The sequence below is a fragment of the Burkholderia sp. AU33803 genome, from assembly GCF_002223095.1.
Taxonomy (GTDB): Bacteria; Pseudomonadota; Gammaproteobacteria; order Burkholderiales; family Burkholderiaceae; genus Burkholderia.
The window spans coordinates 452680-508809 of sequence record NZ_NKFJ01000006.1; the positions used below are offsets into that span (position 1 = coordinate 452680).

The following is a 56130-nucleotide window of genomic DNA, read 5'->3' on the forward strand; positions in this document are numbered from 1 at the left end:
GGATTGCCCGACGGCGATGGCCTGGCGTTCTTGCGGACGCTGCGCGCGGCGGGGCGCATGACGCCTTGCCTGATGCTGACCGCACGCGATGCGTTGCACGACCGCATCGACGGACTCGAAAGCGGGGCCGACGACTATGTGACCAAGCCGTTCGAAATGAGCGAACTCGTCGCCCGCGTACGCACGCTGATGCGGCGCCCCGCGCTGCTGACGACGCTCGTCGCATCGTTCGCGGATGTGACGGTCGACCCGCCTCAGCGCGCGATGTGCTGTGGCGACCGGACGATACCGCTTGCGCCGGCCGAGTTGCAGGTCATGCTGTGCCTGATGGAAGCCGCGGGCCGGACGGTACGGCATTCGATACTCGAGCATGCCGCGTGGGGGCTCGGGGAGGCGGTCACGCCGAACGCGCTCGAGGTGACCGTGCATCGCTTGCGCAAGAAGCTGGCGGCGATCGGCGCAACGACGCGGCTGACCAATATTCGCGGTGCCGGTTTCGCGCTGCGGGACGCATGACGCTGCGCCGCGTCTTGCTCGTTGCCGCTTCAGCTTCAGGGTAAGGAAGCGACCATGCTCGATCATTGGATTCGACGCCTGTCGACGCGTCTGTGGATGACCAACGTCGGGGCGTTCGCCATCAGCCTGGCGCTGCTGTCTGCGCTCGCCGTGTATGCCCTCGATCGCTATCCGGCGTTCCTGGGGCGGCGACAGCAGATGGAGATCGTCGGCCACGTCGTGACCGGATTGAGCTTCGACGACGCCGGGCGTCCGGTATCCGTGCAACTGGACGGCCGTCCGGCGCTGATGTTCCGGCTCTTGTCGAGCGAGGTGAAGTATCGCGTGCTCGATTCGACGGGGCGGCTGTTGCTGGCGTCGACGCCGTCGAACGGGGGCCGGCCGTGGCTGACGGAAGACCTCGCGAAGGTGGCCGGCAAGGTGGTGCCCGCCACGATCGACGGCAACGTATATGCCGTCGCCACACGACGCATGTCGAAAGGAGGCGTCGATTATTACGTGCAGGTTGCGCAAAGCAGGCAGCTTATGGACGCGCTTGTCGTGTCGAAGATCGAGCCGATCCCGAAGACCGTCGGCTATGTGCTGCTCATCGCGACCATCATTTTCGGGCTGACGCTTCCACTGACGATCAGCCACGTGTTGAAGCCGTTGCGAGAGGTGTCGCGTGCCGCGAGCAGAATCGAGCCGCACAACCTGAAGACGCGACTGTCGTCGGACGGGATTCCGAGCGAGATCAAGCCGCTGATCGATGCGTTCAACGATGCGTTGACGCGACTCGAGAATGGCTTCGCCGTTCAGCAGCGGTTCCTGGCCGACGCCGCGCATGAGTTGCAGACACCGCTCACGCTGGTCAGAGGCCAGATCGAACTGCAGCCTGACATCCGGCACAAGGCGCTTTTGCTTCGCGAGATCGACCTGATGGCTCGGCAGGTCAAGCAGTTGCTGCATCTGGCGGAAGTCAGCGAAGCGCAGAACTTCAGCTTCGACGACGTGAACAGCGTCGAAGTCGCGCGAGACGCCGTTGGCTTGCTGGCCGGCAAGGCCGATGCGAAGCAGGTGAAGCTCCATATCGAAGCGCGCGACTCCGCGGCGCCCATCCGGGCCGACGGCGGGGCGCTCTTCATCCTGCTCAAGAACATTCTCGAGAACGCGATCAACGCGTCGCCCACGGCGGGCGTGGTCGTGCTGACCGTACTCGATGCGGCGATTCACGTCGACGACGAGGGGCCGGGCATTCAGCGGGAGCATGTCCCGCTGCTCTTCGACCGATATTGGCGGGCGCCGGATTCAAGGTATGACGGCGCCGGTCTCGGGCTGGCGATCTGCAAGGAGATTGCCGTGGCGCATCAATGGAAACTGACGGTCGATGTACTGGCTACGGGGACGCGGTTCAGCGTGTGGTTTTAGTCTGAGCGGTTGTCGAGCGGGGCGGGGTTCACGCAGTACAAGGGCCGGATCGAAGCTTCCGCCCGGTTGAAGGGGCGCTTTCCCGGGGGGCCCTTGTTCGACGTTTGTTTTTCGGTATAATGAATTCACGTTCGGAATGTCGAACGTGAGAAGTCAAGCATCCAGAGTCGGATTCTCCGACGCCAACCTGCCCTCCCGGGCAAGGTGGACGCCTCTGAGGCGATGCGGCCGATTTACGGCAACGAAGCGGGAGCAGCATGGCTGGCACCGGTTCGATAACCCCTCATCCGGAGCAACCATGCGTCAAGATACCTCTGCCTTCCGCCCCGCAGTCTGTGAAGACTGGTCACACTACCTCCCGGGTTTCACGCTGACGCATACGGTTCATCTCGTGTCGAGACGGAATCCGGGCATCGTCTCGACCGCGGCTGCCGTGCTCGAAGGTGAAACCGCCACGGTCGACCGTTGGGCCATCACCCGCTGTGGTGACGTTCTCGAGCAAAAGATCGTTCTCGGGGAGATGACGGAAGGGCAGGCGGTGCGGCTGCGTGAACGACTGGCCGCGCTCGAGGGCGTGCTGCGCACGAGGGTGGAGCATCACTTCGTGCGAGCCGGGTCGGTTGCCTCCTGAAATTCACCCGGGAGTGGCCGTCAGACGATGGATTCTCGTCGTCGCCGTATCGGCCGAAGTGGCCTGGCAATGATCCCCTCCCGGGTCAAAGATAAGACCAGATCAAACCGGCAGCGTCAGATCGGCTGACTCCGTTCGGCCATTTCAAGCTGTGCGCTCGTCCCCGCAATGCCACCCGCTGAATCGAGCGAGTCGTTCCTCGGCGTTCCCCGGCATGCACGCAACCAGAAAAACTTGACAATACGAGCACATGCTCCTATCTTTGCCTTAAGGGAGCATATGCTCTCACTTTCAACCGGAGCGAAGCGATGAACGAAGCCGACATTCTTGTGAGTGGTGCCACCGGACGGACCGGAGGTTTTGCCATTGACGAACTGCTGAAGATGGGCAAACGCGTGCGGGCATATGTGCGCACGGATGACGACCGGGCGGCCGCGCTGAGGCAGCGCGGTGTCGATATCGCGGTGGGGGACTTCACCGACATCGACGCCATCCGGGCAGCGATGGAAGGCATCCGGTCAGCCTATTTCCTTTATCCGATCGCGCCGGGAATCATCGGGGCCGCGGCCTATTTCGCGCAGGCAGCCAAGGAAGCGGGCGTCTCGGCGATCGTCAACATGTCGCAGATTTCCGCGCGCCGTGAGTCGGCGAGCCACGCGGCACAGGATCACTGGGTTTCCGAACGGGTCTTTGATTGGTCAGGTGTCGCGACGACGCATTTGCGCCCCACCTTCTTCGCCGATTGGCTCGTCTATCCGCATTTTGCAAAGGAAATCCAGGCCACGGGGAAGATCGAATTTCCGTTCGGCAACGGCCGTCACGCGCCGATCGCTTCCGACGATCAGGGGCGCGTCATCGCGCATCTCCTCGCCAACCCCGCAGGCCACGAGGGCAAGATCTACACGCTCCACGGCCCCGTCGAGCTGAACCATGTCGAGATCGCAGCCGCGATGAGCGAGGTTCTTGGCACCCGGATCGAATACGCGCCGACTTCCATCGAGGCATTCCGAATCAAGATGGAAACCCTTTACAAGTTTCCGCCGTTCCTCACGCAGCATCTGGTCGAAGTCGCGCAGAACTACCGCGACGGCATTTTCTCGGGCACCAACGATGTCGTCGAGACAATCACCGGGACGCCGCCGCTGTCGGTCCAGGCGTTTGTCGCCAGGAATCGGTCCGCATTCGCGTGAACCCATCCTTAAACCGAATCGAGGGTTGAACATGTCACTCAATCAAGGCGAGCGTCACCCGTTTCTCGACGATCTGACGGCTGACGCGGAACTGATCAGTTCGGTGTTGCGTGGTCCCGTCACCGGACGCGACGACATCCGGCTCGCCGTCGACGCGGTCGGAACCTTCTACGCGTCACAGACGCCCACGTTTCTTCAAACCGTCGGCTCGCGGCTTTTTCTGGAATACGAGGCTGTCCTGACGAGCGGCGAGAAGTTGAGCGCGGTCGTTGTCGTCGATCGCAACGCCGACGGATCGGTGCCGCGCGTCAGCGTGCGGATGAGCCCGCTTGGCGCCGTACTGACGCTCGCCACCCGTCTGCGGGAAGCGCTCTCGAAGCAGTTGCCGGAAAACCTCTTTCTTTGAACCGGGCACGCGCAGGCCGGCGGCGAGAGTCGACTCGCACCCGGCAAGCGGCTTTTGAAACAGGAGCATGTGATGGATATCAAGAACGCCACCGTCTTCATCACCGGTGCCAATCGCGGTCTGGGTCTGGCTTTTGCGCGAGAGGCGCGTCGTCGCGGGGCGGCGAAAGTCTATGCGGGCATGCGCAACACGAGCGGTTTCGACGAGCCGGGCGTCGTGCCGGTCAGGATCGATGTCACGGATCCGGCGTCGATCGCCGAGGCCGCGAAACTGGTGGCCGATACGACGCTGCTGGTCAACAACGCGGGGATTGCCGCGCTGATCGACGGGCCGCTGGCGGCCGACATGGAAGCGCAATCCGCCCGAATGTTCGATACGAACTACTACGGCGTGGTGCGCGTCACGCAGGCCTTCGAGCCGATCCTGGCGGCCCAGCCGCATGCCGCCATCATCAACGTGCTGTCCGACATCGTGTGGCTTCCGCGGCCCTATCTTGCGCCGTATGCTGCGTCGAAGGCCGCCGCGTGGAGTTACACGAACCAGCTTCGCCTGTCTCTGCACGAGCGTGGCATCCAGGTTCTCGGCCTGCACGTCGGGTTCGTGGATACCGACCTGACCCACGGCATCGACGTGCCCAAGGCCAGCCCGGAGGACGTCGTGCGACAGACTTACGACGCGCTCGCCCTCGGCAAGAGCGAGGTGATGGCCGACAAGGGGACCGCGTTGCTGAAGCGTACGCTTGCGGCCGAGATACCCGGCTACATCACGCCGCCGGCAGGGCTTTGAATGCCGCAGATGACACGGGGCGGTCGCGGCGGCGAGACATGCGGTGCGTGGATCGTCGTACGCCATCGCTGCCGGTTGTCATCGAAAGATACCGCTGCACCTTCGCGTGACGTACGCTTGGCGTTTGCGCGATCAACCGAAACCAGGAGTAGAACAGATGTTGCCGGTCAACCAGCCGCTTGGAATCGATCAATGCAACTGCTTCGCCGTGAGGAAGGCGAGCAGGCAGATCTCCCGACTCTACGATAGCCATCTCGAGCCCGCGGGCCTGCGCATCACGCAATTCCTCACGCTGGCCGCCCTGAACGAGGTGGGAAGTACCCCGGTCAATGCCCTTGCCGAACGGCTCGATATCGAACGAACGGCGATGGGGAAAATGGTTGGCTTCCTGGAACGCGACGGCTTCGTCACGATCAAGCCGTCGCCCACGGACGGCCGAAGCCGCCTGATCGAGCTCACCGAGGAAGGGCGGCGCCTGCACGACAGGGCGGCCCCGCTCTGGCAGGAGGCGCAACGGGAGTTTGAGCAACTGAACGGGGCAGACAACGTGACGGCGTTGCGGGAGGGGCTGAGAGGCGTGGTCGTCGGCGACGTGTCGATGCATTCGTCAGAAGGCTGAGCCTGCGACGCATGGCGCTAGCAACATGATTCGTGACACGAGTCATCATTCGGGGAAGGGCGATGAAACCGCCTGTCGCCATCGCGGGCGTGCCGCGCATGACCGGAAGGCGGCGATGAACCCGTTCGCGATCCTCGGCGAGGATCGATTTGTTCGACGCTCCGCGTGAATCTCGACCCGCCTTGAATACGGAAACGCTGACACTTCCGGTTCGCTCGACACCGGACTATCTTGTCGCTGCTCGTTTGTCGTGGATTGTTGTAGTCTGGGCAATACGATAGTGTGGCGCACCGGCCTGCCGCCGAACTGACAATGAACCTATGATGGATCGCGCAGGCGATCGGTGAATACGAACGGTTGGACCGTTACCGATCGTTTGATCCTGCCGATCTCATCGTCGACCGATTCGCCAGAAAATCAGGAGTGTGTCGTGTTTCACCGGAGATCCATGTTGGGCTGTCGGAATATCGCGTGCGCCATCGCCGTGGCGATCATGCTGGCCCCGGTCGCGACGCGCGCAGCGGCCGACACTGTCAACGAAACGGCGAGCGTCGCGCCGGCCGTTTCGGCCAACACGTCGCTTACGCGGCCGATCGTCGGCGACGATCCGGTTGCGATTCGGGAAGCACTGGAGAAGCTGCACGTCAAAAGCGCGTCCCCGTCCCTGAGCGAGCGCGTCCGCGGCCTGATCCCTGGCGTGGCCGACAAGCATGGCCAGGACGCCGACCTGGCCGCGGTCAACCTGGATCGCGAGGTCACTTTCCTGGTGCCAGTGTCGTACGGGCTGCGATATCAGTCGCAGAAGCATCTGTTGAAGGTGAACGTCGACCTGGTCGACCCCGACGGCGAAGGCCGGACAGGCATCCTGCTCAGAAAGGTCATTACCGGGCCGCGAGGGCGAGGGCTCGTGATCGCACCCGAGGCGAAGGCAAAAGGCTATATCCAGCAGATCGACATCATCGAACTCGATCCCGGAAAAGGCGGGAAGTCCACTGTGCGCGGCAGCGTGAAGCTGTCACCCGCTGCGTACGCGCAAGCGCAGGGCGGGTTCGTGTTGGCTCTTTCCGGGCGCCTGGTCCGGCCGTACCTGACCGAACACGTCGAGCACGCCGAGCCGAACAACGACGAGCCGACCGACATCACGACGAGGACGTCGAGGTTGCACCTGGATGTCGAATCCATTTCGCTCGTGAGCCGGGCGAGTGGTGCGGTGTTGTTGAAGAAGCTGAGTTTCTCGAAATAGCGGGTTTCTTGCGGGGGGCTTTGGCCGGTAAGGGGGGAGCGGCCATCGGCTGGCTCGCTGGCGGCGAACTGGTCGATCTCGTGGAATTGGCTCATGCCCGGTCGGGGATCTCGATCGGGCTCACTTGACGCGTGATATTCGTAAGCTGACGCGGAGCATCGTCGCAGGTGATGCCGCGGCACACGGCGGCGCCGCCACGTCAGGCCGGATCGTGCTGCTGCGGAAACAGGGCGATGTCAGCCCGACCGTTGCTCGGCTGCGATGCGGGCAAGTCATTTCGGAACACTTCTTACGCTGCGCGTCGTCATGTCCGACCCTTGGCAATATGGGATTAGAAGTCGTTACACAATCCATCCTGCGCGGTCGGGCAAGAAAATCCTTGGAGAATTGAGCGGCCCCCGGATTAAACATTGCACATAATGTGCGAGTTATAGGCGGACTTTTTCTGTATGAAAGGAGTCGGACGATGAAGCGCAAGCGCTTCAGTGTCGAGCAGATTGTGGCAGTGTTGAAACAGGCTGAAGCAGGCATGCCGGTAGATGTGTTCAAGACGCGATTTCATTTTCAGCTCGACGAATCCACATTCTCATAATTGTCAAAATCACGACAGTGAAAATAACCAACACCGTCGTGGCAAGGAGGAGGGGTATCGAGCTCATTTTTCGAAAAAGTGCGAGATACACTTCCAACCCAAGCAGAGTGCCTAAGAGTGAGGCCGCCATTTTAGCGGTGAGAATTTTTACGAGAATTGAACTGATAATTGTGAGGCGAATGTTGGTCGTCTGATTGTCTATTAATATTGCTGCTTCTAACAGGGAGCGACATAATCCGTCTTCCTTCTTTTGGAGGAGGTAGATGAATCGCTCGTTCGGGGAGCAATTTTTGAGATGAATAGAAGCGAAGGCGGATAGAAGGAGAAGAATTGCCAGGCTGATGATATAGAATTTAATTGATAGTGCCTCGTTATTAAGATTGTCGATGAGCGAGGTTGCCCAGTTGGACGTGTTTTGGCTGTAGAAAGAGAGTCCTATAGTTAATGCTGCGCCCAAGAGTGTTGATATAAGTAGCGAAAGGAATGTTTCTATTCCTGCATTGTGATTTTTTAAAAAATTTGGAAATATGGGTGCGATTTTTTTGGAAATTGTATCGATGAGATGTCCTAGCCAAGAAAAGGTGCGTGCCAATGCGGAGAATGCCACTATCATCCACCGGAGGACGAGAAATGGCCAAATTAAGTACCTATTTTCTCGAAGGCGAGCCATGATTGGTCGCCAAAAGCCACATATTTTCTTGCTATCGTGCATTTAATATTTCCACCTGGTCTGTGATTGTTTTTTTGCTGTGTCAGTGCTCTATTTTTGCGTCGGTTGAATACCTGTTGTGAAAAGTTTGCCGGTAAGTGATTCGGTAATAATTGAGTCGGCGGCGTTATTTTTAGTTTTTAAATAAAATTAGATATTTGTGTGGGCTGATTTATGTTGGGGTCTCGTTTTTTCAGATGAGTAGGCGGTAGTCATATGGTGCAGACGAGAACCCATCAAGGTAAGTTCCGAACTTGGCGATGCTGCTCGCAGAGTCCAGCGTGGCGGGCATCCTCGAATAGTAGTCGAGAGTGTTCCAGTTCATCTTCGACAAGCCGAGAATTTCGGTTGCACATTGAACGATATCAGATTGACCAAGAAACCGGCGAATTCTGAGTGGTGCAGGAATTCGTCGTTTGCCTTGGTAATATCGCCAATACTTGTTTTGAACACTCGGCGTGGCACCATGTGTCCATAGAAGCGCGGTGTCGTCACTTTCTACGATGGTTGTTCCTTGGTACACGGGGAACGTGTCAATGTCTAACTTGCCATCTTTGAATTTAGATGACAGATATCGGAGCGAATCCTCTACGTTAATTTCAATGAGCTCAATGTTCTTAACCCCGTCTAGGCCTTGCACGAGACCTCGCTTCTCTTCGTCTGTGAAGTGCGTGCGCTTATGAATGACGACACGTGTCGGCAGATGCATCTTCGAGTCGTAGAAGAGTTGTCTGATGGTGTCGCCGGTGCGTCGTGCATCATCTTCCGACATGAACGGATTGTGCCCCCGTATCACAGGATTTTCTATGCGCCCAAGACGAAACTGGAGTCCTTCGCCGCGCGCACTGTACAGATGACTGCACCCCAGGATGACATGGTTTCCGCGCTCCGCTTCGCTATCAAGGCTATAACCAATGCCAACGAACGCGGTATTTTCGTCAAGCGCATCGAGGCGCCACGGTGTGCGCATCGCTTTGACATACAAAGCAAGTGAAAGCCACCATCGCACCCTGCAAGCATACGGATTCGAGACTGTTTCTTCTCGGACGAACTGGGTGCTCTGACTGTGCCGTGCAGCATATGCTTTGATGTAGTCATGGAGGTTGAAGCGCTCGTGCTGAGTGTCAACTACTTTGAATGGCTCCCACCTCTTCGGTACGAAAATGACGACGGTATCGGTGGGGCGTGCTCGACGTAAATGGTCAAGGGATTCGCATATCCTATGGGCAAGTTGCTTCGCGCCTGTCAAAGCGTCGGTCGATACGGAGTCGTCTATGGTCATCCATGTCGAGTCGCCTCGCACGGGAACCTTGAGCGGCAGTCCGAAGGCTGCGGGAAAGCCAGGAAAGTCGTGCAGATAGTCGCGTTCGCTTTGTTCGGGGCGAGCGACCTCCTGTAGACCTTTGAGGAAGCGTTCGAACCTTGCTGACACATCTGCTGGGCAGATGACAGCTGTCTCGGTCGACGGACACAGTCCGGTCGCGGTCAGTGAATGGTCCCACGGGCGGTTCATAACTAACCCATGCAGTGGATTCGGATTGCGTACCTCTGACTTGCCAATTTTTGCGCTGAAAACGAGTGGTGCGTCAGGGACGATGATGCCGCTCTGTTTGGCGTGCTTCGCAAGCGTTGATGGGAGCGCCGGCTTACCTTTCTGCGCTAACCCAGCATAGAGGGGGATTTTTGCGATGGTGAACGAGCCACCGCCGTCAGCTTCTAATGTTTTCTCGACCAGTTGCCGAGTCCAGTACGAGAGGTCGCCATCGAACTTGTCGTTGTGCTGGAACCCGTAAATCGCGACGCGAAGTGCCTTCAGTGGCTCGAATGGAGCCACTTTGCCATCCTCCGTGGTGGCAACGATTTCGGGGGTCAATACGACATGAGGTATGCCATCGATACCAACGATGTTCATCGAAAGAGCGCGATGTATCCGATACCTCGCGTTGTCCAGTTCGCGGATCTGGTAATGAATCGGCTCCCAGATTCGCCGACGAAAGTCAGAATGAACGTTGAGCGTTTGCGCGGCGGACTTTACGAGCGCTCGTCGGAAGAGAGACGTTACTCGACCGTCAGCGATTATGTTTTCGTCGGATATCTCGACTCGCCTCGGCGGCGCTCGTAGTGCGTCGTCAAACACCTGAGACGTGACAGCCATGTCCGCCAGACAGAGTGCCCCACTTTCGAACACCACTGATTGCCCGAGGTTAGGAGGCATATGTTCAGCGAGCCAATCCCGCCAACTGCCCAGCTCAGGCAGTTTGATGTCAAGTTTGAGTGCGTTGCCTGGATAGCTGAGGCGATAGGCGTTGCCTTTAACCAAGGCGCTTGGGGGTAATGGCGGCACAGCAAAAGCCATCCGCTGACCAACCATCGGTGCCATTGCCTCGATGAGTCCTTGTGCAAGGGCCAGTTGTTTTCCGGACAATCGACGCACTGCGAGTCTCGAGATGACGTCGTCGAAGCCCTTCGTGTTGATGTAGAACGCGGACTCACGCGATGGATCGATGGAACTGACGAGATTCTGAACTTCGGCGCCAGGTTCGGATCCGTAACCGCACCAGTAAAGGCGGCAACTCGACCGGTTAGCGTATGCTGCCGATAGAACTTGCATCAGCGATTCGTCTCGCCCGCTATAGCCGATGACGACAAGGTCGTAGTCCTGGAGTTCATGGAGCAATTCTTCGCGAAGCGCGGCGTCCTGCTCCTGAAGTTCGTCAGCAGTATTCTTCAGTGAGTCGTATCGAAAATCACCATGAAGTGAAACGATCCTTAGCTCGTTATCATTCTGGGGAAGTGAGGCTCGATGTGAGGTATCGATACCCACTTCGATGCAAACTACGTTCGAAGCCGTGCAAGCGCGTGATACCAACCCATCAAAGTTAGTGGTCCAGATGGTCCGGACGCACCCAACCTCCGCGAGCAAGGCAGTGAGTTTATAACCGATGTGAGGTTTGGCTTCGGCGATAAACCGGTGAAAGAATGTGCGACGGTCAACGGAGGTCGGATAGCATTCCTCGGCGTAGAAGGAATACTCTTCTGGACTTCCATCAACTGGGTAGCTTGCTTGCAGGTCAAGCCAATTCTGGATGATGCGGCGAGTCCCGGGAAGTGACAGTTCGTCAAGCGTGTCTCGAAGCGTTGGATTTCTCGTAATGAAGATGTCTCGCTTCCATTCCCAGATACACCGCTGCGCGGAAGGCATGCCCGACGTTATAGAAGCACCGGCACCTAACAGTAAACAAACAGGCCTATTTTGATTTACGGCAATCGAACGTACAAATGCATCCACACTCATCTGCGGTATTGCTGTCGATTGAACCTTAGCAACGGTGTCCGACATTTGTCTTGTCCCCCGGTGGCGTCAATTTCGCTTGGAACTGCGCTTTTAGGTAGTTGATTGTAGGCAGATTCGATGTCAAGAAGTGCGGCGCGTCAAAATTTTGTCGGACTGATGCGCATGCTAGGCGAATTGTATTGGTTCATACATCCATAGGCGTTTAGCGTGTCGGTGGCGCTTTTTGCTATCGAGAGCTGCGAGGGGATAGTGTTCTGCCGATGGGCAGAATCAAACTGGCGCGCACCGGCGTACTCGGCAGGCAGCTTGTCCGATGCCTCGTCAATCGACCCGACGATAATCGTCTGGCTGGCACTCGCAACATCACTGCAGATTGGGCGTGTGCGGCTCATGACTGGCAGACGGCGAGGACCAGTTCGCCATCCTCTACGAGGATCGATTCATTCGACTATCCGTGTGAATATCAACCCGCCTTGAACACGGAAATTCTGATACTCCCAATGCCCCCCTCACTCCACCGTCACCGACTTCGCCAGATTCCTCGGCTTATCGATATCCGTCCCTCTTGCCAGCGCGGCGTGATACGCGAGCAATTGCATCGGCACCGTATGCAGAATCGGCGAAAGCGGCCCGTAGTACTCGTTGAGCCGAATGACCTCGATCCCTTCACCCGGCACGAGTCCGCAGTCCACATCCGCGAACACAAAAAGCCGCCCATTCCGCGCACTGACCTCATGCATGTTCGACCGGAGCTTTTCAAGCAGCATGTCGTTCGGCGCAACCGCAATCACCGGCATCTCGTTACTCACCAACGCCAGCGGCCCATGCTTCAGCTCCCCCGCCGGATAAGCCTCCGCGTGAATATACGAAATCTCCTTCATCTTCAGCGCGCCTTCGAGTGCGATCGGATAATGCATCCCGCGCCCGAGAAACAGCATGTTGTCGCGTCGTGCGAGCAGTTCCGACCAAGCCATGATTTGCGGCTCGAGCGCGAGCACTTTCGACATCGCATCCGGCAGGTGCCTTAGCGCACGCAGATGCTCCTTCTCTTCGTCGTCGCTCAACCGCTCACGCACCTGCGCAAGCGACAACGTCAGCAGAAACAACGCAACGAGCTGCGTCGTAAAAGCCTTCGTCGACGCCACCCCGATCTCGATCCCCGCGCGCGTCACGAACTGCAGCGCACATTCCCGCATCAACGCGCTCGTCGCGACATTGCAGATCGCGAGTGTATGCATCATCCCGAGTCGCTTGGCTACATGCACCGCACCAAGCACATCCGCCGTCTCGCCGCTCTGCGACACCGCGACAACGAGCGTGCGCGGATTCGGCACACTATCGCGATACCGAAACTCGCTGGCAATTTCCACGCTGGCCGGCAGCTTGGCGATGCTCTCGATCCAGTACTTCGCCGTGAGCGCCGCGTGATAACTCCCGCCACACGCAAGCAACAACACCGAATCCACGTCGTTGAAAACCCGCCAAGCGCCATCACCAAACGACTCCGGCATGATCGAAGACACATCGAGCAACGTATCGGCCACCGCCTGCGGCTGCTCGAAGATCTCCTTCTGCATGTAGTAGCGATACGACCCGAGATCGGCCGCCCCGCTATGCGCGGCGACTCGCTGCACAGCACGCTCGACACGCTGGCCGGCCGCATCGACGATCCAGTAGCGATGCAGCTGGATATCGGCAACGTCACCGTTCTCGAGGTAAGCGATGCGATCGGTAATCCCCGACAGCGCAATCGCATCCGACGCCAGAAAATTCTCCCCTTCGCCGACACCCACGACGAGCGGCATGCCATCACGCGCACCGACGATCCGGTGCGGCTCGTCGCGGCACATCACCGCGATCGCATAGCTGCCGCGCAGTCGCGCGACCGCACGCCGCACCGCATCGAACAGATCCCCGTCGTAAAGATGATCGATCAGGTGCGCGATCGCCTCGCTGTCGGTCTGGCTCGCGAACACGTAGCCATGCGCCTGCAGCTCCGCGCGCAGTTGATCGCAGTTCTCGATGATGCCGTTGTGCGACAGCGCGATGCGCGCATTGGCGTCGCTCGGCGAGAAGTGCGGATGCGCATTGAGCGTGACGGGCGCGCCGTGCGTAGCCCAGCGCGTATGCGCGATGCCGGTGTAACCCGACAGCGCATGCTCGGCGATCTCGCGCTGCAGGTTGGCCACACGATCGACGCTGCGGGCGCGCGCCAGCGCCCGGTCGCGGTAGACCACGACGCCGCACGAATCGTAGCCGCGGTATTCGAGCCGCTTCAGGCCGTCGACCAGGTTCGGCAGGATGTCCCGCTGGGCGACCGCCCCGACAATTCCACACATATCGCGCTCCGTAAATGTCCTGTCTGGATCAGTGAGAGCGATGGTAGGGCGAGCCAAATGGAATTAAATTTCAAAATACGACGACAAATGAAACGAACGGTAGATCGTCTATCATGTTGAAATTAAATTTCACGCCCTGACCGGAAGGAGCCGCCGATGGCCGGCATCACCCTCGACGATCTCGACCTGCGCATCCTCGCGATCCTGCAGGACGACGCGTCGGTGTCGAACCTGCAACTGGCCGAGCGCGCGCTGTCGTCGCCGCCCACCTGCATGCGCCGCGTGCGCCGGCTGACGGAAGCCGGCGTGATTCGTCGGCAGGTCGCGGTGCTCGATCCGGCGGCGATCGGCACGGCCGTCACCGCGCTGATCGAGATCAGCCTCGACCGGCAGACGGCCGAAGACTACGACGCGTTCGAAGCGTACGTATGCGCGGAGCCGGCCGTCACGCAGTGCTATCGCGTGTCGCCGGGGCCGGATTTCGTGGTGGTGGCCGATCTGGCCGACGTCGCCGAATACGACGAATTCGCGCGACGGCTGTTCACCGGCGCATCGAACGTCCGCAACGTGCGGACGTTCTTCTCGACGCATCGCGCGAAGTTCGAAGCGAACGCGCGAGTCACGCACGCGATGCGCAAGCGCGCGTGAGGTGATCGCGCGATCATCCGCAATGTGTTCGCGAATGCCTTCACGACGTCATCACGTCTCACGTCATCACGCAGCCGCGTCAGCCGCGCCCACGAGTTGCAGCGGCTTGCCATACCCGAAGCAATGCGCGGGCTCCGGAAACACACGCTGCCGCACGTCGTGCGCGTACTGACGCATCGCATCGCGCATCACCGCATTCGTATCGGCATAACGCTTCACGAAGCGCGGCGTGTACGCATCGAATGCGCCGATCATGTCCTCGGTCACGAGCACCTGTCCGTCGCATGCGGGCGATGCGCCGATGCCGATCGTCGGGATCGTCAGCGTGTCGGTGATATGGCGCGCGAGCGCTTCGGCCGTCCCTTCGATGACGACGCTGAACGCGCCGGCCCGTTCGGCCGAACACGCGGCATCGAACACCTGCGCGGCCGAGCGCGGGTCCATCCCCTGCGCGCGGAAGCCGCCCGTCGCGTTGGCTTGCTGCGGCATGAGGCCGACGTGCGCCATCACCGGAATGCCACGCTCGGTGAGGAAACGGATCGTGTCGCCCATCTCGCTGCCGCCTTCGAGCTTCACGGCTTGCGCGCCGGTTTCGGCGAGCAGGCGCGCGGCGGAGCGATACGCCTGCGCGGGCGATTCCTGGTACGTCGAGAACGGCAGGTCGACGACGACGCACGCCTGCGCGGCGCCGCGCACGACGGCCGCACCGTGTGCAATCATCATGTCGAGCGTGACGCGCAGCGTATCGGGCATCCCGTACAGCACCATGCCGACGGAGTCGCCGACGATGATCACGTCGGCCACCTCGTCGACGAGCTTCGCCATCGGCGCGGAATACGCGGTCAGCGACACGAGGCTGCCGATGCCCTTGGTCGAACGGATCGCGGTGACGGTCTTGCGGGTGGTGCGGGTATGAGCGCTCATGAGCGGAAGCCGTGTGAAAGAAGAGCCGCCACGGTAGCATCGCGCTCGTTCGTGCAATGACCTTCAGAGGACGTCTTATGGTGCTGGCGGGACAATCGGGTGACCCTTACGCGGTGCCGCCGATGGCGCGCCTGCCGAGGCCGCTGTATGTGCGCGCGTTCGGGATTCCCGGCAACGTGAGCATCGACGCGCACAGTCATCCGTGGGCGCAGCTGATGTATGCGACGAGCGGCGTGCTCGAGGTGTCGACGCCGTCGGGCCGGCACCTGCTGCCGCCGCACTATGCGATGTGGATTCCGCCGCACGTGCCGCATGCGGTGTCGACGCGCGATTGCGTCGCGTTCCACAGCCTGTATCTCGATGCGGCGATCGCGCGCGACGACGTGCACGACGATTGCGCGATCCTCTGCATGACGCCGCTGCTGCGCGAGCTGGTGCTCGCGACGGCCGAATTGCCGGTGAACTACGACGAGACGGGGCCGGACGGTGCGCTCGTTTGCCTGATCGCCGACCGGATCGCACGCATGCGGCAGGCGCCGCTGACGGTGCCGCTACCGCGCGATCCGCGTCTGCTGAAAATCGCGCGTGCGTTGCATGCGGATCCGGGCGATACGCGCAATCTCGACGAATGGGGCCATCAGGTCGGCGCGACGCGGCGCACGCTGTCGCGCCTGTTCCGGCAGGACACGGGGCTGTCGTTCACCGAATGGCGGCAGGCGGTGCGGCTGCTGGCGGCGCTGCCGCTTCTCGATGCGGGCGAGCCGATCGGCGCGGTGGCCGCGCAACTGGGCTACGACTCGACGTCGTCGTTCATCGCGCTGTTCCAGGCGAAATTCCAGGTGACGCCCGGCGCGTATGCGAAACGTGAAGCGCGCCGGCCCGTGCTGAACGCGTGACGCGGCCACACGTCGACATTCAAAACGTGAGCGCCTGCTGCACCGGATGGTGGGCGCCGCGCTCGAACCCCGCGCCTTCGAGCGACAGCAGCGCGCGCTTGCGATCGATGCCGCCCGCATAGCCGGTCAGGCTGCCCGACGCGCCGACCACGCGATGGCACGGCACCATGATCGACACCGGGTTGCGGCCGACCGCACCGCCCACGGCGCGCGCGCCGCTCATCGGCAAGCCGACGCGCTCGGTGATGTCGCCGTACGTCACCAATTCGCCGAACGGAATCGCGAGCAGTTCCTTCCATACCCGTCGTTGAAACGCAGTGCCGCGCAAGTGAATTGGCACCGAGAACGTCTCGCGCATGCCGGTGAAGTACTCGGCGACTTCTTCCGCGACCTTGCGCGCAAGCGGCGACATCGCGAGCGCGTCTGCCTCGGTCACGATCGCAACCGGCGGGGAGTATTTCTGGCCGACGAAGTAGAGGCCCGTCAGCGCATCGTCCTCGATGCGCACGGCGATGTCGCCCAGCGGGCTCGGAATCAGGTGAGCGGGAGTCATCGCGACACATCTCCATGAAGGCGCCACACGTGCAGTGCGGCATACGCGCGCCACGGCGCCCAGCGCGCGGCATGCGGCGCGGATGATGGCACACGGGCGCGTTCGGTGCGCGCGGGCAGCCACGCATCGTCGGCCGGGAACGCATTCGGCCAGGCCATCGCGCGCATCGCGACGTACTGCACCGCGTGTTCGTCGAAGCCGGGCAGCGCGCGCAGTGCGTCAAGCGTCGTGTCGAGCGGCGCCATCGGTTCGAGTGAGAGCGTGCCATCGTCGACTGCGCGGGCGAGCGACACGATCGCCCGTGCGGGTTCGCGTGCGATGCCGATCGTTTCAAGCGCGGAAGGCGGCAGGGCGGCCAGCGTCGCGGCGGAGGGCAGCGCGTGCGTGAGGCCCGGCGGCGCGCCTTCGATCGATGTGCCGAAGCGCTCGGCGATGCGTGCCAGCACCGGCGCGCTCGCATGCGTCGCCGCAAGCCGTTCGCCTGCAATCGCACGGATCGCAATCTCGACACCGTCGAACGCGCCGGGGACACGCAGGCCCGGCGAGCCGCTCGCGAGTTCGCCGAGATGCGCGTCGATCACGTCGGGGCGGCTGTCGAGATCGAACAGCCGCCGCACACGCGCGAGCACGGCCGGCACGACCGGCGTCAACGAGGGCGACACGGTGACGGCCAGCGCGAAACGCTGCGGCACGTGCGCGACGGACAGCCAGCCGGCCACGCGCCCGTTATCGGCGGTGGTGTTCGCGTTCCGGTTCGGCAATTCAACGACACGCGCATAACCCTGCGCATCGATCCGCTCGACACCGGCGATCTGCCGCTGCGCGAGAAAGCGCATCAGGTCGCCCCAAGCGAATGGCGGGCGATACGGCAGCGGAAATGTCATGTCGCCGTCGGCCGACGCGCGGGCTCCTTTGCGCAGCCTCAACGGATTGAGGCCGTAACGCTGCAGGAACAGGTCGTTGAAGCGCCGCACGCTGCCGAACCCGGCCGTCGACGCGACGACGGCCACCGGCAGCGCGGTATCGGTCAGCAAGCGCTTGGCCATCAGCAACCTGTGCGTCTGCGCGAACTCGACTGGCGACACGCCGAACTGCGCACCGAAGATCCGGCGCAGATGGCGTTCGGTTACGCCGACGCGCCGTGCGAGCGCATCGACGGAATGTGCGTTCAGGAAACCGTCCTCGATCAGCGTGGCGGCTGCGTCGGCGAGCGTCCCCGACAGGTCGAGTAGCCCGTGGCCGGGCGCGAGCTCGGGGCGGCAGCGCATGCAGGGTCGAAAGCCGGCTTTCTCGGCGGCCGCGGCGCTCGGGTAGTAGCTGCAGTTCTGCGCCTTCGGTGGCTTCACCGGGCAGACGGGGCGGCAATACACGCCCGTCGTCGCGACGCCGACGAAGAACCAGCCGTCGAAGCGGCGGTTCCGCGAAAGCAGGGCGTCGTAGCAGGAATCGGGATCGAGGCGCATGGGACGACTGTAAACCATCCCGGCCCCCGATTCTGGCTGGAATCGGACATGTGTCTCGGCGGCCATCCTCACGCGCGCTCGTCAGGAAAATCCGGGAAAAACGGTTAATGCCATGTAGTGAAACAGTCGTCTCTTTTGCCGCGACTAATTTGAGATGACTCATCGAAATCCCCGACTGACAGGGCATGGGCGCACGACCTATGCTTTGAAAAACGTTTTCCAGATTGATCGGCGGAATCGGCCGTGCGCGACGGGCGCGCCGCCGTCCGCCCCGGCGCCGGTCGCCGGTCAACGAACAACGTGCGGCGCGACGGGCGCGGCCGCGCATCGGAGACATTCATGCAATCTGCCGTCGTCGGCGCCGTGCGCGCTGTCGCCAGCCGCTACCGCTGGACCGTCTGTGCGCTGCTGTTTTTTGCGACCGTCATCAACTACATGGATCGGCAGATCCTCGGCCTGCTCGCGCCGATGCTCCAGCACGACATCGGCTGGAGCCAGGTGCAGTACGGCCGCATCGTGATGGCGTTTTCCGCGTTCTATGCGCTGGGCCTGCTCGGCTTCGGGCGCATCGTCGACCGGCTCGGCACGCGCATTTCATACGCGCTGGCGATGCTGGTGTGGAGCATCGCCGCGATGCTGCACGCGGCGGTCGGCTCGGTGATGGGCTTCGCGTTCGTGCGCGCGCTGCTCGGGATCGGCGAGGGCGGCAACTTCCCGGCCGCGATCAAGACGACGGCCGAATGGTTCCCGCGCCGCGAACGCGCGCTCGCCACCGGCATCTTCAACTCGGGCGCGAACATCGGCGCGGTGTTCGCCCCGGCGATCATCCCGGCGATCGCGGTGGCCTACGGCTGGCGCGCGGCGTTCGTGATCGTCGGCGCGATCGGCATCGTGTGGCTCGCGGTGTGGCTCGTGCTCTATCGCCAGGCCGATACGCGCGCGCTCGCCGCGGAATACGACGAGCCGCGCGACGAAGCGGAAGCGCTCGACGCGGCGAACGCGAACGCCGGCGCGCCGCGCTGGGGCGAACTGATCCGCAAGCGCGAGACGTGGGCGTTCCTGATCGGCAAGTTCCTGACCGATCCGGTGTGGTGGTTCTACCTGTTCTGGCTGCCGAAGTGGCTGAACGAATCGCGCGGGATGGACATGCAGCACATCGGCCTGCCGCTCGTCTGCATCTATGCGCTGACGACGGTCGGCAGTATCGGCGGCGGCTGGCTGTCGTCGATGCTGCTGCGTGCGGGCTGGAGCGTGAACGGCGCGCGCAAGACGGCGATGCTGATCTGCGCCTGCTGCGTGCTGCCGATCGCGTTCGTGTCGCAGGTGCAGAGCCTGTGGGCCGCGGTGCTGATCGTCGGGCTCGCCGCCGCCGCGCACCAGGGCTGGTCGGCGAACCTGTTCACGACGGCGTCCGACCTGTTCCCGCGCCGCGCGGTGGCATCGGTGGTCGGCATCGGCGGGATGGCCGGTTCGATCGGCGGCGTGCTGTTCTCGGAAGTGATCGGCCAGGTGCTGCAGCGCACGGGCCACTACTGGGTGCTGTTCGCGATCGGCGCGTCGGCCTACCTGATCGCGTTGGGCGTGATGCACATGCTCACGCCGAAGATGAAGCCTGCGCAGCTCGACGCATGAGTGCGTGATCGCGCGTCGACAAACGAACGCGCCGCCTTTGGGCGGCGCGCTTTCTTTTGCAGGCGCGAAACAGGAAACTCAGCCGGCCGCGGCCGTCGACGCGCGCATGATCAGCCGCGGCTCGAACGTCGAATAGCTCGCATCGGTACGGCCCGCGAGCGCATCGATCAGCTTCTGCATCGCGAGCTCGCCCATGTTCTCGCTCTGGATGTCGACGGTCGTCAGCGCGGGCGCCGCGTATTCGCCGTACGGCACGTTGTCGATGCCGGCGACCGACACGTCCTGCGGCAGCCGGAAACCGAGCGACGCGGCCTCTTTCATGAAGCCGAGCGCGATCAGGTCGTTGTAGCAGATCACGGCCTGCGGGCGCTGCGGCCCGAGCATCACGCGCGAACACGCACGCTCACCGGCTTCGGCGGTCGGCGCATGCGCATCGTGCACGTCGAGCGTGAGCCCGGCTTCCGCGAGACAGTCGCGCGCGCCCTGGATCCGCTCGTCGTTCACGCGTGCCGTGCCGAAGCCGAGATACGCGATACGCGTGTGGCCGAGATTGAGCAGATGGCGCGCGAGCATGTAGGTCGACAGCCGGTTGTCGATGCCGACGCTCGGAATCGGCAGGCCGGGGCTGCGACGCAGCAGCACGAGCGGCTTGTTGAGATCGAGCATCCAGCCGGCTTCGTCGTCGGGCATCCGCGTGCTGACGATCAGCCCGTCCACGCGTTGCGCGAGCGCTTCGATCAGCGAACGTTCGCGCGCCTGGCTCTCCTCGGTATCGACGAGCAGCAGCGTGTAGTCGTGCTGCAGCGCGACGCGGTTCGCGCCTTTCACCACGTTCGTGAAGTGCGGGTTGCTGATGTCGAGGATCACGAGGCCGATGGTGCGCGTGCGGCCGGTGATCATCGAGCGCGCGAGCGGGTTCGAACGGTAGCCGAGCCGCTCGATCGCCTCCTTGAGCCGTGCCTCGACGGTCGGCGAGAAGCGCTGCGTGCCGTTCACGTACTTCGATACCGTCGCGACCGACACGCCGGCTTCCGCCGCCACGTCGCGGATCGTCGGGGAAACTTTTTTCATTCGAAGGGTAACGTTTTCGTTCCGTAAGGCCGGATTGTGGCAGAAAAAGAGCACGCGCGGCCACGCGCCGATATCGGGAAAGTGCGGATAGATGCGACCGGGTTCGGCCATTGACGTTCGGCAGTGCGCCCGCGTATAGTTGGAAAACGTTTTCCGATTCAGTCAGATTTCAGGTCAGATTCAAGGAGATTCGATGAATGCCTCATCCACCGGCGCGCGCAAACCGTTCGGGCGCCTGCTGCTGACGGGCGCGGCCGGCAACCTCGGCCGCCAGTTGCGCGGCGCGCTCGCCGACTGGGCCGACGTCGTGCGCGTCAGCGACATCGCTGCGCTCGGCGATGCGGCCGCGCATGAAGAAACCCGCGTCGTCGACCTGGCCGACCGGGCCGCGGTGATGCAGCTCGTCGACGGCGTGGACGCGATCGTCCACCTCGGCGGCATTTCGGTCGATGCGCCGTTCGACGATCTCGTCGGCGCGAACATCACCGGCACGTACAACCTGTACGAAGCCGCGCGCAAGCACGGCGTGAAGCGCGTCGTGTTCGCGAGCTCGAACCATGCGATCGGCTTCCATCCGGTCACGGAAGTGCTCGACGCCGATGCGCCGCTGCGCCCCGACAGCCTGTACGGCGTGACGAAGTGCTTCGGCGAATCGCTGTCGCGCTACTACTTCGACCGCTTCGGGATCGAGACCGTGTGCCTGCGGATCGGTTCATCGTTCGAAGTGCCAAAGAATCCGCGCATGCTCGTGACGTTCCTCAGCTATCGCGACTTCATCGAGCTCGTGCGCTGCTCGCTGCTGACGAACCGCGTCGGTCACGCGATCGTGTACGGCGCGTCGGACAACCCGGTGAAGTGGTGGGACAACACGAAGGCCGGTTTCCTCGGCTTCCGCCCGCGCGACAGCTCCGAGCAGTTTGCCGGGCTGTTCCCGGTGACGGCGCCGACCGCTGACCACGACGATCCCGCGCAGCGGTTCCAGGGCGGCGGGTTCGTCGTCGGCGAGCCGATGGAGCGCAACGCGTCGTAAGCGTCGCCGGCGTCGCGGCTCAGCGCAGGATATCGGTCGCCTTGTGCCGAGCGTCGACGCCGTCGATCAGGATCAGCGGGCCGCTCGCGTGCTGCGCACGCAGCGGCTGGATCTGCCGGTATGCATCCGATTCGTACCACGCGCGCGCGGTGTCGAGATCGGGAAACGCGATCGCGATCAGGTCGCCGCGCCACACGCCTTCGCGTACGTCCGGCCGCGCGCCGTGAATCACGAAATGTCCGTTAAAAGGCGCAAGCGTGCCGTCGATGCGTTCGAGGTATTCGACGATGTCGTCGCCCATCTCGACGTCGTGCAGGTGGGCGATGGCGTAGGCGGTCATGGCAGGCTCCTCGATGTGATGCGGTTCGTGCATCGATGGAGCCATGATCGCGGCGCGGGCGGCGCGCGTCGATTACCTGCGACGTAAGCAAATCCGCGCAGATGAGAACGGGGGCATGCGCGCGTCGGCAGACACACTGCGCATGCGGCGCGGTAGCGTCCGTGCATACCGCTTGTCCGCACGCATCGTCAGTCGCGGCGCGGCGTCAACGTCAACGCGTCTTGCTGCAAGCCGGATCGGTGCCTCGCCGCTCGGCAGAATCACACCAGTAATCCGGCCGCCATGCTTCGAACGTGACCGCTTTCGCTACATTGGCGCGCGTGACGCGCACCGGGTCGGCTTTCAGCGCATCGCCGTTCGGGTCGTCGTTGAAGCGCCAGTTCCGGAACACCTCGCGATGGAACACCCACGTGCGATGCGCAGTGTCGTAGCGAAACGTGACACGGTCGCGCCAGTGGTCATGGCCTGCGAACACGCCCTGTTCGACCGTGAACGTGCGCGGTTCGATCGTCAGCGCGTTCTCGGCGACGCCATCCAGATACGGGTCGCCCATCCCGCCTTCGTCTGCTTTCATGATCACGGTGTCGTTGCGCGCCGCGAGCCGGTAGTGCCCATCCTTGTCCGGCAGGAAGATCATCAGCGGACGTAGCGACGCCTTGCGCATCGAGTCGTCGGGCTGATGCGCGACGACCACATAGCCGATGCGGGCGCCGTCGGTCAGTCGCCCCGACGCGGCGTCCATCGCTTCGTAGCCGGTGGGCAACTGCGCGACGATGTCTGCCGGAAGCTCGGGGGCGGTGGGGCACGCGAACGACGCAGGCGTATCGGCGCACGTCCTGGCGCAAGCGCTGCCGATGCCGAACGTCAGCAGTGCGGCGACGAGGAATCCTGTGGTGCGGGGGATCGTCATGCGGATCGGGTCTTGAAGTCGCGCCGCGAAAGCCGGCGCACGCGCGTCGACTCGTCTCGCCGCCGCGCGGGTTGGTTGTTTTTCAGGTGACGCAGTGTAACCAGTCATGCACGCTTGCGCGTCGGCCGCGGGACCGGCGCGGGCACCGGTGCCGACGCCGGCGCTTCGTCGGCCTGCGCGCACAGTCGGTCGAGCATCCGTTGCGCGGTTTCCGCGCAATCTTCGCCGTCCGGCTTGTTCTCGATCTCGTCGATCAGCACCTCCAGATGTTGCCGGTTCTGCGCGAGACGCTGTTCGAGCAGCACGATTTCGTCGACCTTGTGCCGCAGCGCCACCAGCAGCTCGTCGCGCGGCCACGCGCCGAGATCGGGCGGCAACACCGCGCGGATCTCGTCGAGCGCGAAGCCCGCGCGCTGCGCGCGGTCGATGATCGCGAGCCGCATCAACGCTTCCGACCCGTATTGCCGATAGCCGTTCGCCTGCCGACGGGCCGGTTCGAGCAGCCCGCTCGCTTCGTAGAAGCGGATGCGGGACGCCGCGAGGCCGCTCGCCTTCGCCAGTTCGCCGATTTTCATGCAGTGCTCCAAAAGGGCTTGACCTTAAAGTTGACTTTAAAGTTATCGTTGGGCATCGTCAATCGAGGGTGTCCTCCATGAACCTGTTTACACCGCTGACACTGCCCAACGGGGCGGTGATTCCGAACCGTCTGGCCAAGGCCGCGATGGAAGAGAACATGGCCGATGCGAACCACGCACCGTCCGACGCGTTGCTGCGCCTGTACCAGGCGTGGGCCGACGGCCAGGTCGGCCTGATCCTGACCGGCAACGTGATGGTGGACGGCCGCGCGATGACGGGGCCGAACGGCGTCGTGCTCGAGAGCGATGCGCATCTCGAGCGCTTTCGCCGCTGGGCGCAGGTGGCGCGCTCGGGCGGCGCGCACGTGTGGATGCAGATCAATCACCCGGGGCGCCAGATGCAGGCGGCGCTCGGCCAGACGACGCTCGCGCCGTCGGCCGTGCCGCTCGCGCTCGGGGCGCTGTCGAAACAGTTCCCGGTGCCGAAGGAGATGACGCCGGCCGATATCGCCGACGTGCAGCGCCGCTTCGTGCGCGCCGCGCAACTCGCGGAGCAGAGCGGTTTCACGGGCGTGGAGATTCACGCGGCGCACGGTTATCTGCTGAGCCAGTTCCTGTCGCCGCTGACGAACCGCCGGCAGGACCAGTGGGGCGGCAGCATCGAGAATCGCGCACGCCTGCTGCTCGACATCGTGCGGGACGTGCGCGCGACGGTGTCGCCGCAATTCGCGGTCGCGGTCAAGCTGAACTCGGCCGATTTCCAGCGCGGCGGCTTCAGCGCGGACGAGGCGAAGCGCGTGGTCGAGCTGCTGAATCCGCTCGGCGTCGATCTCGTCGAATTGTCGGGCGGCAGCTATGAAGTGCCGGCGATGCAGGGCGAGGCGCGCGACGGCCGCACGCTGGCCCGCGAAGCGTATTTCCTCGAGTTCGCGCGCGACATCACGGCCGTCGCGCGGATGCCGCTGATGGTCACGGGCGGCATCCGGCGTCGCGTGGTGGCCGAGCAGGTGGTCGACAGCGGCGTGGCGATGGTCGGCATCGCGACCGCGCTGTCGATCGAGCCGAACCTGCCGCGCGACTGGCGGGCCGGCAAGGACACCGCACCGGTGCTGGAACCGATCCGCTGGAAGAACAAGGCGCTGGGCGCGCTGGCCAACATGGCCGTCGTCAAGTTCCAGCTCACGCGGCTGAGCGCTGGCCGGCGCACGCACCCGCAGGTGTCGCCGCTGCGCGCGCTGGTCAGGCAGCAACTGGCCGCGCAGTGCCAGACGCGGCGCTACCGGAAATGGATGGCGGGGCGTGCGGCGGGCACGCGTGCGTGACGTGCGGTCATGCGGTTCGGCGAGGGGTTCGTCGGGCCGCTGTGCGCGGATCCAGGGCGTTCATGCGGTTGCGTGAGTGGCCGCGCATTCGCGGTGAGGTCGCGATGAGGCCGCGATGAATGCCCCCGCCGCAGTGCATGCGCACGGGCGGCGGGTGCGGCGCACCGCACCGCGCCGCATCAGAACCGGTAGTTGGCCACCACTTCGAGCCGCCGGTCGTTGCCGAGCAGGTACTGCGTCTCGTTGTAGTACGCGGACTGCACGAAGCGCCGGTTGAACACGTTGTACGCGCGCGCGGTGATCGTCGTGTCCTTGCGCGGCTTCCACGCGAGGCCGAGGTCGACCGTGGTGTACGACGGCATCACGAGCTGGTTCGCGGTGTCGGCGAAGCGCTTGCCGACGTACTTGACGCCCGCGATGCCCGTCCAGTCCGGCGCGAAGCGCCAGCTCACCCACAGGTTCGCGAGCCGCTGCGGCACCGACACCGGCACGTTGCCCGCGCGCGACACCGTCGTGCCGCCGGACGTCTGCTGGAAGTCGTCGTATTTCGCACGCAGGATCGACACGTTCACGTCGACGCGCCAGTCCTTCGCGATCTCCGCGCCGATCGTCGCCTCGAGCCCGCGCGACGACTGCTGGCCGACCTGGATCGACTGGTTCGGGTTCAGCGGATCGGCCGTCAGCAGATTGCTCTTGACGATCCGGTACGCGGCGAGCGTCCATTCCGCCTTGCCGTCGAGGAACGACTGCTTCACGCCGATCTCGATCTGCCGGCCGGTCGCGAGCGTGAAGTTCGCCTTCGACGCATTCAGCGACAGCAGCGAGCTGATCGGATCGGCCGCGACCGAGTACTGGCCGTACACGGCGAGGCCGGGCTGCACGTCGTACACGGTGCCGATGCGCCAGCCCGTGTTCGCGAACACCTTCGTGAATGCGCCGCCGTTCACGAGATCGTCGCGGTTCACGCTCGCATGGTCGTAGCGCAGCCCGCCGATCACCGACCAGCGCGGCGTGATTTCCAGCCGGTTCTCGGCGAACAGCGCGTACTGGTTCGCCTGGCTGCGGTACTTCGGGTAGGTGCCGGCCGTGTTGATGAAGCTGCCCGGATCGAAGTTGAACGGATCGACCGTCGACGTGCCCGAATACGGCGAGTTGTTGTCGTGCTGGAACGTCGTGTGATTGAACTCGACGCCCGTCGAGAACGTGTTGCGCATGCCGAGCAGCGCGGTGGTGACGGTGGCCGCCGTCACGTTGCCGTACTGCGCCTGGTCGTGGAAGATTTCCGTGAAGCTGCTGCGCCGCACTTGCGCGGTCGACGGCAGGTACGTGTAGTACTCCGCATCCTTCCAGTGACGGTTGCTCTTCATCCGGTAGAGCGTGCTCGTCACGTTCAGGCTGTCGCTCGGCTGCCAGTTCGCCGCGACCGTCGCCCAGCTGTCGCGGAACGCGATGTCGCTGTCGCCGACGTTGTAGTTCTTCTTGTCGAGCGCGCGATCGCGCGCGCCGTTCACGAGCGGCACGCCGAAATATTGCATCGGGTGCTGGAAGCCCTGCGCATACGACGCCGTCACGTACAGGTCGGCGCTCACGTCGTAGCGCAGCGCGCCGGAGATCGACAGGTTGCGCGAATTGCCGCGGTCGACCCAGTTCGACGAACGGTTGCCGCTGATGTCGAAGCGGTACGACAGCGTGTCGTTGATCGCGCCGCCGCTGCCGAACGCGACCCGCGCCGTGCCCTCGGTGCCGCCGCCAACTTGCAGTTCGTTCTGGATCGCGCCGCGCGTCGGCTTCTTCGGCACGATGTTGACGACCCCGCCGATCGCGCCTTCGCCGTAGATCACCGACGCCGGGCCGCGCAGCACGTCGATATGGTCGACCGACCACGTGTCGAACGGAAACGTGATGCCGATCGCGCCGTACGGGCGCACGCCGTCATAGAGCTGCGTGACCGACGACGCGCCGACGAAGCCGCGCGCGCCGAGCTCCGAGCCGCCGTTGCCCGGATGCGGCGACGCGCTGATGCCGGCGGCGCGGCTCACCGCGTCGACGATTGCGCTGTCGCCGCGGGTGTCGAGCGTCTTGCGATCGATCTGCTCGACGCTCGCGGGCGTTTCGAGCGAGGTCAAGCCGAGACGGCTGCCGGTGTCGAGCGGCTGCGTGAGCGGTGTCGCCTTCTGTGCGTTGACGCGAATCGGGGCGAGCGTGGCGCCGGCGCTCGCGGCATCGCTTTCCTGTGCCTGGCCCGCGGGCGAGAAGGCCGCGAGCAAGGCGGCGGGCAGCATCAATCTGAACTTCATGTTTCGAGATCCTTTGAATCTGTTCAATGCGGTGTTGCTTGAAAGGCGGCGCATCAGAACGCGTACCGCATGCCGGCGAACACGCTGCGCCCTTCGCCCGGATAGAAGATCGCGGTGTTCGCGGTGCGCGCATCGGCGACCGTGCTGATGTCGCTCACATAGCGCTTGTTGGTCAGGTTGCGCGCATCGACGAACAGCGAGAGGCCATTGCGGAAGTCGTAACCGGCCTGCAGCCCGAGCAGCGTGTAGCTCGGCACGCGCAACGTGTTCGCATCGTCGGCCCACGCGCCCGACGGCACCCAGTCGAGCGTCGCCGCGATGTGGAAGCCGCTCGGCCGCGCGTAGCCCAGCGTCGCGCGCAGCACGTTCAGCGGCACGCCCGCGATCCGGTTGTTGCCGTACTGCGGGTCGTTCTTGAAGCGGAAGTCGTTCAGGTTCCAGATGCCCGACAGCGTGACCTTGTCGCCCGCGCCGCGCCCGGTGACGTTGCGCAGCAACTCGACCGACGCGCCGGCCTCGATCCCTTGCAGCACCGTCTTGTTCGCATTGAACGTCGACGCCGGCACATCCGGGTTCGTCGTGTACTGCAGCAGCTGGTCGCGCACGAGCGAGCGATAGGCGGTCACGTCCCAGCTCACGCGCTCGCGCGAGCCGCGCGTGCCGAACTCGATCGTCCACGCGTGCTGCGCCGCGAGCGGCGCGAAGCGCGTCGTGTTCGAGAAGGTCTGCGTGAGGTCGGTGAAGTCGGGCACGTCCTGGCTGCGCGTGATGTCGACGTAGGCCTGGGTGTGCGCGTCCGGCTGCCACAGCAGCCCGAGCTTCGGATTGACGCCGCTGTAGCTCGCGTTCGTCGACTTGGTGTTCGGGTTGCGCGGCAGCCCGCCGTTGTCGATGTACTCGCGCACCGAGTGCAGCACCTTCACACCCGTCATCAGCGCGACGGTCGGCATGAAGAACAGCCGGTTCTCGACGTACGCCTCGTAGTTGAAGGCCGTCTGCGTCGAGTCGAGCGTCTGCGCGCCCTTGTTGCCGTTGACGTTCACGTACTGGTTCGCCTGCGTGCGGCCGCCGAAGAAGCGCGCGCCGACGATCAGGTCGTTGCGCATCCCGCCGAGCGTCAGGTGGCCCGTGTAGCGCGGCGCGAAGCCGTAGGTCCAGCCGTCCTGGTCGAGCGCCTGGAAAATCGGGTGATAGAGGCTCTTGTGGATTGCCCACGTGTCGAACTGCAGCTCGCCCGAATCGAGCTTCACCGTCGTGCGGTTCGCGATCCGCTCGGTGCGCGTGTTGCGCGCCTGGTCGCCCGATATCGCGTTCGGTGCGGCCTTGGTCGGATTGTTCAGCGCGTCGGACAGCGACAGCGTGCCGGGCAGCAACTGGTCGACGACGTACACGCCGACGTAGAAGCGTGTCTCGACCGTCGGGCTGAACCGGTAGCCGACGTTCGCGTTGAACTGCTCATATTGCCCCTTCGAATGATCGCGATAGCCGTCCGTGTGATTGACGCTGAAGTTCGCGAGGAAATCGAGCGGGCCGAGCACGCGCGAGATCTGCGCGCTGGTGCGCACCGTGCCGTAGCTGCCGCCTTCCGCGCGCAGGATGTTCGGCGCGTCGGCGGTATGAGCGGTCGGCGTGATGAAGTCGATCGCGCCGCCGAGTGTCGACGCCCCATACGCGAGGCCGTTGCCGCCCTTGTAGACCTGCACCGCCTGCAGTGCGAGTGGATCGATCTGGTAGTAGTCGCCGCTGCCGTCCGCGAGGTTGGTCGGGATGCCGTCCTGCAGGATCTCGAGGCCGCGCGTGTGGTACGAGCGGGCGATGCCCGAGCCGCGAATCGACAGCCGCAACTCCTGGCCGTAGCGGTTCTCGACGAACACGCCCGGCACGTCCTTCAGCACGTCGCGCAGCGTGAACGCGTAGGTGTTCCGGTAGCTGTCGGCATCGACGAAGCCCACCGAGCCGACCGTCTGCTCGAGCGTGCGCTTCAGGCTGCCGGTCGATTTCGATGTCAGCGAGTCGAGCTCGCGGGGTGCGTTGACGTTGATGGCGGGCAGCGTCGATGCGGCCGGTGCATCGGTGGGTGCGTCGGCGCCTTGCGCGCAGGCGGCCGACGCGAAGAGCACGGAAATCGCGCCGGACAGCGCGGCGGCAATACGGGTCGAGGTAAGCATGTCGTTGTACGTAGGGTTGCGGTGACGATGATGAGACGGACACGATGCGCGCCATGCACGGCACCGGCCACCGCGCGTGGTCACGCGCGCGGGTTCGGCATCGGGCACCGGCAGGGCGGGCAGGCGAAGCGGGGCGGCGCCGCGCGGTGTGCGGCGGCGCGGTCGCGAGGTGCGTCAGGCGCGGGCGGAAGGCGGCCCGCGCGCGGCGAGCGCGTAGCGCTTCGGCGGGTGGCTGGCAGAGGGGATCAGCGGCGCGGGCGGCGCATGCCGCACGGCCGGGGAAGCGGGGAGCAACACCGCGGACTGCAGCGGCGGATGGCCGGCGAGCAGGCCGCAATAGCCGCAGCGATCGAAATGCTTGCCGGATGGAGAATCGGACAGCGAATCGGAAGACGCTTTCAGTTCCGCGTGCGCCACGAGCGTGTTGCCGGTTGCCGAGCAGATCGGCGCGGCCGGCAGGCCGTCATTGGCTGCGGCAGCGCGCAGTTGCGAGATCAGCGGCGCGACGAGCGCGAGTACGAGCGCGAACAGCCCGAGCCACGCGGTGGCCCGGGCTTGTCGCGTCGGCGCGCCGCGTATGCCGGCGCGCGATGAATCAGGCCGCTGCGCGGGCCGCACGGCCGAACAGCAGACGGTCGATCAACCAGACCGCGACGATCGTCGCACCCATCAGCGGGAACACGACGCCGAGCAGCACGAGCCCCGCGATCCAGCCGCGCATCGGCGGCGCGCCGCGCTCGCGCGACGGCGCGCCCAACTTGCGAGCCGGGCGGCGCTTCCACCACATCACGGTGCCCGTGACGGCCATCGCGGCCAGCCCGAGCGACAGCACCGCGCAGACGATCTGGTTCGCGAGCCCGAAATAGCGGCCCATGTGCAGCGACGTGCCGTACGACACGGCGCGCGACACCGCGCCGTAGTCGTCATAGCGGATGTCTTTCAGCACGGCCCCGCTGTACTGGTCGAGGTAGATCGTCCGCTCGGCTTTCGGGTCGTCCGGGAAGTACGACGCGGTGAACACGCCGTCCGCGCCGGACGGCAGCGCGAGCGTGTAGCCGCTCGTCACGCCGAGACCCGCGACGATCGCGATCGCGCGGGCCAGCGGCAGCGGTGCCGGTGTCGGCGCCGACGGCGAATGCGGGACGGGCACGTTGCCGACCGCCCACGGCGTTTGCGGCAACGGCAGGTCATCCATCACCATTCCCGGCATCGACTCGCCGGAGTCGTGGTGATGGCCGGACGGCGCACCTGCCTGGGCAGGTGCGGGTGCCGCGGCAGCACCCGGGCGCGTCGAGCGTACCGCTCCGCCGCCCCATGCGCCTTCCGGCGCACCGAGGTTCACGGTCGCGGCCAGCGCCTTGAAGTTCTTGCCCCACGAGCCCGACCACGGCAGCCCCGTCAGGATGAACGCGATCGTGCCGGCCGCGAGCCAGATGCCGGCGGTTGCGTGAATGTTCTTCCACAGCGGCCGGCCGCGCAGCGACAGGTCGGGGCGCAGCGCCTGCCCGACGCGCGTCGCGCCGCGCGGCCACCACAGCGCGATGCCGGTGCCGATCATCACGAAGGTCCAGCACGCGGCGAGCTCCATCAGCAACTCGCCCGTCTTGCCGAGCAGCAGCTTGCGATGCAGCATCCGGTCGATCTGCATGAAGCGGTTCTCGACGCTCAGCGTGCCGAGCACGCTGCCGTCGTACGGGTTCACGTACACGCTCTCGCGGCTGCCGTCGCGCAGCCGGAACACGTATTCGGCGCTGCGGTCCGGTGCGGTCGAGACCTGCACGGACACCGGCGTCGCGCTGGCCGGCATCGCGGTGCGCGCGCTCGCGAGCAGTGTGTCGGCATCGAGCCGCGGCGTGGCGCGCGGCTCGACGACGAGCCGGTGCGGATACAGCAGCGGCTCGATCTGCGGCTGGAAGCAATAGAGCGTGCCGGTGATCGCGAGGACCACCAGGAACGGCATGACGAACAGGCCGGCATAGAAGTGCCAGCGCCAGAGCGTCCGGTAGCCGGCGTGGGCGGATTGGGCGGGCGAGATCGCCCGTTCGACGGTGGTCGACATGGTGTCAGCTCCTCGGGTTCGTTGAGCGGCCGCGCCGGCACGGGCCGGCGGGCGTCAACGCGCGTCGCGCCCGCCGGCCGGCATCGACGAGACGGGCGGCGCGGCGCCATGCGCGGAAGCGGCGCATGACGGCGTCGCCCGCGCGAGGCGGGCAGGCGGGTGAACGCTTGAATCAGGTCGTGTGAGACGAACGGCATGCAGGCCCGCGCACGTCGACGTGCACGAGCCGCGGGGCGGAACCGTCAGCAGAACAGCGGAGGGGCGCGGGAGGGGGGGCGATCGTCGAAGATCGATCGCACGACGGGAATACGGTCGAAGTAAGCCCGGAAGCGCCGTGGCGCGGCGGCGGGAAACAGCAGCACCAGCAGCACGAACGACGCGAGCGCGGTGAACAGCGCGGCGCCGAATGCGCACAGGGTGTCGCCGCTGCCGGACGACGCCGTGTTGTCGGCATGCCCGTCATGCTTGAGCGCATCGGCGAGCGCGAGCGCGTCGTTGGCCGGTGTGATCGGCGCGCCGGCATCGAAACGGGCGGTCAGCGCGGCCACGTTGACGATCAGCGGGCCGCGGCCCGAACACAGCACCACCGAGCCCGCATCCGGACCGTCCGGATCGAGCATCACGGCGCCCGACATCAGCGCGCGGGACAGCAGCGTCACGAGGAGGAACCCCCACAGAAGCTGTCGCGCGACGCCTTGGCGGAGCAGGAAGCGGCGAAGTGCGTTCATGGCGCGCGATTGTACCTCCCTTTGCGGGGCGGGGCCGTCCGCCACGCTGATGCACGGCATCAGCCCGGCGCGCTGCCGGAAGCGGACGAAAGCACGCGGGTGGCTATTCGGCGCCGAACGATTCGCTGCCGGGCGGCAGGTTCGCCGGGCCATACGACCAGGTGCCGTCGGCGCGGGCGGTCAGCACGTTGCCCGAGCGCCGGTCGTACAGATGCCACTGTTCGTCGGCCGGATCGTCGCCGTACGGCCAGGTCGTCAGCTTGCCGCCGAGGTCGAAATCGAACGTCCACGAACCCGGCTGGGCACCGGGCGTGACCGACCGCAGGATCTGCCCGTCGAGCCGTTGCGCGGCGGCCGCGATGTCGCCGGATCGGGATTCGCTGTGCGCGAGCTCGTGGCCGTCGAGCGCGATCGACCAATGGCAGTAGCAAATCCACAGGTGCCCGTTGCCGGCCACCGTCACGTGCCGCGACGCGAGCCTGTCCCGTGCCGTCGCGGACAGGCCGGGCGAGCCGGCGAGCGGCTCCCGCACATGCAGCGCGGGTTGCCCGAATTCGAACGTGAGAAAGCTGCCCTGGCCTTTCGTCACGGACCAGGCAGGGGTTTCGCAGATGGCCGGCCAGATCCGGTCGAAATCGACAGCGTTCACGGCGTGCGTCTCACATCGGCGAAACCGGCTTCGGCCTCGGCCTCAGTCTCGGCGTCGTCGGCGCTGCCGTCAGCGTCGGCCAGCAGATCGGACAGGTCGGCCGGCGACACGCGCCGCAGCGTCCGCTCGACGTCGCGATCGTCGCGACGATCGTTCTGGCCGTGAGGCTTCTGCGCGTCGCGGCCGTCGTGTTTCACGAACGCGCCGAGTGCGCGGGCCAGTCGGGATCGCCGGTTCCTGGGAATCATGCGGCGAGGTCATCGGGCACGCGTGTGCCGCGAATCGGGGATGGGCCGCCGCGGCCGTGCGCGACGCCCGCGGCAGCCGATGCAGTGCGCCGGCTCAGGCCGGATACGCATCGTCGACTTTCAGGTTCGCGAGCCGGAACAGCGTGCGCAGCGTCTGCGGATGAATGTCGCGGTGCGCGGCGAGCGACGTCAGCATGAAGTCGAGCACCTTCGCGTAGCGGAGCAGCACGAGGCAGCGCGCGAGATCGGGCGTGCGGCCGCGCATGTCCTCGGCGAGCTGAACCATTTCGGTGGACAGCGAGCGTGCCATCTCGAGTTCCATCTGCTGTTTTTCGGTCCAGTCGGGCAACGGCTGTTCGAGCACCTTCGCGAGAAAGAGCTGGAACGACGTGTCGGACGAATTGGGCAGTGCATCCATGAAGGGCCTCGTTACTTGCTCGAATCGTTCGGGCGTGTCCGCTGGATGCGCCCGACGGTGGGTTCGTGTCCGCGCGGTGATCGGCGCGGCGGTTACCCGAACGGGATGCAGGTTTCGTACCAGCGGCGCGAGACGATTGTTGAGTATTGTTGAGCCGCGACGCGACGCGGGCCGCGAGTCCCGCCGGTACTGGGGGGCGGAGGGGACCGAGGAGGCGGTCTACCGGCGCGGCGCGATGCATATCGAGTCCGCGGAGCGGCTCGCCGACGCGAAATGCTTCACGGATGTAACGTAACGCCGGGATAAATTGCGTGGCGCGTTCCCCGGCCGTCTGACGAAACGGGCCGGCGCGCGCGGTGCCGCCTGCGCCTGTCAAGCGTGCGGCCCGGTGGAAGCGGCAGGACAGGATGTCCGCCATGCTCGGCGAAAGCCGCCGGCGAATGTGACGGGTGTTTCAAATCCGAGACGGATTTACGCGTGGCGATCCGGTTGCGTGCCCCGTCCAGCTGGCCCAGCGAATTGTCGGCCAATTGTCCATGGGCAGACGGCGCGCGTTTGCCAACAATGCCCCGATCATCCCTGCGAGGTTCGACATGAGCGTCCACGCCTTCTTCTCGGCCAACCTGCTGCTGGCCTACACGGCTTATTTCATCGGGACGGCCAGCCCCGGGCCGAGCAATCTCGCGATCATGTCGGTCGCCGCGAACCAGGGCCGCAAGGCGGCGCTCGCGTTCGCGCTCGGCGTCATTTCCGGGTCGATGTGCTGGGCGACGGTGGCGGCGCTCGGCGTGTCGGCCGCGCTGCTCGCGTGGTCGAAGCTGCTGGTCGCGATCAAGGTTTTCGGTGGGCTGTACCTGCTGTGGCTCGCGTTCAAGTCGGGGCGCACGGCGTGGTCCGGCAACGCGGCGGCGTCGACGAACGCTGCGGGCGAGCAACGGCTGTCGCGCTTCTATGTACGCGGCGCGATGCTGCACCTGACCAATCCGAAAGCGATCCTCGTGTGGGTGTCGATCGTCGCGCTGTCGTCGAACGGCGCGGGCGCGTCGCACGGCGCCGTCGTGCCGGGCTGCATCGTGATCGGGTGCCTGGTGTTCGGCGGCTATGCGCTCGTGTTCTCGATGGACGGTGCGCGCCGGCTGTACGTGCGCGGCCGGCGCGCGATGGAAGCGTGTCTTGCCGTCGTGTTCGGCGTGGCTGGGATCAGGCTGCTGGTGTCGAACGTGTAGAGTGGGCGACGGGTGTGATGCCGCTCAGGCGGACGTGCGCATCACCGGTGCCTCTGGAACATCCGAACGGGAGCGTTTAACGTGAGCCCATTTCGCACCCACGTCATGCGTCTGCTGGGCGCGGGATTGTTCGTTTCCGTTGCCATTACAGGTGTTGCGCGCGAGCCGGCGTTGCCCGAGATATCCGCGGCCAAGGGGCCCGTGCTGCGCGATTTTGCTGATATCCGCCTCGCAGTCCGGTCGATTGAATGCGACGGTCGAAATCAATGTGCGGTGCTGGCGCGCGGTGTCTATCAGGGCAAGACGGTGGGCGTCAAAGTCGTGTTCGGTGCGCGCGAAGGCGGGCGCAGCGGAATCGTCTATCAGTCGATTGGCGCCGAAAGCGACGCGTTGCTGGACGCGTTGGCGACGTTGTACGGACAGCCGCTGCCGTCGGCGAAATTTGCCGCACGCGCGTACGGCGATGTCGCCGTGCTGAGCGGAGACCTCCGCGAAGTCGACACCTACCCGATGCAGGCGAAAGTCTTTTTCTTCGCCGACGGCCCCGAATCGCGCTATGCCGAGCTCTATACGAACATCGACGTCACGCGCGGGGTACTCGAGATCCGGGAAAAGGACATGAGCTACCGGGCGAACGTACTGGCCGCGCTCGCGCGGTGAGCGGTCGATTCGTACCGGAGGCGGCGATCCAGCGCATCTCCCACGCTGGATCGCCGCGGCTTCAGAAAATAAAACCCGTATTGACGAACTTCGAGTAGTGATCCGACACGATCGAATCGAGCAGCTGCTTGCTGCTGTCGGTCTGCTTCGCCGCGACCATCGAGCGGATCGAGAACGCGCGCAGCGCGTCGCTCACCGACAGCGTGCCTTCCGCCGAATCCTTGCGGCCCGCGAACGGGAACACGTCCGGCCCGCGCTGGCACTGGCAGTTGATGTTCACGCGGCACACCTGGTTCACGAGCGGATCGACCAGCGCGCCGATCTGCGCCGGATCGGAACCGAAGATGCTGACCTGCTGGCCGTGATCCGACGTCGTCACGTAGTCGAGCGCGGTGTCCACGTCGTCGAACGTCGCCACCGGAATGATCGGCCCGAACTGTTCCTCGCGATACAGCTTCATTCCTTCCGACACCGGGTACACGACGGCCGGATAGAACAGCGTCTTGCTGAACTCGCCGCCCGAATGATTGACGACCTGCGCACCCTTGGCCTTCGCGTCGTCGATCGCGTCCGTCATGTAGGCCGTGCGATGCATGCCCGGCAGCGGCGTGATGCTGACGCCTTTCTCCCACGGCATGCCGATCTTCAGCTGTTCGAGCGCGGCGGTGAAGCGCTTCAGGAATTCGTCGACGATCGAGCGGTGCACGAGCAGCATCTTCAGCGCGGTGCAGCGCTGGCCGTTGAACGACAGCGCGCCGAGCAGGCATTCCTTGACGGTGAGATCGAGATCGGCGTCGGGCAGCACGATCGCCGCGTTCTTTGCGTCGAGGCCGAGGATCGCGCGCAGCCGGTGCGATTTCGGGTGCTGCTTCTTCAGGTGGTCGGCCACCTTGCTCGACCCGATCAGCGCGAGCACGTTGATCTTGCCCGACGCGAGCATGTGCGGCACGACCACCGCGCCCGGCGCATAGATCGTGTTGATCACGCCCTTCGGGAACGCGTCGCGGAACGCTTCGAGCAGCGGTTCGAACAGCAGCGTGCCGTACTGGGGCGGCTTGAACACCACGGTGTTGCCCATCAGCAGCGCGGGGATCAGCGTCGCGAACGTTTCGTTCAGCGGATAATTGTACGGGCCCATGCACAGCACGACGCCGAGCGGCGTGCGGCGGATCTGGCCGATCGTGCCTTCGGCGATCACGAAGCGCGAATTCGCGTTGTCGAGCTCCTTCAGCGCGTCGATCGTCTGCGTCATGTACGTGACGGTGCGGTCGAACTCCTTCTGCGAATCGGCGAGGCTCTTGCCGATCTCCCACATGATCAGGTTCACCACCAGCTCGCGCTGCGCGACCATCCGCTTGATGAAGTCCTGCATGCACGCGATGCGCTGCTCGACTTTCATCGTCGGCCACTCGCCGCGGCCGGCGTCGTACGCGCGCACCGCGGCGTCGAGCGCCGCGTCGCTTTCCGTTTCGCCCATCACCGGGTAGCTGCCGATCTCGACCTGCTCGACGCTGCCGTCCGCTTGCCGCACGCACACGGGCGACAGCACGGTCTTGGTCGCGCCGTCCCACGGCCGTAACGCGCCGTCGACGAGCGACACGCGCTGGTGAATCGGCGAGGCGAGCCGGTACTCGGCGGGGATGTCCTGAAAGGCGGGAAACAACTGCTGCAGGGAGGCGGAATCGGGCATGACGGTCTCGTTTGACGGGGTGTCCGGGAAGGACGGGCGATGCGAATCCTGAGCGGGGAGATCCTCGATCCTGAATCGGCATCATGACGCGTGGACGACGACACGTCACGCTTGGCCCTGGCCGATTCAACAATTGGAACCAGTTCCATTAAAAAGGAACGCCGGCACGAATGCAAGAATTGCCGAACCGTCACACATGCGTTGAAAGCATTTGGAAAGACTGTTTCCGAATCCTTGGTATAAGGCGCCAACAACACGCGCAAACGTTTCAAACGGGCCGGTTTCAGCGGATAATGGCCCGGCGCGGCGAAGAAAAAAATGAAGTGAGCCTGAGAGCATATGTAGTGAAGAACGAAAGAAGGTCCGCCGCGCTGCCGATGCGAGGTCGGCTGCCCGGAGCGCCGGGTCGGGGTTGCCCGGTCCGGCGCGCACCGGACTTCGAACATGCGCCGTCCGCTTCGACGGATGCTTCGTGATTCTCTCCAGTCCTTTCGTCGTCGTCTCCCGAATCCCGCCTATTGAGTGGCCCGTCATCGCCCGATGCGGCCAAAGAGTTTCTTTCGTTTTTATTACGATCGAGTCGCTTAAACGCAAGAAATAGAAAGGCATTCGTCAGGAATGCAGAGCGCCATGCGCCTGCACGTTGCGGGCAGGCGACACGTTAAAAATTAATTAAAAACACGAATCATTCTCGTTTAATATTTCGCTCCGTTACGAGCCGTGACGGAGCGTCATGGCCTCTTTCGTGCCGGTCCTGCCGGCCGGCTGCCACCCGCGCCGGCGGTTCACGGCCCGTCGGCGCGACGAGGCGATCCCTGCGCGCCGCTGCTTGTTCACGGAAAGTCTGTCGCCAGCCCGATTCACGGCGTTGGCCGGATGCGTTTCCGTTCGCCGTTTTCCCTCAGCCTCTACTTCAACGATGAAACTCAACAAGAGCGCCTGCCATGCGCTGCTGATCGCCACGTCGCTGGCCGGCGCACGCACCTCCTTCGCACAGGCGAGCGACGCCGCGGCGACCTTGCCCGCGATCTCGGTCAAGGCGACCGCCGAGCATGCGTCGTACGACGGCGGCCGCTCGCGTGCCGCCACCAAGACCGACATGTCGCTGATGGACGTACCGCAGACGGTGAACGTCGTGCCGCACGCGGTGATCGAGGACCAGAACGCGACGTCGATGCAGGATGCGCTGCGCAACGTGCCGGGCGTCGGCTTCTCGGTCGGCGACGGCCAGCGCGACCAGATCACGATCCGCGGCTTCAACAGCATCACCGACCAGTACGTCGACGGCATCCGCGACGATGCGCTCTACTATCGCGACCTGTCGAACGTCGATCACGTCGAAGTGCTGAAGGGGCCGGCGGCCGTGCTGTACGGCCGCGGCTCGGCGGGCGGCATCGTGAATCGCGTGTTGAAGCGGCCGGACGCGAACCCGGTGCGCGACGTGGGCGTGACGCTCGGCACGCGCGGCGAGCGGCGCGGCGAATTCGACCTCGGCTGGAATGCGAACGACGCGGCGCGTTTCCGCATCACCGGCGCGGCCGAAAACTCGAACAGCTTCCGCGACCAGTTCCAGCTCAACCGCCAGGCGATCGCGCCGTCCGCGCAGTTCAAGCTCGACAGCAACACGGTGCTGAACGTCGAATTCGACTACCTGCACGACCGCCGCACGTCCGACCAGGGGCTGCCCGCGTATCTCGGCCGGCCGGTCGACGTGCCGATCAACACGTTCTACGGCTCGGCCGACGCGGCGAACAGTTCGTACAACGACGTCTCCGCGAAGAGCGCGACGGTGTCGCTCGATCATCGCTTCAACGATTCGCTGTCGTTCCATGGCGCGATCCGCGCGTACGACTTCTCGCTCGAACGCAAGAACTATGTCACGTACGAGCCGATCAAGACGGCCGCGCACCCGGTCGTCACGCTCGACCAGTCGACGCGGCAGCGCACCGACCACGGCATCGACGGCCTGTTCGAACTCACGCAGAAGACGTCGCTGTTCGGCATGCGTCACGAGCTGCTGTACGGGCTCGAACTGTCGCAGCAGCAGAAGTTCGACACGATCTACAGCGTGTCGAAGGTCGCGACCTACGATCTGTTCAATCCGCAGCAGGTGGTGCTGCCCGGCGTGCCGACCGGCGCACGGGCGAAGACGAACGCATCGACCGTCGTCGGGCTCGCGGGCGTCTATGCGCAGGACCTGATTTCGCTCACCGACCACTGGAAAGTGCTCGCGGGGCTGCGCTTCGACTACCTGAACCAGATCCGTCACGACTACACGTCGTCGAACGTCAACCTCGATCGCACCGATCACGCGTGGAGCCCGCGCGTCGGCCTGATCTACGAACCGCTCGACTGGCTGACGCTGTACGGCTCGTTCAGCCAGTCGTTCTCGCCGCTGGCCGATACGCTGATCAGCTCGGGCGCATTCTCGAACGGCGCCGCGCTCGCGCCGCAGAAGACCACCGCGTATGAAGTCGGCTCGCGCTTCGACCTCGGCGGCAAGGCGACGGCCAGCGTCGCGCTGTTCGACATGCGCCAGACCAACCAGCAGATCGGCGACCCGGCGAATCCCGGCTATGCGCTGCCGATCGGCACGCAGCACGTGCACGGGATGGAGCTGGGCTTCACCGGCGAGATCGCGCCGAAGTGGTCGGTGTATGCGGGCTACGCGTACCTGAACGGGACGGTCGACGGTTCCGCGCAATCGACGGCGGCCGGTGTCGCGGTGTCGAGCAACACGCCGGGGCTGATGCCGCGCCACAGCGCGAACCTGTGGGTGAAGCGCGAGCTGCCGTACGGCTTCTACGCGGCGGCCGGCATGCAGTTCCAGTCGGCGCGCTACACGTCGGCGAGCGATCTCGTCACGCTGCCGTCGTTCACCGTGTTCAACCTGGGCGCCGGCTATCGCAGCAAGAAGGTCGACGTGACGCTCACGCTCGACAACCTGTTCAATCGCCGCTACTTCATCGCCGCGCACGGCAATGCGGATCTGTACAACATGCCCGGCGACCCGCGCACGCTGACCGCCACGGTGAAGTGGCACATGTAATGCACGTGAGGCATGCGCCGGGTGACAATGCGGGGCTTCGTCACGATGACCCGCCCCTCACTGCCGATGATCCGCCAATCGATTGATGTGTCGAACCTGACCGGCCGCGCCCGCGTGCTGTGCGCCGTGTTGTGGCTGGCTTGCGGCGCGGCCGCGGCGCACGCGCAGACGATCCCGGCCGACGCCGAACCCGAATGCCATTCGGTGTACGTCGGCCGTGCGATCACGCTGTCGGGCCGTTACGCGGTGGATTACGGCGACGAAGAGAGCGGGGAGGACGTGTGGTTCGAGGAGGACGACGCATCGGCGCGGCGCCTGCCGGACCGTTCGCAACGCGCGGGGGTGATCCGGTTCACGAACCAGCGCGATGCTCGGCGCAGTCTGCGGCTGCCGGCGGCGCAACCCGAAGGCGTGTGCCGCTTCGACGGGCGTGCGACGCTCGTGATTCGCGATCTGGAAACCGTGTGCCCGGGGCTGGAGGAGCCCGATCATGCGCGGCTGGTGAGGGTAGTGACGGCCAGCCCGCCGACGCGACATGCGTGCGAGGCCGCCGCGCCATAAGGCGGGCGCGACCGCGCCGTTACTCGACGTCCTCGTCGTCCTCCAGATCGTCGCCATCCGCATCGGGATCCGGCGATGCATACGCGCTCGCCTGCTCGAGCAGCCAACCGCGAAACAGCTCCAGCGGCTTGCTGTGGCTGAGCTCCGTCGGATACACGAGGTAGTACGCGGAATCGCCGACCGTCGCCGCATCGCACGGCACCACCAGCCCGAGCTGCTGCAGCTGTTCCTCGACGAAGAATTTCGGCACGAGCGCGATGCCGAGCCCGGCCGCGGCCGCGCTGATCAGCATCGTGTGCAGCTCGTAGCGCACGCCCTGCATCGTGCGGATGTCCTCGACGCCGTGCGTCTCGAACCACTGCGCCCACGCGCCGGGGCGCGTCGTCGAGTGCAGCAGCGGGTAGGCGAGCAGGTCCTCGACGCTGTGCACAGGCCCGTCGAGCAGCGCCGGCGAGCAGATCGGCACGACTTCCTCGCCGAACAGGTAGTCGGACGACGTGCCGGGCCAGGTCGGCTTGCCGTAGTGGATCGCGGCCTCGAAGTGGGTGTCCTCGAACGAGAACAGGTCGGTGCGGCTGCCCATGTTCACGCGCACGTCGGGCGTGCGGTCGTAGAAGCTCTTGATGCGCGGGATCAGCCAGTGCGACGCGAAGGTCGGCAGCACCGCCAGCTCCAGGTAGCCGCCGCCGCTGCCGTGCGCGATGATCGACAGCGTGTCGCGGTCGAGCGCTTCCAGCGCGCGGCGCACCTGCGTGCCGTACAGCTTGCCGGCGCGCGTCAGCACGACGCGCTGCTTCACGCGGGCGAACAGCCGCACGCCGAGGCTCGCTTCCAGCGTCGCGATCTGGCGCGATACCGCGCTTTCGGTCAGGAACAGCTCCTTGGCCGCGTGCGTGAAGCTTTCGTGGCGCGCGGCGGCTTCGAAAGCCACGAGCGCGCCCATGTTGGGGATCTTGAATTTACGCATGATGTTCGATTCGTCTGACGAACGCACCTGCCCGGTGCGGGCCGGCGGGCGAAGCCGGGAGCGGCTGATAATTCCAAAAACTCATCACATATCAATTTAATCTCGCTTTACGCCCGGCTGCAACCCTTTGAATAATGCTCTCCACGCAAGGTCAGGCGCCCGCGGGGCGGCCGGCCGACGAGTTGCCGGCACGTTTGCCGGCGGTCCCCCGAGACGAGAATCCTGATGCGCAATCCGAATATCGAGAGCTTGCTGACGAAGCTGCTGGGACAGGCGAAGACCGACGCCCTGTTCTCGACCCTGAACATGCCGGCCATCCTCGAAGAATGGGAAGACGGCGTCGTGACGCGCGCGGAAATCGCGCAGGCGATGAACATGGCGCTGTTCGAAGGGCTGCTCGAACGGTCGGCGAACGGCCGCGCGTACACGGCCGAAGCGGTCGAAAGCGGCGGCTCGGTCTATTTCGACCACGGCGCGTTGCGCACGGTGCGCTGGCCGCACACCGGCGCGCTGCCGCCGGGCGAGGCCGCGTTCACGCGCATCCTGCGTCCGCTCGGCTTTCGCCTGAACGGCCGTTACCCGCTCGACAAGCTCGGCATGACCGGCCGCGCATATGCGCATGAAGACGCACCGGACGAAATCGCGCAGTTTTTCGTCAGCGAACTGCACCCGGAGCGTTTCTCGAAGGAATTCCAGCAGGCCGTGACGAACGTCGTGAGCACGTCGCGCGATCCGCTGTCGCCGGCGGCCGTCGCGCTGCTGTGGGAAGTCGAGCGCGAAGGCTGGCTGCCGCTGGAGGCCGCGCACGCGCTGCTGCCGGAGATCGTCGGCGCGTTCTCGCGCCAGCACGACCTGCCGAACGAACTCGACTACGAAACGCTGCTGCTCGAATCCGCGGAAATGGCGTGGATCGCGACCGAAGGCAACGCGTTCAACCACGCGACCGACCGCGTCGCCGACGTGTTCAAGCTGTCCGACGACGAGAAGGCGAAGGGCCGGCCGATGAAGCCGGAAGTCGAGCGCTCGCGCTCGGGCCGCGTGTTCCAGACCGCGTATCGCGCGGATACCGTCGAGCGCGAATTCCGCACGCGCGACGGCGGCACGGTGAAGCGCAACGTGCCGGGTTCGTTCTACGAGTTCATCACGCGCAAGCGCACGTTCGACCAGGCGGCGCGCCGCTGGGTGACCGACCTGCGTTTCGATGCCGGTAACGCGCAGGGCATCTTCAAGATGACGGCGAACGCGGCGAAGTAACGAAAGGAAAGCGCGGGGGCTGCGCCGGCCGAGACCGATTGGCCGGCGCACGCACGAACCGCGGCATGAAGCGCCCTGCGAATGCAGGGCGTTTGTCATTTCGGGGGAGGGGCGTCATGGACGCCACGGCCGGACGCGCGGGATCAAGCGCCCGAGAAAATCTCATCGAGCCGTGTCATATCCGCCGGTATGGGACGACAAACGTCTCGCCAGTCGAACCATCATTCATCGGCCGATTCGTCGTAGCACGTGTCACGGAGACGCCTTTCGATCATCGGGTGGATGGATTGGACGAGGCCTTGAGGTCAGCTGGCAGTTCATGACACACGCTCAGGAAACCCGTGCATGCGACACGGGCGCTTCCCGACGTCCTTTCTTGACAGGAGAACCCGGATGAACCCGATTCGCAAGCTCATGCTGTGTGGCGCCCTTCCATTCCTGCTCGTCGCGGGCGCGGCACAGGCAGACGGTGGCGGCATTGGTCGCAGCGGCACCTACATGTCGCATACCAGCGACTGGACCATGATGATGATGGACAAGCTCACGCCCGAGCAGCGTACTCAGGCCATCGGCATCCAGCAGAAGATGATGGCGATGGAAATGCAGCACAACGAAGCGATGGCGAAGCTGCAAATGCAGCATGACAAGGACATGACGGCCTTGCAGAGCCAGTTGCTCGAACTCTACAAGGGGCACTAAGTGTCGCGAGCCCGGTGTCGAACACCGGGCTCATCCGTCATGGCGTCGAACCTGTCATTGTGAAGTTTTTTGACCGGGCGCTTCGCCGGCGCGCTCGATGACCTGTCACGTTGCGCGATTGAACAGGCGAATCACGAGCAAGAGGATCACCGCACCGATGAGGGCGATGACGATCGAGCCGAGAATCCCGCTGAAGCCGATCCCGAGCACGCCGGCGAGCCAGCCGCCGATCACCGCGCCCAGAATCCCGACGACGATGTCGATGAGCAGGCCGAAGCCGCCGCCCTTGACGAGCACGCCCGCCAGCCACCCGGCGATGGCGCCGATGACCAGCCATATGATCAAGCCATGCATATCCATGAACGATTTTTCCTCTGGATTGGCGAAATTATTGTAAATCCGGCGGTCACGCCTTCAGCTGCGGCCTCCGGCGCGCGGCGCAACGCCGGCGGTTCCGGCGAACGTCCGCCGGCCCCGTCGAAGCGTTTATTGCGACGCGGCCGTTGCCGCGCTTGCCGCCTTCGCTTTCTTTGCCGCGTGGTGGTGGCCGATCGCGCAACCCGCGGCCGCGCCCACTGCCCCGTGGTGCCCCGCGACATGGCCGGCGACGCCGCCCACGGCCGCGCCCTTCAGGCACCCTGCCGCAAATCCCGGGATCGAAGCGGTCATCAAGGCGATGCAGGCGACCGAGATCGAAAGAAATTTCATTGTTTATCTCCCTGAAAAACGAGTTGTTTTGATCGACTCTGATCGAGCCGGCACGCTCAGAAGACGTGCGTGATCAGAAAGAACAGCACCAGCAGCCCGACCGGCACGCCGAGCAGCCAGGCGATCAGGTATTTGCCCATGTCGTTGTCCTGGTGGCCGCGGCGCCGTGGGCGCCGCGGCGGTTGCATTGAAGCGCGATGGAAACGCTATCGCGTTACAGCTCGCGGTCGAATTCCTTCAGCTGCTTTTCGGCTTCATCGCGAGCGATGCCGTAACGCTCCTGGATCTTGCCGGCCAGATACTCGCGATTGCCGTCGGCCACCTTCAGGTCGTCGTCGGTCAGCTTGCCCCACTTGGCCTTCAGCTTGCCCGAGAGTTGCTTCCACTGACCCTTGATCTTGTCCTCGTTCATCATGTGCTCCTTGTCATGCAGGGATAAAAGGCGCGGCGGCATGCCGCGCCGGGAGGTCAGGCCTTCGCCTTCAGGCCGGATGCGTCGACGTGCTTCACGCCCTTGATCGCGCGTGTCACGGCGATAGCCTTCTTCACGGCGACCTTGGTCGGCAGCACGCCGGTGAGCGTGACGACACCGTCGACCGTCTTCACGCTGATGTCAGTGCTCTTCACGCCGTCCGTGGTCGCGAGTTCTCCCTTCACCTTGGTGGTGATCCACGTGTCGGTGACGGGCTGGTTCGATTCGGCCGTCATGCCGCTGTCGGTGGACGAGGCTTGCGCCTGCGCATTCGTGAGCGGTGCGGCGCACAGCAGGAAAGCCGCGCTGGCGGCGAGCAGCGTCGAAAGGTGCGAGGTCTTGTTCATTGATGTTCTCCTTCGATTGGCGTGGTGAATGGATTGACTGCCGAGCACGGCGCGTGCCCGGATCAACCGGCGATCGGCGTGTCGTAGCCGGGCTCGCGCGGCGGCATGTCCGGGCGCGGCACGTCGGGCGGCAGCGGCACCGGCGGATCGGTGCCGGGCGGCGGTTCGGGCGGATTGTCCGGGGCCGGTTCGGGCCGCGTCGGATCGGGTGTCTGATGCAGCTTCATCGTGCTTCTCCTCTGCGGATCGGAAGGCAGCGCATGAGCGCCGATGCAGTACCAGCGTACCGATGCAAACGGGCGTGGACATCGCGCAAATTCACCTGATCGGCTAGTGCGTTTGCACGGGGTGTCGGGAAGGGGGCGGGGTGCGCCTGTCGGCCGGGGCGTGCGGAAAGCAGGTGCAGCGGGTGCTTCGGGGATCGGCGGGACACCGCACGGTGGGGCAGGCCGTGCGCATGTACTATGACGAATAGTGCATTCGCGACTATCGTGCACCGGTGCGGCACGCGATCATCGCCACACGCGCCGGCCGGCGCGTGTCGACGTGGCGGCAGCCGGGCCGGCAGTCATGCTGACGACAGGGACAACCATTCGATGAACGAACAGGTAAACGAACAGGCGCTGAAGTCGCATACCGATCGGCGCCAGCTGCACCAGATCATCGCGGGGCTCACCGAGGGCGTGATCCTGATCGAGCCCGACCAGCGGATCGTCTGGGCGAACGAGGCTGCGCTCGCGATGCACGGCGTGACCGAGCTGAGGGCGCTCGGCGCGACCGTCACCGATTACCGCGAGCGTTTCCGGCTGCGTTACCGGAACAACCATCCGGTGCGCGACGGCCACTATCCGATGGATCGCGTGATCGCGGGCGAGGAGTTCAGCGATGTGACGGTCGAAGTGGAATCGGCCGCCGACGAAACCGTGAGCTGGGTTCACCGCATTCGCAGCCTCGTGCTGACGAACGCGGCCGGCGAGCCCGATTGCCTCGCGCTCGTGCTGCACGACGCGACCGAATGGGCGAGCGCCGAGGAACGCTTCGAGCGCACCTTCAACGCGAACCCTGCGCCGGCCGTGATCTGCCGGCTCGACGACCTGCGCTACGTGAAGGTCAACCAGGGCTTTCTCGACCTGACCGGCCACGCGCGCGACGACGTGCTCGGCCGCTCGGTGTACGAGATCGACGTGCTCGACCAGGCCGAGCGGCGCGACCTCGCGATCGAGCGGCTCGGCGAAGGCGCGACGATCCCGCAGATGGAGGCCGTGCTGAAGCGCGCGGACGGCGGCACGAAAGCCGTGGTGGTCGCCGGGCAGCCGATCGACATGAACGACGAGGCGTGCATGCTGTTCACGTTCATGGATCTCGAGCCGCGCAAGCAGGCCGAGCGCGCGCTGCGGCAGAGCGAGGAACGCTTCGCCACGGCGTTCCGGATGGCGCCGGTCGCCACCGCGATCGTCACCGCCGACCGCTTCGAACTGCTCGACGTGAACGACGCGTTCGCCGCGATGACGGGCCACACGCAGGACGACCTGCTCGGCAAGTCCGCGGACGAGATCGGGCTATGGGCCGAGCGCGGCGCGTGGCAGCGCATCGAGGGCCAGCTCGCGCGCGACGGCAGCGTGCGCAACGCCGACGTGCAGATCCACACGCGCGAAGGCGACGTGCGCGATTGCGTCGTGTCGGCCGATCCCGTCGCGATTCACGGGCGCGATTGCCTGCTTGTCGCGCTGCTCGACATCAGCGACCGCAAGCGCACGGAGATGGAGCTCGTCTACGCGATCGAAACGGCGATGCAGGATGCATCGTGGTTCAGCCGCACGCTGATCGAGAAGCTCGCGAACGTGCGGCGTGCGAATGCGCCGGATGCGGGCGCCCAGCTGTCGGACCTGACCGCCCGCGAGCGCGACGTGTTCGACCTGCTGTGCCATGGTCTCGCCGACAAGGAGATCGCCGGCCGCCTCGGGCTCGCGCCGAACACCGTGCGCAACCATGTCGCGACGATCTACGCGAAGCTCGACGTGCACAGCCGCGCCGAGGCGATCGTGTGGGCGCGCGAACGCGGGATCGTCGGCGCGGCCGATGCGAACGGCACGCGTGGCGAGAAGGGCGGCGCGAAGGACAAGGACTGACGCCGGCGGTACGAATGCACCAGGCGCGCTGGTGCATCCGCATCTGCCGCGCGCGGCCTGCGCTTGCGATCCTGTCCACTCGGCGGTGCGACGCAGGCCGTCACGCCGCCGGCTCTCCCCCCACCATCGCAGGAGACGACCATGGACAGGAATCGTATCGAAGGCAAGCTCAAGCAGGTCAGGGGTTCGGTCAAGGAAGCGCTCGGCAAGGTCACGGGCGACCGCGAGACGGAAGCGGAAGGCGTCGCTGAACAAGAGGCCGGCAAGATGCAGGAGCAGGCCGGCGAGGCGGCCGATGCGGTGCGCCAGGAGACGGATACCGATCGGCACTGACCGATGACGCGGCGCCGCGGGCGTCGCGATGGCCGGCCGGGCCGTCATCGCAACGATGATGCGCCGCCGGCATGACCGCGTCCGGCCGTGATGCCCGGGCGCCGGCGCGGCATTCCACCGTAGCGATTTACCCGCGGCCCACCGTTGCGTGGGCCGCGGGCCGCCCGCGTACGCGGAACTTGATGACAAATCCTCACAACATAGTTCCGATATTTCGTTTGCTGCACGGGTATTGGCTATCCACAATCCATTCACCTCTTTCGCGATGAAAGGCTCTTCGGAGACGGAGCCGCGGCGATCGACCATCCGGCAAGGGCGTTGCATGACGCCCCGCAGGCGGACGACATGACCGGCACGCAGGAGGTTGCCGACGCGCGGCGATTCGCGCGTTGCATCCCGGCCCCCAGAACAAGGATTGTCATGACGTTCCGCATTCGTTCGCTTTCCGGCGTCGCATTGACCGCCGCGATTCTCGCGCTCCAGACCGGCGCGGTTCACGCGCAGGAGACGGTCGTCAAGGTCGGCGTGGCCGGCCCGCTGACGGGCGGCGGCGCCGCCTACGGCAAGGACATCGAGAACGGCGTGCGCATGGCCGTCGACGAAGCGAATGCCGCGCATACGACGGTGGGCGGCAAGCCCGTGAAGTTCGTCGTCGCGTCGCAGGACGACCAGAGCGATCCGCGCACCGGCGTGCAGGCCGCGCAGCAGCTCGCCGACGCGCAGGTGGCCGTCGTGATCGGCCACTTCAATTCGGGCACGACGCTGCCCGCATCGAAGATCTACGCGAAGGCCGGCATTCCGATGATCACGCCGTCGGCGACCAATCCCGACATCACGCGCGCCGGTCTCGGCACCGTGTACCGCGTGATCGCGACCGACACGCAGAACGCCGGCAATGCAGGCGCGTATGCGGCGAGCGTGACCAAGGCGAAGCGCATCGCGATCATCGACGATCGCACCGCATTCGGCCAGGGCGAAGCCGACGAATTCGAGAAGGCCGTGAAGGCGAACGGCGGCACGATCGTCGCGCGCGAATTCACGAACGACAAGGCGGTGGACTTCAGCGCTCAGCTCACGAAGATCAAGAGCACCAACGCCGATCTCGTGTTCTTCGGCGGCCTCGACGCACAGGCCGCGATGCTCGTGAAGCGCATGCGCCAGCTCGGCATCCGCGCGCAGTTCCTCGCGGGCGGCGGCGTGATGAACGCGAACTTCATCAAGCTGGCCGGCAATGCGGCGGAAGGCGCGTCCGTGTGGGAATACGGGCAGCCGCTGGCGCGCCTCGCGAAAGGCAAGGAATTCGAAACGAAATTCAAGCAGAAGTACGGCATCGACATGCTCGCGTACGCGCCGTTCGCGTACGACGCGACGTGGATCGCGATCAACGCGATGCAGAAGGCGAACTCGACGAAGCCGGCCGATTTCAACGGCGCGCTGAAGGGCACGCGCTACGACGGCATCACGGGCACGATCGCGTTCACGAACACGGGCGACCTGAAGAACCCGAGCTCGACGCTGTATGAGGTGAAGAACGCCGCGTGGCAGCCCGTCACGACGAAATCGGCGGATTGAACGCCACCCGCGCGCGGACTTTCGCGGCGCTGCCGGACGTGCTGAAATGCCATCAGCGATCGATGACGATCGCGGCGCACGCCGGTGTGGCAGCCGCACGAGTCTGCCCGCGCGACGCCGCGCGTGACGCGGCACGAACAACCCACGGGCGGGGCCGGCTGGCCGCGCCCCATCTGTGCAACTGGAGTCAGTCGTGAGTTCTCAAGTCGTCATCGTCGGCGGTGGTGTGATCGGCAGCTCGATCGCCTATTTCCTGCGCGCCACCGATCCCACGGTTTCCGTGACCGTGATCGAGCGCGACCCCACCTATGCGCGCTCGTCGTCGGCGTTGTCGGCCGCGTCGATTCGCCAGCAGTTCTCGACGCCGCTGTCGATCGAGATGTCGCTGTTCGGCATCGACTTCCTGCGCACGATCGGCGAGCGCCTCGAAGTGGACGGCCACCAGCCGTCGATCGACCTGCACGAAGGCGGCTACCTGTTCCTCGCGACGCCGGCGGGCGACGCGACGCTGCGCGAGAACCATGCGCTGCAGACGAGCCTCGGCGCGGACATCCGGCTGATGGATCGCGATGCGCTGCGCGCGAAGTTTCCGTGGCTGAACGTCGACGATCTCGTGTCGGGTGCGTATGGCGTGAGCGGCGAAGGCTGGTTCGACGGCTATGGGCTCGTGCAGGCGCTGCGCAAGAAGGCGCAGGCGCTCGGTGCGCGCTATGTGCCGTCCGACGTGAAGGACGTGGTGCGCGACGGCCGCAAGGTGACGCACGTGGTCACGGCCGACGGCGAACGCTATGCGTGCGACACGCTCGTGAACGCGGCCGGCGCGTGGACGCGCACGCTGTCGTCGATGATGGGCATCGACATCCCCGTGTATGCGCGGCGCCGCAGCATCTTCAACGTGTCGTCGCCGGCGAAGCTCACGGATTGCCCGCTGCTGATCGACCCGACCGGCGTGTATTTCCGGCCGGAAGGGCGCACGTATATCTGCGGGACGTCGCCGAGCCCGGATCGCGACCCGGACGACCTGCCGCTCGACGAAGTCGACCACGACCTGTTCGACGAGGTGATCTGGCCGACCCTCGCGAACCGCGTGCCGGCGTTCGAGGCGCTGCGCGTGGAGAACTGCTGGTCGGGGTACTACGAGTACAACGTGTTCGACCACAACGCGATCATCGGATATCACCCGGACCTCGACAACGTCGTGTTCGCGAACGGCTACAGCGGCCACGGGCTGCAGCAGGGGCCGGCGACCGGGCGCGGCGTCAGTGAACTCATTCTGGGCGGGCGTTACGACACGCTCGACCTGTCGACGCTTGGCTGGGCGCGCGTGCTGGAGAACCGGCCCATCGTCGAAAAGAACGTCGTGTAGCGCGGCGTGACCCGCCCGGTGTGGTGGGCGGGATTCTCCTTGTGTCTCACCTCATTGGCCCGACCGTGTCGGGCCTTTTTTGTTGCGCGTGCAATGACATGGCGCGGGTCAGCCGACGCCGTAGACCGCGTCGCGCAGATCGAGCGTGTACTGGCCGTTCATCCCCTCGTAGAGCGTGTTCGACAACGACACGACGGTGAGCCCTCGTGCGCGGTCGACGAACCACGAATGACCGTAGACGCCGCCCCACCGCCACGTGCCCGGCGACTCCGGCGACAGCGCCGCGCGCGGGTCGCACAACACGGAAAACCCGATCCCGTAGCCCGCGCCGGGCAGGTCGGGCAACGCGAGGTTGCCGGTGTGGATGCGGCCCATCTCGTCGACCAGCTCGGCCGGCAGAATGGCGCCGCCGCCCGCCCGCAGCGTGTCCAGTACGTTCAGCACGTCACCGGCGGTGCCGACCATCCCGCCGCCGCCCGATGCGAACGCATCCTTGTCGAGCGCGCGCGACGGCGAGAACGTCACGCCGACGGAGCCTTCGTAGATGGGGACGGCCTCGTTCTCGGCGAGCCGGTGCGGCTGCGGCGTGTCGTTGACGTAAGGCGTCGCGAGCCGTGCGGCATCGCGTGCGACGAATCCCGTGTCGCGGGTGCCGAGCGGGCGGAGCACCAGCGCATCGACCGCATCGGCGAGCGGCTGTCCGGTGACGGCCTCGATCACCGCGCCGACCACGTCGATGGAGAGCGAATAGTTCCAGCCGGTGCCGGGCGCGTACTGCAACGGCACGCTCGCGATCCTGCGCAGGTTCTCGGCGAGCGTGATCGATGCGCCATCGAGCCCGTCGGAGACGCCCGCGCGTGCATACGGGCCCGCCGCGTCGGCTTCCGCGTAGCGATAGCCGAGGCCGGCCGAATGCGTGAGCAGGTGGCGCACCTTGATGACCGGCACGCTGCCGTCACGCAGCGCCGGGCGGAACTCGGGCAGCCACTTCGTGACGTCGTCGTCGAGCGACAGCTGGTGCCGGGCAACGAGCGCCATGGCGGCCGCCGAGACGATCGGCTTCGTGACCGACGCGAGCCTGAACAGCGTGTCCTCCTGCATCGGCGTGCGTGCTTCGCGGTCGGCGAACCCGGCTGCGCGGCGATAGACGAGCTCGCCGTCGCATGCGACCAGGACGACCACGCCGACGAGGCGTTGCGTGTCGAGTTGACGGGACAGTACCGCATCGACGCGCTCGGCGAGCGCGGGATCGGCCGACGGCTGCTGTGATGATGCTCGGTTGGGGGTCATCGAAGACTCTGTCGTGAAGGGGGAGCCGACATGGTAGGCGGCATGCGCCGGACGTGCCATTTACCCGTACATGGAACAGGGCTTGGCGGGCGTCGTGCGCTGCAACGATGCGCGTGGACGGCCACGGGGCGGGCGCTTCAGCCGGGGGGCGGCGGCTCCGTTGCAGCGCGGCGCGTCGGCCGGCGGCGGCGCTCCGTCACGCCTGCGGCGGACAGCCGACAAAATAGGCCCCAAGCGGCGCTCGGCCTTCGTTAGAATCTGCTTTCGTCGAGAAAATAACGCAATTGCATGGGTGCAGCGCGGTATCGCATCACGGACACTGCTCGCCCAGATTCCATCGTTCATCTTTCACCGGAGGCGAGCATGCCAGGATTACTTCCCGATGTTGACCGCGAGGGGCTCCTCGAATATTCGGTGGTGTACACCGATCGCTCGGTCAACCATATGTCGGAGCGCTTTCAGGGTGTCATGCGCGACATCTCCGGCACGCTGAAGAAGGTCTACCACGCGAAGTCCGTCGTGATCGTCCCCGGCAGCGGGACGTTCGGCATGGAAGCCGTCGCGCGGCAGTTCGCCACCAACAAGAAGTGCCTCGTCATCCGCAACGGCTGGTTCAGCTTCCGCTGGTCGCAGATTTTCGACATGGGCAGCATTCCGTCCGAAACGACGGTGCTGAAGGCGCGTCCGGTCGAAGCGGGACGGCAGGCCGCCTATGCGCCGGCGCCGATCGACGAAGTGGTCGCCGCGATCAACGAACACAAGCCGGATCTGGTGTTTGCGCCGCACGTCGAAACCGCATCCGGGATGATGTTGCCCGACGGGTATCTGCGCGCGGTGGCCGACGCCGTGCATGCGGTCGGCGGCATGTTCGTGCTCGATTGCATCGCGTCCGGCACGGTGTGGGTCGACATGCAGGCGAGCGGCGTCGATATCCTGATCAGCGCGCCGCAGAAGGGCTGGAGCGCGTCGCCGTGCTGCGCGATGGTAATGCTCGGCGAACTGGCCCGCGAACGCATCGATGGCACGACCAGCACCAGCTTCGCATGCGATCTGCGCAAGTGGCTGCAGATCATGGAAGCGTATGAAGGTGGCGGGTTCGCGTACCACGCGACGATGCCGACGGACAGCCTCACGACGCTGCGCGACGTGATGAAGGAAACCGAGGCGTACGGCTTCGACAAGGTGAAAGCGGAGCAGCTCGAGCTGGGCAAGCGGATTCGTGCGCTGCTGGCCGAGAAGGGTTTCCGGAGCGTGGCGGCGCAAGGGTTCGAGGCGCCGGGTGTCGTGGTCAGTTATACGGACGACGACGGGATTCGAACCGGGAAGAAGTTTGCCGACGTCGGGTTGCAGATCGCGGCCGGCGTGCCGCTGATGTGCGACGAGCCGGAGGATTTCAAAACCTTCCGGCTGGGGTTGTTCGGGCTCGACAAGCTGCATGACGTCGAGGGGGCGGTTGGGCGGTTTGCGGATGCGCTGGAGCGGATTCTTTAAGGCGCTTCTCGGATTGGGCGAGGCAGTGGGTGATGGGTGTGCGCGCCTTTGGTCTACTGCCTCGCTGGATGGAGGGTCATGGTCTTGTCCGATCCGCACGTTCGGGTTCGTGGTTCGATGGGCTCATGCGCAGCGAGGCCGGTCCATCTGCCTGTACGGCTAACCTGAAGGGTTCGCATGGCATATGTCGTTCGACAGGAAGTCCCGTCGGTATCCGACTACATCGGCATTCGTCTTGCCGCAGGGTTGAGCAGAAAGTCGGAACAGGCTGCGACGATCGGGCTGAAGAATGGCCTTTTCAGCGTCGTGGCGTATTGCGACAGCGATCCGGTCGGAATTGGCCGCGTCATCGGCGACGGCGGCTGTTTCTTCGAGATCGTCGATATCGCGGTGTCGCCCGCTCACCAGAAGAAGGGCGTGGGCGACCTGATCATGCGGGCACTCATGGGCTACGTTCACGAGCACGCGCCGCCGACCGCCTACGTCAGCCTGATGGCGGATCACGGGACACCGAAGTTCTACGAGCGTTACGGTTTTCAACCGTCGGTGCTGCCTGAGAAGGCGGGGATGTTCCTGCGGATCACGTAACGTTGAGGCATCGTTTTTCCTGTCGCGGTGCGCCCGCGCTAATTCACGCATTCCGGCACCACTGGGTCGTTGCTGCCGGTGTAGACGAATCCGTCGGAGATCCATTGATCTGAATGCGCGTCAAACCCCGTCCTTCAGGGCGGGGAAGGATAGCGCGGACGCCGTAGGCTTCCGGCGGCTAGTGGGCGCTTTCTGTTGGTCGATATATTTGCGAATGATTTCGACAGGCGCGCCGCCACAACTTCCGGCGAAGTAAGACAGAGGCCACAGCGCGTCGCCTCACAACTTTTTACGAATGCTCGAGTAGTACTTGAAAGACGTAATCGCGACCACGTCGAATGGCTTGACTCGCTCTTGTGGGCCAGTCATACAATCGTCCGATGCGACGACTCCAGGCCTTCAAGTTCGAACTGATGCCGAACGGCGAGCAGCAGCGCGATATGCGCCGCTTCGCCGGATCGTGCCGGTTCGTCTACAACAAGGCACTGGCGTTGCAGAAGGAGAATTATGAGGCGGGCGGCAAGTTCATTGGCTACGTAGCAATGGCCAAGCATCTGACGGAGTGGCGTAACGGAGGCGAAACGCCATGGCTCAAGGACGCCCCCGTTCACCCGTTGCAACAGGCTCTCAAGGACATGGAGCGGGCCTACAAGAACTTCTTTGCCAAGCGAGCGGCGTTTCCGAAGTTCAAGAAGCGCGGCCAGCGCGACAGTTTTCGCTACCCGGACCCCAAGCAATTCAAGCTCGACCAGCCCAATGGGCGCATTTTCCTGCCCAAGCTGGGCTGGATGCGGCTGCGGCTGTCACGTCCCGTGCTGGGCGAACTGCGCAACGCAACGGTCAGCTTCAACGCGGGCAAGTGGCGTGTCTCGATCCAGACCGAGAGGGAGGTCGAGCAGCCGGTGCCCCATGCCACCAGCGTGGTCGGCATCGATATGGGCATTGCCCGCTTCGCTACGATGAGCGACGGCACGTTTCTCACACCGCTCAACAGTTTCAAGAAACATGAGGCTTGTCTGCGCCGATGCCAACGTGCGATGAGCCGCAAGGTCAAGTTCAGCAATAACTGGAAAAAAGCCAGGACCAGAGTCCAGCGCATCCATGCGCGCATCGCCAATGCTCGCCGCGACTACCTGCACAAGGCCACGACCACGATCAGCAAAAACCACGCGATGGTGTGTATCGAGGACTTGCAGGTTCGGAATATGTCCAGGTCGGCGGCAGGCAGCATCGATGCGCATGGCAAAAATGTTCGGGCCAAGTCCGGTCTGAATAAGGCCATCCTCGACCAAGGGTGGTTCGAGTTCAGGCGGCAGTTGGAATACAAGCTGGCCTGGAATGGCGGCTGGCTGGTGGCGGTGCCGCCCGCGAATACAAGCCGTACGTGCCCAACTTGTGGATATGTGAGTGCGGAAAACCGGACCACGCAGGAAAAATTCGCCTGTGTCGAATGCCGTTACGCGGAGAACGCCGATGTCGTCGGTGCTCTGAACATTCTGGCGCGGGGACACCGCGTTGCAGCCTGTGGAGAGACGGTGCAGTCGGGCCGCTCAATGAAGCAGGAACCCGCCGAGGCGATCTGAGATTGGCATGATCATTTCAGACGCGGTAGGAATCCCCCGTCTTCAGGCGGGGGAGGATGTCAATCGAGTCGAGGCGATACCAAAGCCGTGTAGCGCCCCAGTTGCCGTTCACGGAGTCGCCATACTGGTGGCACGCGAGCTGCACGATGCGCCCATTCTCGAGCGAACCGACGACCGGCGCCGACAATGAAGGCGCGCTGCGCAGATTCGCCGTACCCGGTGCCTGTACACGCGCGCTGACGGGCGTGGATGGATCGCCGGAATCCGCGCTCCCGTAGTTGACCAGCCATGCCTGCGGGGAGACGCGCCGCTGATTGCGAACCGCGTATCCGGAATACGGCGAAGTGCCCTCGAAGAATTGCCAGCCGCCGATCGTCATGCCATTGACGGACACGTCGTTGCCATCCTTGCTCAGTGAAAAGTGAACATGCGGCCCCGTCGTTTGTCCGCCGCACGGCAGGCCGTTTCCGACGCTGCCGAG

At 64.8% G+C, this 56130-nt stretch carries 55 protein-coding genes, 1 pseudogene and 1 riboswitch (2 of these 57 cut by a window edge); of the genes and pseudogenes, 27 read left to right on the top strand and 29 right to left on the bottom strand.

Annotated elements, in window-relative coordinates; translation table 11 throughout:
* The 8 genes from CFB41_RS19285 to CFB41_RS19320 all read left to right on the top strand — a co-directional run.
* Positions 1 to 516: the 3' portion of a response regulator transcription factor gene (locus CFB41_RS19285; RefSeq protein WP_089457542.1), read on the top strand. Its footprint begins 159 nt before the window's first position; 516 of the gene's 675 nt are visible here — the last part of the coding sequence; the start codon falls outside the window, past its left edge; it ends in the stop codon at positions 514 to 516.
* A gap of 54 nt (positions 517 to 570) precedes the next feature.
* Positions 571 to 1923, top strand: coding sequence for a cell wall metabolism sensor histidine kinase WalK (locus CFB41_RS19290; protein ID WP_089457543.1), 1353 nt, complete (start codon positions 571 to 573; stop codon positions 1921 to 1923).
* Between the two features lie 152 nt (positions 1924 to 2075).
* Positions 2076 to 2179, top strand: a riboswitch (SAM-I-IV-variant riboswitch).
* A 42-nt stretch (positions 2180 to 2221) separates the two neighbouring features.
* Positions 2222 to 2554, top strand: coding sequence for a hypothetical protein (locus CFB41_RS38220; protein WP_179250110.1), 333 nt, complete (start codon positions 2222 to 2224; stop codon positions 2552 to 2554).
* A 308-nt stretch (positions 2555 to 2862) separates the two neighbouring features.
* On the top strand, positions 2863 to 3744 hold the full coding sequence (locus tag CFB41_RS19300) for an NmrA family NAD(P)-binding protein (RefSeq protein WP_089457544.1): 882 nt from the start codon (positions 2863 to 2865) through the stop codon (positions 3742 to 3744).
* 31 nt (positions 3745 to 3775) lie between these two features.
* A complete protein-coding gene (locus tag CFB41_RS19305; RefSeq protein ID WP_089458921.1) occupies positions 3776 to 4150 on the top strand; it encodes a hypothetical protein in 375 nt (124 codons plus the stop codon).
* A 72-nt stretch (positions 4151 to 4222) separates the two neighbouring features.
* On the top strand, positions 4223 to 4936 hold the full coding sequence (locus CFB41_RS19310) for an SDR family oxidoreductase (protein WP_089457545.1): 714 nt from the start codon (positions 4223 to 4225) through the stop codon (positions 4934 to 4936).
* A gap of 157 nt (positions 4937 to 5093) precedes the next feature.
* Positions 5094 to 5555: a MarR family winged helix-turn-helix transcriptional regulator gene (locus CFB41_RS19315; RefSeq protein ID WP_089443404.1), complete on the top strand. Its 462-nt coding sequence runs from the start codon at positions 5094 to 5096 to the stop codon at positions 5553 to 5555.
* 430 nt (positions 5556 to 5985) lie between these two features.
* Positions 5986 to 6798, top strand: coding sequence for a hypothetical protein (locus CFB41_RS19320; RefSeq protein WP_089457546.1), 813 nt, complete (start codon positions 5986 to 5988; stop codon positions 6796 to 6798).
* Between the two features lie 545 nt (positions 6799 to 7343).
* On the opposite strand, the gene CFB41_RS37605 is transcribed toward CFB41_RS19320, so the two are convergent.
* The 3 genes from CFB41_RS37605 to glmS form a co-directional block, all read right to left on the bottom strand.
* A complete protein-coding gene (locus CFB41_RS37605) occupies positions 7344 to 8102 on the bottom strand; it encodes a hypothetical protein (RefSeq protein WP_144029953.1) in 759 nt (252 codons plus the stop codon).
* A 190-nt stretch (positions 8103 to 8292) separates the two neighbouring features.
* On the bottom strand, positions 8293 to 11439 hold the full coding sequence (locus tag CFB41_RS19325; protein ID WP_089457547.1) for an SIR2 family protein: 3147 nt from the start codon (positions 11437 to 11439) through the stop codon (positions 8293 to 8295).
* A 464-nt stretch (positions 11440 to 11903) separates the two neighbouring features.
* Positions 11904 to 13733 carry a glutamine--fructose-6-phosphate transaminase (isomerizing) gene (glmS, locus tag CFB41_RS19330; RefSeq protein WP_089457548.1) on the bottom strand — a complete coding sequence of 610 codons (1830 nt, stop codon included), beginning with the start codon at positions 13731 to 13733 and terminating at the stop codon, positions 11904 to 11906.
* Between the two features lie 156 nt (positions 13734 to 13889).
* Here glmS and CFB41_RS19335 point away from each other — a divergent pair, with 156 nt between their 5' ends.
* The gene (locus CFB41_RS19335) at positions 13890 to 14381 is read left to right on the top strand and encodes an Lrp/AsnC family transcriptional regulator (RefSeq protein WP_089443348.1); all 492 of its coding nucleotides are present in this window, start codon (positions 13890 to 13892) and stop codon (positions 14379 to 14381) included.
* 66 nt (positions 14382 to 14447) lie between these two features.
* Here CFB41_RS19335 and panB read toward each other — a convergent pair whose 3' ends face one another.
* Positions 14448 to 15305 carry a 3-methyl-2-oxobutanoate hydroxymethyltransferase gene (gene panB / locus CFB41_RS19340; RefSeq protein ID WP_089457549.1) on the bottom strand — a complete coding sequence of 286 codons (858 nt, stop codon included), beginning with the start codon at positions 15303 to 15305 and terminating at the stop codon, positions 14448 to 14450.
* A 77-nt stretch (positions 15306 to 15382) separates the two neighbouring features.
* Between panB and CFB41_RS19345 the strand changes: the two genes are divergently transcribed.
* Positions 15383 to 16201, top strand: coding sequence for a helix-turn-helix domain-containing protein (locus CFB41_RS19345; RefSeq protein WP_089457550.1), 819 nt, complete (start codon positions 15383 to 15385; stop codon positions 16199 to 16201).
* Positions 16202 to 16220: 19 nt separating this feature from the next.
* Here CFB41_RS19345 and CFB41_RS19350 read toward each other — a convergent pair whose 3' ends face one another.
* Positions 16221 to 16754: a methylated-DNA--[protein]-cysteine S-methyltransferase gene (locus tag CFB41_RS19350; protein WP_089457551.1), complete on the bottom strand. Its 534-nt coding sequence runs from the start codon at positions 16752 to 16754 to the stop codon at positions 16221 to 16223.
* Complete coding sequence (locus CFB41_RS19355) at positions 16751 to 18235, bottom strand: bifunctional transcriptional activator/DNA repair enzyme AdaA (protein ID WP_089457552.1); 1485 nt, start codon at positions 18233 to 18235, stop codon at positions 16751 to 16753. Before CFB41_RS19355 ends, CFB41_RS19350 begins: the two co-directional genes overlap by 4 nt.
* 321 nt (positions 18236 to 18556) lie before the next feature.
* On the opposite strand from CFB41_RS19355, the gene CFB41_RS19360 reads away from it, so the two are divergent.
* Complete coding sequence (locus CFB41_RS19360; protein ID WP_089443395.1) at positions 18557 to 19849, top strand: MFS transporter; 1293 nt, start codon at positions 18557 to 18559, stop codon at positions 19847 to 19849.
* Positions 19850 to 19927: 78 nt separating this feature from the next.
* Here the strand turns inward: CFB41_RS19360 and CFB41_RS19365 are convergent, their stop codons facing one another.
* Positions 19928 to 21031: a LacI family DNA-binding transcriptional regulator gene (locus tag CFB41_RS19365; RefSeq protein WP_089457553.1), complete on the bottom strand. Its 1104-nt coding sequence runs from the start codon at positions 21029 to 21031 to the stop codon at positions 19928 to 19930.
* 82 nt (positions 21032 to 21113) lie between these two features.
* Between CFB41_RS19365 and CFB41_RS19370 the strand changes: the two genes are divergently transcribed.
* Complete coding sequence (locus tag CFB41_RS19370; RefSeq protein WP_089457554.1) at positions 21114 to 21950, top strand: NAD(P)-dependent oxidoreductase; 837 nt, start codon at positions 21114 to 21116, stop codon at positions 21948 to 21950.
* A gap of 19 nt (positions 21951 to 21969) precedes the next feature.
* Here CFB41_RS19370 and CFB41_RS19375 read toward each other — a convergent pair whose 3' ends face one another.
* The 3 genes from CFB41_RS19375 to CFB41_RS19385 all read right to left on the bottom strand — a co-directional run bounded on the left by CFB41_RS19375 (position 21970) and on the right by CFB41_RS19385 (position 23775).
* Positions 21970 to 22290, bottom strand: coding sequence for a DUF1330 domain-containing protein (locus tag CFB41_RS19375; protein ID WP_089458922.1), 321 nt, complete (start codon positions 22288 to 22290; stop codon positions 21970 to 21972).
* 211 nt (positions 22291 to 22501) lie between these two features.
* Positions 22502 to 23200 (bottom strand): hypothetical protein, encoded by a 699-nt coding sequence (locus CFB41_RS19380; RefSeq protein ID WP_089457555.1) that lies wholly within the window; start codon positions 23198 to 23200, stop codon positions 22502 to 22504.
* 104 nt (positions 23201 to 23304) lie between these two features.
* The gene (locus CFB41_RS19385; RefSeq protein WP_089457556.1) at positions 23305 to 23775 is read right to left on the bottom strand and encodes a MerR family transcriptional regulator; all 471 of its coding nucleotides are present in this window, start codon (positions 23773 to 23775) and stop codon (positions 23305 to 23307) included.
* Between the two features lie 77 nt (positions 23776 to 23852).
* Here CFB41_RS19385 and CFB41_RS19390 point away from each other — a divergent pair, with 77 nt between their 5' ends.
* The gene (locus CFB41_RS19390) at positions 23853 to 25097 is read left to right on the top strand and encodes an NADH:flavin oxidoreductase/NADH oxidase family protein (protein ID WP_089457557.1); all 1245 of its coding nucleotides are present in this window, start codon (positions 23853 to 23855) and stop codon (positions 25095 to 25097) included.
* A gap of 179 nt (positions 25098 to 25276) precedes the next feature.
* On the opposite strand, the gene CFB41_RS19395 is transcribed toward CFB41_RS19390, so the two are convergent.
* The 8 genes from CFB41_RS19395 to CFB41_RS19430 form a co-directional block, all read right to left on the bottom strand.
* Positions 25277 to 27394 (bottom strand): TonB-dependent siderophore receptor, encoded by a 2118-nt coding sequence (locus CFB41_RS19395; RefSeq protein WP_089457558.1) that lies wholly within the window; start codon positions 27392 to 27394, stop codon positions 25277 to 25279.
* A gap of 53 nt (positions 27395 to 27447) precedes the next feature.
* Entirely contained in the window at positions 27448 to 29562 is a 2115-nt protein-coding gene (locus CFB41_RS19400) for a TonB-dependent receptor (RefSeq protein ID WP_089457559.1), read from the bottom strand.
* Positions 29563 to 29736: 174 nt separating this feature from the next.
* Positions 29737 to 30180 carry a DUF2946 domain-containing protein gene (locus CFB41_RS19405; RefSeq protein ID WP_256941088.1) on the bottom strand — a complete coding sequence of 148 codons (444 nt, stop codon included), beginning with the start codon at positions 30178 to 30180 and terminating at the stop codon, positions 29737 to 29739.
* Positions 30158 to 31621 carry a PepSY domain-containing protein gene (locus tag CFB41_RS19410; protein WP_089457560.1) on the bottom strand — a complete coding sequence of 488 codons (1464 nt, stop codon included), beginning with the start codon at positions 31619 to 31621 and terminating at the stop codon, positions 30158 to 30160. Before CFB41_RS19410 ends, CFB41_RS19405 begins: the two co-directional genes overlap by 23 nt.
* A 242-nt stretch (positions 31622 to 31863) precedes the next feature.
* Positions 31864 to 32349 carry a DUF2946 family protein gene (locus tag CFB41_RS19415; protein ID WP_089457561.1) on the bottom strand — a complete coding sequence of 162 codons (486 nt, stop codon included), beginning with the start codon at positions 32347 to 32349 and terminating at the stop codon, positions 31864 to 31866.
* 103 nt (positions 32350 to 32452) lie between these two features.
* Positions 32453 to 32998: a hypothetical protein gene (locus tag CFB41_RS19420; RefSeq protein WP_089457562.1), complete on the bottom strand. Its 546-nt coding sequence runs from the start codon at positions 32996 to 32998 to the stop codon at positions 32453 to 32455.
* Positions 32995 to 33246, bottom strand: a complete 252-nt coding sequence (locus CFB41_RS19425; RefSeq protein WP_089457563.1) for a hypothetical protein — start codon at positions 33244 to 33246, stop codon at positions 32995 to 32997. The genes CFB41_RS19420 and CFB41_RS19425 overlap by 4 nt, the downstream gene beginning before the upstream one ends.
* A 94-nt stretch (positions 33247 to 33340) precedes the next feature.
* Entirely contained in the window at positions 33341 to 33664 is a 324-nt protein-coding gene (locus CFB41_RS19430; protein WP_089443328.1) for a DNA-binding protein, read from the bottom strand.
* Between the two features lie 593 nt (positions 33665 to 34257).
* Here CFB41_RS19430 and CFB41_RS19435 point away from each other — a divergent pair.
* Together CFB41_RS19435 and CFB41_RS19440 are read left to right on the top strand one after the other, a co-directional pair.
* Entirely contained in the window at positions 34258 to 34890 is a 633-nt protein-coding gene (locus CFB41_RS19435) for a LysE family translocator (protein ID WP_089443327.1), read from the top strand.
* An 81-nt stretch (positions 34891 to 34971) separates the two neighbouring features.
* Positions 34972 to 35550 carry a hypothetical protein gene (locus tag CFB41_RS19440; RefSeq protein ID WP_144029954.1) on the top strand — a complete coding sequence of 193 codons (579 nt, stop codon included), beginning with the start codon at positions 34972 to 34974 and terminating at the stop codon, positions 35548 to 35550.
* A 61-nt stretch (positions 35551 to 35611) separates the two neighbouring features.
* Here the strand turns inward: CFB41_RS19440 and CFB41_RS19445 are convergent, their stop codons facing one another.
* Positions 35612 to 37240 (bottom strand): NADP-dependent glyceraldehyde-3-phosphate dehydrogenase, encoded by a 1629-nt coding sequence (locus CFB41_RS19445; RefSeq protein WP_089457565.1) that lies wholly within the window; start codon positions 37238 to 37240, stop codon positions 35612 to 35614.
* A 919-nt stretch (positions 37241 to 38159) separates the two neighbouring features.
* Here CFB41_RS19445 and CFB41_RS19450 point away from each other — a divergent pair.
* The gene (locus CFB41_RS19450) at positions 38160 to 40289 is read left to right on the top strand and encodes a TonB-dependent siderophore receptor (RefSeq protein ID WP_089457566.1); all 2130 of its coding nucleotides are present in this window, start codon (positions 38160 to 38162) and stop codon (positions 40287 to 40289) included.
* 45 nt (positions 40290 to 40334) lie between these two features.
* Positions 40335 to 40850: a hypothetical protein gene (locus CFB41_RS19455; protein WP_256941089.1), complete on the top strand. Its 516-nt coding sequence runs from the start codon at positions 40335 to 40337 to the stop codon at positions 40848 to 40850.
* A 19-nt stretch (positions 40851 to 40869) separates the two neighbouring features.
* On the opposite strand, the gene CFB41_RS19460 is transcribed toward CFB41_RS19455, so the two are convergent.
* Entirely contained in the window at positions 40870 to 41817 is a 948-nt protein-coding gene (locus tag CFB41_RS19460) for a LysR family transcriptional regulator (protein WP_089458925.1), read from the bottom strand.
* 225 nt (positions 41818 to 42042) lie between these two features.
* Here CFB41_RS19460 and CFB41_RS19465 point away from each other — a divergent pair, with 225 nt between their 5' ends.
* Both CFB41_RS19465 and CFB41_RS19470 read left to right on the top strand, forming a co-directional pair.
* Positions 42043 to 43071 carry a DUF1338 domain-containing protein gene (locus tag CFB41_RS19465; protein ID WP_089443320.1) on the top strand — a complete coding sequence of 343 codons (1029 nt, stop codon included), beginning with the start codon at positions 42043 to 42045 and terminating at the stop codon, positions 43069 to 43071.
* A gap of 393 nt (positions 43072 to 43464) precedes the next feature.
* Entirely contained in the window at positions 43465 to 43770 is a 306-nt protein-coding gene (locus CFB41_RS19470) for a hypothetical protein (RefSeq protein WP_089457567.1), read from the top strand.
* 105 nt (positions 43771 to 43875) lie between these two features.
* Here the strand turns inward: CFB41_RS19470 and CFB41_RS19475 are convergent, their stop codons facing one another.
* From CFB41_RS19475 to CFB41_RS38225, 6 genes are all read right to left on the bottom strand, one after another.
* On the bottom strand, positions 43876 to 44130 hold the full coding sequence (locus CFB41_RS19475) for a GlsB/YeaQ/YmgE family stress response membrane protein (RefSeq protein WP_089457568.1): 255 nt from the start codon (positions 44128 to 44130) through the stop codon (positions 43876 to 43878).
* A gap of 126 nt (positions 44131 to 44256) precedes the next feature.
* Positions 44257 to 44478: a hypothetical protein gene (locus CFB41_RS19480; RefSeq protein ID WP_089443317.1), complete on the bottom strand. Its 222-nt coding sequence runs from the start codon at positions 44476 to 44478 to the stop codon at positions 44257 to 44259.
* 56 nt (positions 44479 to 44534) lie between these two features.
* Positions 44535 to 44666, bottom strand: coding sequence for a hypothetical protein (locus tag CFB41_RS38700; RefSeq protein ID WP_256941090.1), 132 nt, complete (start codon positions 44664 to 44666; stop codon positions 44535 to 44537).
* Positions 44667 to 44692: 26 nt separating this feature from the next.
* Positions 44693 to 44890 (bottom strand): CsbD family protein, encoded by a 198-nt coding sequence (locus tag CFB41_RS19485; protein WP_009694074.1) that lies wholly within the window; start codon positions 44888 to 44890, stop codon positions 44693 to 44695.
* A gap of 56 nt (positions 44891 to 44946) precedes the next feature.
* A complete protein-coding gene (locus tag CFB41_RS19490) occupies positions 44947 to 45297 on the bottom strand; it encodes a BON domain-containing protein (protein ID WP_089443316.1) in 351 nt (116 codons plus the stop codon).
* 62 nt (positions 45298 to 45359) lie between these two features.
* Positions 45360 to 45524: a hypothetical protein gene (locus CFB41_RS38225; protein ID WP_179243696.1), complete on the bottom strand. Its 165-nt coding sequence runs from the start codon at positions 45522 to 45524 to the stop codon at positions 45360 to 45362.
* Positions 45525 to 45893: 369 nt separating this feature from the next.
* On the opposite strand from CFB41_RS38225, the gene CFB41_RS19495 reads away from it, so the two are divergent.
* The 5 genes from CFB41_RS19495 (at position 45894) to CFB41_RS19510 (ending at position 50697) form a co-directional block, all read left to right on the top strand.
* Positions 45894 to 47426: a helix-turn-helix transcriptional regulator gene (locus CFB41_RS19495; protein WP_089457569.1), complete on the top strand. Its 1533-nt coding sequence runs from the start codon at positions 45894 to 45896 to the stop codon at positions 47424 to 47426.
* Positions 47427 to 47567: 141 nt separating this feature from the next.
* Positions 47568 to 47759, top strand: coding sequence for a CsbD family protein (locus CFB41_RS19500; RefSeq protein WP_089457570.1), 192 nt, complete (start codon positions 47568 to 47570; stop codon positions 47757 to 47759).
* Positions 47760 to 48179: 420 nt separating this feature from the next.
* A complete protein-coding gene (locus CFB41_RS19505) occupies positions 48180 to 49331 on the top strand; it encodes a branched-chain amino acid ABC transporter substrate-binding protein (protein ID WP_089457571.1) in 1152 nt (383 codons plus the stop codon).
* Entirely contained in the window at positions 49328 to 49528 is a 201-nt protein-coding gene (locus CFB41_RS37610; protein ID WP_256941091.1) for a hypothetical protein, read from the top strand. Before CFB41_RS19505 ends, CFB41_RS37610 begins: the two co-directional genes overlap by 4 nt.
* Entirely contained in the window at positions 49525 to 50697 is a 1173-nt protein-coding gene (locus CFB41_RS19510) for an FAD-binding oxidoreductase (protein WP_089457572.1), read from the top strand. The genes CFB41_RS37610 and CFB41_RS19510 overlap by 4 nt, the downstream gene beginning before the upstream one ends.
* Before the next feature lie 108 nt (positions 50698 to 50805).
* Here CFB41_RS19510 and CFB41_RS19515 read toward each other — a convergent pair whose 3' ends face one another.
* Positions 50806 to 51987, bottom strand: a complete 1182-nt coding sequence (locus tag CFB41_RS19515; RefSeq protein WP_089457573.1) for a serine hydrolase — start codon at positions 51985 to 51987, stop codon at positions 50806 to 50808.
* 363 nt (positions 51988 to 52350) lie between these two features.
* Between CFB41_RS19515 and CFB41_RS19520 the strand changes: the two genes are divergently transcribed.
* Entirely contained in the window at positions 52351 to 53478 is a 1128-nt protein-coding gene (locus CFB41_RS19520; protein ID WP_089457574.1) for an aminotransferase class V-fold PLP-dependent enzyme, read from the top strand.
* 177 nt (positions 53479 to 53655) lie between these two features.
* Positions 53656 to 54066 carry a GNAT family N-acetyltransferase gene (locus CFB41_RS19525; protein ID WP_089457575.1) on the top strand — a complete coding sequence of 137 codons (411 nt, stop codon included), beginning with the start codon at positions 53656 to 53658 and terminating at the stop codon, positions 54064 to 54066.
* 183 nt (positions 54067 to 54249) lie between these two features.
* Here the strand turns inward: CFB41_RS19525 and CFB41_RS38965 are convergent.
* Positions 54250 to 54345, bottom strand: a pseudogene (locus CFB41_RS38965) (transposase); the annotation flags it as partial.
* 101 nt (positions 54346 to 54446) lie between these two features.
* Here CFB41_RS38965 and CFB41_RS19530 point away from each other — a divergent pair.
* Positions 54447 to 55649, top strand: coding sequence for an RNA-guided endonuclease TnpB family protein (locus tag CFB41_RS19530; protein WP_089457576.1), 1203 nt, complete (start codon positions 54447 to 54449; stop codon positions 55647 to 55649).
* A gap of 16 nt (positions 55650 to 55665) precedes the next feature.
* On the opposite strand, the gene CFB41_RS19535 is transcribed toward CFB41_RS19530, so the two are convergent.
* Positions 55666 to 56130, bottom strand: the final stretch of a protein-coding gene (locus tag CFB41_RS19535; protein WP_089457577.1) for a M23 family metallopeptidase. Its footprint extends 741 nt past the window's final position; the window shows 465 of its 1206 coding nt (coding positions 742–1206); the start codon falls outside the window, past its right edge — the gene reads right to left on this strand; the stop codon is at positions 55666 to 55668.

Bases quoted from the DNA above. Each gene is read 5' to 3' on its own strand.
- CFB41_RS19500 (WP_089457570.1), top strand. From the start codon at position 47,568: ATGGACAGGAATCGTATCGAAGGCAAGCTCAAGCAGGTCAGGGGTTCG.
- CFB41_RS19350 (WP_089457551.1), bottom strand. From the start codon at position 16,754: ATGACTCCCGCTCACCTGATTCCGAGCCCGCTGGGCGACATCGCCGTG.
- CFB41_RS19370 (WP_089457554.1), top strand. From the start codon at position 21,114: ATGAATGCCTCATCCACCGGCGCGCGCAAACCGTTCGGGCGCCTGCTG.
- CFB41_RS19315 (WP_089443404.1), top strand. From the start codon at position 5,094: ATGTTGCCGGTCAACCAGCCGCTTGGAATCGATCAATGCAACTGCTTC.
- CFB41_RS37605 (WP_144029953.1), bottom strand. From the start codon at position 8,102: ATGCACGATAGCAAGAAAATATGTGGCTTTTGGCGACCAATCATGGCT.
- CFB41_RS19410 (WP_089457560.1), bottom strand. From the start codon at position 31,621: ATGTCGACCACCGTCGAACGGGCGATCTCGCCCGCCCAATCCGCCCAC.
- CFB41_RS19395 (WP_089457558.1), bottom strand. From the start codon at position 27,394: ATGAAGTTCAGATTGATGCTGCCCGCCGCCTTGCTCGCGGCCTTCTCG.
- CFB41_RS19445 (WP_089457565.1), bottom strand. From the start codon at position 37,240: ATGCCCGATTCCGCCTCCCTGCAGCAGTTGTTTCCCGCCTTTCAGGAC.
- CFB41_RS19435 (WP_089443327.1), top strand. From the start codon at position 34,258: ATGAGCGTCCACGCCTTCTTCTCGGCCAACCTGCTGCTGGCCTACACG.
- CFB41_RS19530 (WP_089457576.1), top strand. From the start codon at position 54,447: ATGCGACGACTCCAGGCCTTCAAGTTCGAACTGATGCCGAACGGCGAG.
- CFB41_RS19415 (WP_089457561.1), bottom strand. From the start codon at position 32,349: ATGAACGCACTTCGCCGCTTCCTGCTCCGCCAAGGCGTCGCGCGACAG.
- CFB41_RS19450 (WP_089457566.1), top strand. From the start codon at position 38,160: ATGAAACTCAACAAGAGCGCCTGCCATGCGCTGCTGATCGCCACGTCG.
- glmS (WP_089457548.1), bottom strand. From the start codon at position 13,733: ATGTGTGGAATTGTCGGGGCGGTCGCCCAGCGGGACATCCTGCCGAAC.
- CFB41_RS19475 (WP_089457568.1), bottom strand. From the start codon at position 44,130: ATGGATATGCATGGCTTGATCATATGGCTGGTCATCGGCGCCATCGCC.
- CFB41_RS19385 (WP_089457556.1), bottom strand. From the start codon at position 23,775: ATGAAAATCGGCGAACTGGCGAAGGCGAGCGGCCTCGCGGCGTCCCGC.
- CFB41_RS19465 (WP_089443320.1), top strand. From the start codon at position 42,043: ATGCGCAATCCGAATATCGAGAGCTTGCTGACGAAGCTGCTGGGACAG.
- CFB41_RS19430 (WP_089443328.1), bottom strand. From the start codon at position 33,664: ATGGATGCACTGCCCAATTCGTCCGACACGTCGTTCCAGCTCTTTCTC.
- CFB41_RS38220 (WP_179250110.1), top strand. From the start codon at position 2,222: ATGCGTCAAGATACCTCTGCCTTCCGCCCCGCAGTCTGTGAAGACTGG.
- CFB41_RS19375 (WP_089458922.1), bottom strand. From the start codon at position 22,290: ATGACCGCCTACGCCATCGCCCACCTGCACGACGTCGAGATGGGCGAC.
- CFB41_RS19325 (WP_089457547.1), bottom strand. From the start codon at position 11,439: ATGTCGGACACCGTTGCTAAGGTTCAATCGACAGCAATACCGCAGATG.
- CFB41_RS19485 (WP_009694074.1), bottom strand. From the start codon at position 44,890: ATGAACGAGGACAAGATCAAGGGTCAGTGGAAGCAACTCTCGGGCAAG.
- CFB41_RS19480 (WP_089443317.1), bottom strand. From the start codon at position 44,478: ATGAAATTTCTTTCGATCTCGGTCGCCTGCATCGCCTTGATGACCGCT.
- CFB41_RS38225 (WP_179243696.1), bottom strand. From the start codon at position 45,524: ATGAAGCTGCATCAGACACCCGATCCGACGCGGCCCGAACCGGCCCCG.
- CFB41_RS19515 (WP_089457573.1), bottom strand. From the start codon at position 51,987: ATGACCCCCAACCGAGCATCATCACAGCAGCCGTCGGCCGATCCCGCG.
- CFB41_RS19335 (WP_089443348.1), top strand. From the start codon at position 13,890: ATGGCCGGCATCACCCTCGACGATCTCGACCTGCGCATCCTCGCGATC.
- CFB41_RS19380 (WP_089457555.1), bottom strand. From the start codon at position 23,200: ATGACGATCCCCCGCACCACAGGATTCCTCGTCGCCGCACTGCTGACG.
- CFB41_RS19355 (WP_089457552.1), bottom strand. From the start codon at position 18,235: ATGGTTTACAGTCGTCCCATGCGCCTCGATCCCGATTCCTGCTACGAC.
- CFB41_RS19505 (WP_089457571.1), top strand. From the start codon at position 48,180: ATGACGTTCCGCATTCGTTCGCTTTCCGGCGTCGCATTGACCGCCGCG.
- CFB41_RS19310 (WP_089457545.1), top strand. From the start codon at position 4,223: ATGGATATCAAGAACGCCACCGTCTTCATCACCGGTGCCAATCGCGGT.
- CFB41_RS19455 (WP_256941089.1), top strand. From the start codon at position 40,335: ATGACCCGCCCCTCACTGCCGATGATCCGCCAATCGATTGATGTGTCG.
- CFB41_RS19525 (WP_089457575.1), top strand. From the start codon at position 53,656: ATGGCATATGTCGTTCGACAGGAAGTCCCGTCGGTATCCGACTACATC.
- CFB41_RS19520 (WP_089457574.1), top strand. From the start codon at position 52,351: ATGCCAGGATTACTTCCCGATGTTGACCGCGAGGGGCTCCTCGAATAT.
- CFB41_RS38700 (WP_256941090.1), bottom strand. From the start codon at position 44,666: ATGCAACCGCCGCGGCGCCCACGGCGCCGCGGCCACCAGGACAACGAC.
- CFB41_RS19470 (WP_089457567.1), top strand. From the start codon at position 43,465: ATGAACCCGATTCGCAAGCTCATGCTGTGTGGCGCCCTTCCATTCCTG.
- CFB41_RS19490 (WP_089443316.1), bottom strand. From the start codon at position 45,297: ATGAACAAGACCTCGCACCTTTCGACGCTGCTCGCCGCCAGCGCGGCT.
- CFB41_RS19390 (WP_089457557.1), top strand. From the start codon at position 23,853: ATGAACCTGTTTACACCGCTGACACTGCCCAACGGGGCGGTGATTCCG.
- CFB41_RS19495 (WP_089457569.1), top strand. From the start codon at position 45,894: ATGAACGAACAGGTAAACGAACAGGCGCTGAAGTCGCATACCGATCGG.
- panB (WP_089457549.1), bottom strand. From the start codon at position 15,305: ATGAGCGCTCATACCCGCACCACCCGCAAGACCGTCACCGCGATCCGT.
- CFB41_RS19400 (WP_089457559.1), bottom strand. From the start codon at position 29,562: ATGCTTACCTCGACCCGTATTGCCGCCGCGCTGTCCGGCGCGATTTCC.
- CFB41_RS19360 (WP_089443395.1), top strand. From the start codon at position 18,557: ATGCAATCTGCCGTCGTCGGCGCCGTGCGCGCTGTCGCCAGCCGCTAC.
- CFB41_RS19305 (WP_089458921.1), top strand. From the start codon at position 3,776: ATGTCACTCAATCAAGGCGAGCGTCACCCGTTTCTCGACGATCTGACG.
- CFB41_RS19460 (WP_089458925.1), bottom strand. From the start codon at position 41,817: ATGCGTAAATTCAAGATCCCCAACATGGGCGCGCTCGTGGCTTTCGAA.
- CFB41_RS19290 (WP_089457543.1), top strand. From the start codon at position 571: ATGCTCGATCATTGGATTCGACGCCTGTCGACGCGTCTGTGGATGACC.
- CFB41_RS19345 (WP_089457550.1), top strand. From the start codon at position 15,383: ATGGTGCTGGCGGGACAATCGGGTGACCCTTACGCGGTGCCGCCGATG.
- CFB41_RS19425 (WP_089457563.1), bottom strand. From the start codon at position 33,246: ATGATTCCCAGGAACCGGCGATCCCGACTGGCCCGCGCACTCGGCGCG.
- CFB41_RS19300 (WP_089457544.1), top strand. From the start codon at position 2,863: ATGAACGAAGCCGACATTCTTGTGAGTGGTGCCACCGGACGGACCGGA.
- CFB41_RS19365 (WP_089457553.1), bottom strand. From the start codon at position 21,031: ATGGCCGAACCCGGTCGCATCTATCCGCACTTTCCCGATATCGGCGCG.